This window comes from Xenorhabdus littoralis (assembly GCF_033949345.1).
GTDB lineage: Bacteria > Pseudomonadota > Gammaproteobacteria > Enterobacterales > Enterobacteriaceae > Xenorhabdus > Xenorhabdus littoralis.
On record NZ_VCDP01000050.1, the window covers coordinates 1 to 57,671 of the forward strand.

Genomic DNA, 57,671 nt, shown 5'->3' on the forward strand with positions numbered 1-57,671 from the left:
TATGCGGGTGGTTCTGATTGCACTCTTATTCTGCCGCCAGAACAATTTTCAGAGCCTTTTCCTGCGCGGCGTTAGCAAAAACTTCATAAGCTGTTTCAATTTCATTCAGCCGATAGCGGTGAGTCACCAGTTTTTCCGGTGAAATTTTGCCGGATTGAACACTTTTCAGCAGCATAGGTGTACTGCTTGTGTTTACCAGTCCGGTTGTGATGGTGATGTTCTTGATCCAAAGTTTTTCCAGATGCAGTTCAACGGACTTTCCGTGAACGCCAACATTAGCGATATATCCGCCAGCAGTGATAATATTCTGACACATCTTAAACGTTGCAGGAATGCCAACGCACTCAATCGCAACATCCACACCAATGCCATTAGTGAGCTTCTGGATTTCTTCGACCACGTTTTGATGTGCTGGATTGATGACTGTGTTAGCACCAAACTGTTGTGCGACGTGAAGGCGGTTATCATCGTTATCAATCATGATGATATGTGCAGGAGAGTAGAATTGTGATGCCAGTAACGCGGAAAGACCGACAGGGCCTGCGCCAATCAGGGCGATTGTCTGACCCGGTTGCACTTTTCCATTGATGACACCGATTTCAAGTCCTGTCGGCAAAATATCACTGAGCATTAATGCGGCCTCTTCATCTACCCCTTCAGGCAGGCGATGCAGGCTGTTATCCGCATGAGGAATGCGCACAAGCTCAGCCTGAGTGCCATCGATCCTATGACCAAGTATCCAGCCGCCATCTACACAGTGTGAGTAAAGCTGACGCTTACAATAATGACAGCTTCCGCAAACAGTGATACAGGAGATGATGACTTTATCACCGACTTTAATATTGCGGACAGATTCGCCAACAGATTCAACGATCCCAATCCCTTCATGACCTAAAATCCGTCCTTCGTCTACCGTTGGGACATCTCCTTTGAGGATATGCAAGTCTGTTCCGCAAATGGTGGTTTTGATGATACGGACAACCGCATCAGTTGATTCTATGAGTTGCGGCTGTGCTTTTTCTTCCCAGCTTTTTTTGCCAGCACCGTGATAAACAAGAGCTTTCATAAGACCCCCTTTCAAAGGTTATGTGAGTTTTGCCATGTTAATCTAATATGTTGCGGTGGCTATCTGTTTTAATCGTCTTGTTGATCTTGTGTTTCAGTTGCCTGTTTTTTCTCTTTATCCGTCATTTCTTGTTTCTTTTTAAGCTTCTGCCAGATGCGGCTTTCTTGTCCTCTCCAAAGGCGCTGGATATTATCGTGATGGCGGACTAAGACCAGACATGACAGCATCGCAACGGGAAAGGTGAATTCAGGCTTGAACCACCATACATAGAAAGGAGCAATTAACGCGCTGATAATAGCACCCAATGAAGAATAGCCGCTTAACAGCGCGGTCATCAGCCATGTTCCGGCCATCAATCCCATGAGATCCCAGCCGATGGCTGCAATAGCACCGAAAGCGGTAGCAACGCCTTTACCCCCTTTGAAATGGAAAAAGATGGGGTAAATATGCCCCAGGCAGGCAGCAATGGCGACAATACCTAAATAAAAGGGGGTAATATTGAGTTTGTATGCCAACCAAACCGGAATTAACCCTTTTAGTACATCACAAATCAGAACGGCTAATGCTGCCCCTTTGCCACCGATACGCAGTACATTTGTTGCTCCCGGATTGCCGGAACCGTGTTGACGGGGATCGGGAAGCCTTGCCAATCGACAGATCAATATCGCGCTGGATATAGAGCCACATAAATACGCGAAGATGATCATGCCAAGTGCGATTGCACTCATAAGATATCTCCAATCAATAAGAGTCGTTTTCTTAAGTCTAACAATGGATAATACGCATATTTCGTCAGAAGTGGTATCTGGCGAACTGAAAAACGGGGAAAAGGTCGTGATGGATATCGTATTTATTGAAGAATTAACAGTCATTGCTACTATTGGCGTTTATGACTGGGAACAAACAATTAAACAGAAATTAGTGTTCGATATCGAAATGGGATGGGACAACAAACATGCCTCTTCCAGCGATAAAGTTGATCACTGTCTGGATTATGCCAAAGTCAGCGAATCCGTGATTAGCCATGTTGAGCGCCAGAACTTTGCCTTGGTTGAACGGGTGGCAGAAGAAGTGGCTGATATCTTGCTCAATCAATTTCATTCACCCTGGGTCAGGGTCAAAGTCCGTAAGCCGGGTGCTGTGACACAGGCAAAAAGCGTTGGTGTGGTGATTGAGCGTGGTGAACGTTAATTAACGGATTCTCCAGATGTCCGCACTAAAAAATGCCCCAATTTGATGCGTTATTTGGGGCGCTTTTATTTCTTATCAAAGATTAATTCACTGACATCTGTTTCCAGTTTTCTATGGCAATGTGTCTCTGATGTTCTAATTCTGCGCGAATTGCAGCGCCCTGAAATCCGCGCGCAATCACTTCCTTGACGCTTACCTGACTGGCAATGGCAAACACTTCACGCAAATAATCACCTTGTGGATAAGATAAACTCTCCGAATCGGTGTATCCACGGCTGTTTGCTTGGCTACAAATAATTAATTGATCAATGCGTTGCGGTTTTCGCCAAGCGTCTACGGCATTAAACAAAGTCAGTAGTGTTTCTGGCGGCAATTGCTCTACGGTATGTGTCCAGTCGTGGTATTGAGTGGCAATCGTGGCCAAATCACGTGCTGAGTTGGGAATGCGCAACCGTTCACACATCTGTTTCACGGGCGTGATCCCAACATGGCTGCATAGTGAGGCGAAACGAATGTCGATCTCTTCGCTCAGTTGAGTCGACATGCGCAAAACTTGCAGTGAATGCACACCTGCATCGAGTGCAAAAAGCGTTTTTTCCCGTATTTTTTTCCGCAGAGGAACACCAAACAAGTTATCAATTTCAGGAAAAAGAACGACCAATGCCCCGCAATCGCGTAAAACCTGAAAATAGACTTGTGGTGATTGTGAAGTGAGTGCTTTTTCAGTTTCCCGCCAGACCCGTTCAGGCGTTAATGATGATAATTCACCACTTGCCGTCATTTCGGTAATGAGGGCCTGAGTTTCCGGTGCGATTGAAAAGCCCAGATGAGCAAAGCGGGCCGCCAAGCGAGCCAAACGCAACACACGCAATGGATCTTCTGAAAACGCAGCAGAGACATGCCTCAAAGTACGATTTTCGAGGTCTTTGGCACCATGATAAGGATCGATCAAATCACCATCTGGCGTTTGAGCAATCGCGTTAATGGTTAAATCCCGGCGCAGCAGATCTTCTTCCAGTGCCACATCGGGAGCGGCATAACAGGTAAAACCGGTATATCCCTGACCTGACTTTCTTTCTGTGCGGGCTAATGCGTATTCTTCATGGGTTTTAGGGTGCAGAAAAACCGGAAAATCCTTCCCGACCTGTTGGTATCCCTGTGCCAGAAGCTCCTCTGGGTTGCCTCCAACGACAACCCAGTCCCTTTCAGTCACGGGTAGACCTAATAATTGATCGCGAACTGCGCCGCCAACCAAATATATTTTCACTTTTGTTTCCTTAAATCAGCCTAAAACCAGTTTTAAATCAGCTCATCCAGCGATCTTTCTTTTTGCGGCGTGGAATAATGTGTGGCAGTACAAGACCCAAAATCAGGCCGATACCCGCGACACCACCGCCATACATAAACCACTGTAAAATAATTTCTCTTTGCTTATCATCCAGTTGTAAATTGGCAATTTCTACCTTTTTCTCAGCCACAGTCAATTTACTCTGGAGTCGGGCATTCTCTTTTTTCAGGTCATTGAGGATTTTATCGCTGTTAGCCACTTTATTTTGCAATTCGGCGGTGCGTTTATTCCACGTATCATCAATATTCGCCAGATTACTGGTCAGCGTTTTGATCTTCTCTTCCATCGCAGGGATACGTTCGCGCAGGCTTGGAATGGCACTGAGCTCACTTGAGAGTATCCAGCTTGCACGTCCTTTACGGTCTTTTATCTGCAAGAAGCCATTTTCTGATTTTTGGCTGAGTAAGATGACTTCCTCACCAGAGTTCAATGAGCCCGTGATACGATTTTGAATGCTTGGGCCGCTACGAATGTAGGCTGACAACTCATCAGAAACATAACGTTTTTCTTCAGCGTGTACGGATAATGGCAGTATGGGTACGAGTAACAGGATAAATAATCGATGTAGTTTTTTCATTCTGTGTTCAACTGTTTTTTTGTGAATGGGCTAATCGTGATTCAAACTACTCAAATGATAGTAAAGAGTTAAGTTTGCGGGTGCAATCAGTAAACCAGAATGAAACCGATATCAACTGACCGAATACAGACCTTGTTAGGTTTTTTTTGCCGAAGTAAGCGTGATGATTGTTGGGAGAACAGTCTATTCAGGTTTATTTTTCTTTTTCGTGAAAAAAGAGTAAATAAGAAATAAGGTTAAAAATAAATTTTGTTATACCCGATGGATTTCAGGATGCAACCTGAAAGACGAAAGGTATATATAGATAGATTGAGGAATCAAAAGTATGAGCGCTGTAGAAATTGAATTGAAACTGTCTGTGAAGCCTGATGCGATACCCGCAGTTTGCCAGCAGTTATTTCAACTTCCTCATCATTACACGTCACCACAACATCTGACTAATATTTATTTTGAGACGCCGGATAATCAATTGAGGCGTTGGGATATGGGGTTGCGTATTCGTGGTTTTGACGGACATTATGAAATGACCATTAAAACTGCCGGTAAAGTGATTGGTGGATTGCATCAACGTCCTGAATTCAATGTACCTCTTCACTATCCTGAATTGGATTTATCCCTGTTTCCCGCTCATATTTGGCCCGAAAATACCGATATTGCTCATCTACAGTCTCAATTATCTGAATTATTCAGTACCCATTTTACCCGTGAAAAATGGTTCGTGACTTACGGACAAAGTGAAATTGAAGTAGCGCTGGATCAGGGAACCATTTGTTCTGGCAATAATAGTTCTGGCAATAATAGTTCTGGCAATATTAGTTCTGGCAATATTAGTTCTGACAATAATAGTTCTGGAGATCATACTTCACCAATTTGTGAGTTTGAGTTGGAGCTAATGAACGGAAATGTCACCGATGTTCTGTTATTGGCGGATAAATTAGCATCACAGAATGGTTTGCGTTTGGCCAATAAAAGCAAAGCTGCGCGGGGATATGCGCTTATTCAGGGCTTGTCACATAAAACCTTGCCCAGTGTACCGGATGATCTGGAATGGCAGCAGCCATTGCCTGTGCTGTTATCAGAAATTCTGGCGCAATGGCAGGAGCAGGAAGAAGGATGGCTGGCAGGTTTGGCAGAGGGTAAAACCGGTTTGATGAAGATCTTACGGTGTGTGATACAGCTTACTGAAAAACAATCTGAATATTTGCCCGTATATGATTTATTGCCCGAATTAAAAGAGGCTTTATCGGCTGCCAGTGCAGACGCAGAAACGTTGTGTTACAGCGCTGCATGGCTGCAATGTAAACTAGCGTTGACTCAATGGCTGATGGCTCAGTCTCGATAAGCTTTCTTTTTACAGGGAATTACAGGGAAACCCAGTTATGTTGCCACTTTCATCGCTTTTAACTCAACAATTCCAGCATATTGTTGCGAATCTCCAGCCATCAGAAGGATCAGAAGGATTAGAAGGAACGGCATTGCCTTTTTCAAAACATGAGCAGGTCGTTCTGTCATTGAGTGATTTTGTGGCAGAAAATTTGCAGGCTCATCCTGCATGGTTAGATGATATTCGCCAGAATCCCCCTCAGGCGGAGGAGTGGCAACACTATTCCCGTTGGTTAGAACAGACCTTATCTACAGCACATGATGAAAACAGTTTGATGCGAATTTTACGTCTGTTTCGTCACAGAATGTTGGTCAGGATTGCATGGATGCAGGCATTGCAAAGCAGTACGACAGAGCAGACATTACAGCAGTTAAGTACGCTGGCCGAAACCTTGATTGTGTCAGCCCGGGACTGGCTGTATCTGCGTTGCAGTCAAGATTGGGGAACGCCCACGAATAGCGATGGTGTGGCACAACCGTTGTTAATTCTGGGAATGGGAAAGCTGGGAGGCGGAGAACTCAATTTTTCCTCTGATATCGACCTTATTTTTGCCTATCCAGAAAATGGGGTTACCCGAGGCGGACGCCGAGAAATGGATAATTCCCAGTTTTTTACCCGATTAGGGCAAAAGTTGATTAAGGCATTGGATCAACAAACTGTAGATGGCTTTGTTTATCGGGTGGATATGAGATTGCGTCCATTTGGCGACAGCGGGCCTTTGGTATTCAGCTTCCCGGCGCTGGAGGATTATTATCAGGAACAAGGGCGTGACTGGGAGCGTTATGCGCTGGTGAAAGCGCGAATTTTGGGAAATGACGAATTGGCTTATTTTCAGGAGCTGCACCAGATGCTGCGGCCATTTGTCTTCCGCCGTTATATCGATTTCAGTGTGATCCAATCCTTGCGCAATATGAAGGGGATGATTGAGCGGGAAGTACGCCGTCGGGGATTAAAAGATAATATTAAACTGGGCGCGGGAGGTATCCGCGAAATCGAGTTTATCACCCAAGTTTTTCAGCTTATTCGCGGAGGAAGAGAACCAAGCCTGCAATCCCGCTCATTGCTGCCGACATTGGAAGCCATCGAAGCACTGACATTGTTGACTCAGGAACAAGTGAAACAGCTCAAAGAAAGTTATGTGTTCTTACGTCGGCTTGAAAATCTTTTGCAATCTATTCGTGACCAACAAACACAAACTTTGCCGGATAACGATCTGGATCGTGCTCGTTTATCCTGGGGCATGGGTTTCGCTGATTGGGATGAGTTGATAACGGAAACTGGCTGCAAAATGAATGTGGTACGAGATATTTTCCGGCAACTGATTGGTGATGAAGCTGATGAGCATGGCGAAGAAGCCAGCCATGTGCCGTTTAAGAGTTTGTGGCAGGAATCCTTGAACAGAGACGAACTGATGACACTGGTTCCTCATCTTGATGAAGAAGAAGCCCAGAAAGTGCTTGATGTCATTGCGCTTTTTCGTCAAGACGTCAATAAGCGTACTATTGGCCCGCGTGGGCGGGATGTGCTTGATCAATTGATGCCGCGCCTGTTGGCAAAGATTGGGGCACGAGAAGATGCCAATGCCGTTTTGGATCGGATTATTCCTCTGTTAATCAGCATCGTCAGCCGGACAACTTATCTGGAACTGATGCTGGAATCAGAGCAAGTCATGATTCATGTTATCCGCCTGTGTGCTGCTTCCCCGATGATTGCCAGTCAGCTTACCCGCCATCCCGTGTTGCTGGATGAACTCCTCGACCCAAAATCACTCTATCAGCCGTTGCCGATGGAAGCGTATCGCGATGAACTTTATCAATATCTGCTGCGTATTCCTGAAGATGATGAGGAACAATTGCTGGAGGCATTACGTCAATTTAAGCAGGCCCAGTTATTGCGGATCGCGGCAGAAGATATCGTGGACGCTTTGCCTGTGATGAAAGTAAGTGACCATCTGACCTATCTGGCAGAAGCCATTATTGGCGCCGTAGTGCAACAGGCGTGGAGCCAGATGGTGAAACGCTATGGTGCTCCCGAACATTTATCCCAGCGACAGGGATTGGGATTTGCTGTTATCGGTTATGGCAAACTGGGCGGCTGGGAACTTGGCTATGGTTCTGATTTGGATCTGGTGTTCTTGTTGGATTGCCCGATGGGGGTGATGACAGATGGCACTCGTTCAATTGATGCCCGCCAGTTTTATCTGCGTCTTGCACAGCGGATTATTCACTTATTCAGCACCCGAACGGCGTCAGGAGTTCTGTATGATGTTGATGCACGATTGCGTCCATCCGGTGAATCGGGAATGCTTGTCAGCACCCTGGAAGCCTTCGATGATTATCAGAAAAATGAAGCATGGACTTGGGAACACCAAGCATTGATTCGTGCCCGCATGGTTTTCGGTGATGAAAAAATGCGTAATGACTTTGAACGCATTCGCCGCGAGACATTATGTCTTCCCCGCGATTCTGATCTGCTGCGTCAGCAAGTGCGTGAAATGAGGGAAAAAATGTATCAGCACTTGGGGAGCCATCAACAAAACCAATTCGATATCAAAGCTGATCCGGGCGGGATCACAGATATAGAATTTATTGCCCAATATCAGGTGCTGCGTTATGCACCGGAAAATGCCAAGCTGACCCGTTGGTCTGATAATGTACGAATTTTCGAATTAATGGCGAACCATAATATTATGGATGAACAGGAGGCAATGGCGTTGACGCAGGCTTATATCACTATGCGCGATGAGCTGCATCATCTTGCTTTGCAGACATTATCCAGCCACGTCCTGGCTGAACATTTCAGCCAGCAGCAGGCATTAGTGCGCGATAGTTGGCAGAAGTGGCTCGGGGTTGCTCTTTAACTGGCTACCGGCGAATCGATAATCGGCGGAGTTTCCGCTTTCTCTGATGGATCTTACTGGTATCCGGTCTGGTTATGGTAATATCCGCAACAGTTTATTTTGCTATTTGGAGCATGGGATGAAAGTAACACCCCCTGATTTTCACCGCGCAGGTGTTTTGGTTGTTGGCGATGTCATGTTAGATCGGTATTGGTACGGCCCGACCAGCCGCATTTCACCGGAAGCACCGGTTCCTGTGGTTAAAGTAGAAACCATTGAAGAACGTCCGGGGGGAGCCGCTAACGTTGCAATGAATATTGCATCATTGGGGGCGAATTCCCGTCTGGTAGGCTTGACCGGCATTGACGATGCTGCGCGGGCATTGAACGAAAAACTCAGCAGAGTGAAGGTTCAGTGTGATTTTGTTCCTGTTCCAACTCATCCAACCATCACGAAACTGCGTGTTTTATCGCGCAATCAGCAGTTGCTTCGTCTGGATTTTGAAGAAGGCTTCCAGAATATCGATGCCCAGCCGATGCTGGAGAAAATTCAACAATCCCTGCCGCATATCGGGGCGTTGGTATTGTCGGATTACGCCAAGGGCGCACTGACTCAGGTTCAGGCAATGATTAAGCTGGCTAATGAAGCCAATGTTCCCGTACTTGTCGATCCCAAAGGCAGCGATTTTGAGCGTTATCGTGGCGCAACGCTGCTCACGCCAAATATGTCAGAATTTGAAGCGGTGGTAGGGCACTGCAAAGATGATGATGAACTGGTGGCAAAAGGGACAAAGCTGGTACAGGATTTGGAACTGAAAGCGCTGCTAATCACACGTTCTGAACGAGGAATGAGCCTGCTGAGAATCGGTCAGCCGCCTTTGCACTTGCCGACTCAGGCGCAGGAAGTTTTTGATGTCACAGGTGCCGGAGATACTGTCATTGGTGTACTGGCAACGGCTCTTGCCGCAGGCAAGCCACTGAACGAAGCTTGCTACCTTGCCAATGCAGCTGCGGGCGTGGTTGTTGGCAAGCTGGGAACTTCCACTGTCTCACCGGTAGAGCTGGAAAATGCAGTACGTGGTCGTGCCGAAACCGGATTTGGCGTGATGGGCGAAGCGCAACTGAAAGAAGTCGTCTCTCAGGCTCGTCAGCGCGGTGAACGCATTGTCATGACCAACGGATGTTTTGATATCCTTCATGCAGGGCATGTTTCTTACCTGTGCAATGCCCGTAAATTGGGGGATCGCCTGATCGTTGCCGTCAATAGTGACGCGTCTACCAAACGATTGAAAGGAGAAACCCGTCCGGTGAACCCACAGGATCAGAGAATGACGGTGCTATCTGCACTGGAATCGGTGGATTGGGTTGTGGTATTTGAAGAAGATACTCCACAACGTTTAATTGCGGGTATTCTGCCGGATATTCTGGTCAAGGGCGGTGATTACAAACCCGAAGAAATTGCCGGTAGCAAAGAAGTCTGGGCGGCTGGTGGCGAAGTTAAGGTATTGAACTTCGAAGATGGTATTTCAACGAGCAATATCATTAAAACCATTAAAAGCCAGTAAGTTTATCTGCGTCATTATGCCGTTATTTTTTGAACAATAACGGCATGGTCTGAAAAGGTATTGTCTGAAAAAGTATTGTCTGAAAAAGTATGGCTTAATTATTCAGCCTGCTCAGTTTTCTTTTCTGCTCCTTCAAGGCGGGCTTCCAGCTCAGCCAAACGTTGTTCTATTGCAACCAACTTTTCACGAGTACGCAGCAAAACTTGTGTCTGAACATCAAACTCTTCACGGTTGACGAGATCCAGCTTGCTCAGTTGGGATTGCAGAACGGTACGCACTTTTTTCTCTACGTCATCACCAAATTCTTTGACACCTTTTGGCATCGCATTATGGATTTGGCGGGCAATTTGTTCAATTTTCTTTGGATCGAGCATGATGATCATCCTTTTATGACATAACTGTGTTGGCAGTATTTTAGTACTTGTTGATGAAAGCATAAATGATTGCGAGCCGAGTTTCATATTTGATTTTGTTGATTGCTCCACCAAGTTATTAGCGTTATAGTGAAATCGTTTATCTCAGGGCAGGGTGAAAGTCCCTACCGGCGGTAACATGAAATGATCAAACGGTGATTTTATGAAGCCCGCGAGCGCTCTGTTTGTCGTTATCCTTTTTCTGGATTTTGTGAAATTCAATTTTTATGAAATCCAACAGAGGTTAAAACAGAGGTCAGCAGATCCAGTGTAATTCTGGAGCCGACGGTGATAGTCCGGATGGGAGAGAATAACAACATCTATCGAGTGCTTTCGCTCGCCTGTTGTTTTTGCTGCTGTATTTTTGTGCTGCACAAACTCCTCAAAATTGCCCTGATTCTGGTAATCCATAAATTAAAAGAGGTTTCTTTACCATGAATCAGACGCTACTTTCCTCATATGGGACGCCATTTGAACGTGTTGAACGCGCGCTTGCTGCTTTGCGTGCGGGACAGGGTGTAATGGTACTGGATGACGAAAATCGTGAGAATGAAGGTGACATGATTTTTGTCGCCGAAACGATGACAGTGGAACAAATGGCGCTGACCATTCGTCATGGCAGTGGGATTGTTTGCCTTTGCCTGACGGAAGAACGTCGTCAACAACTCAAATTGCCCATGATGGTGGAAAACAATTCAAGTCAGTACCAAACTGCTTTCACTGTCACTATTGAGGCTGCACAAGGCGTTACAACCGGCGTCTCTGCTGCCGATCGCATCACCACCATCCAAGCGGCCATTGCAGATGATGCACAGCCAAATGACCTGAACCGACCAGGGCACGTTTTTCCTTTGCGCGCACAGACGGGCGGGGTTTTAACTCGTCGTGGCCATACCGAAGCGACCATTGATTTGGTTACACTGGCTGGTTTCAAGCCTGCCGGGGTGTTGTGCGAACTGACGAATGATGATGGCTCAATGGCCCGTGCCCCTGAAGTGATTGAATTCGCCAAACAGTATGATATGCCTGTTGTTACTATTGATGATTTGGTGGACTATCGCCAGAAAATAGCAAAGACAGCTAGTTAGTAATCCTATACCCAATTATTCAATGGATTGAATTTTAGATCGGAATAGCAAACTGATCGGAATAGAATATATCGCATGTACTTTGAAAGGCTACAGCCCACACCCTGTAGCCTTTCAGTATTTTTGAAGTACTCCATCATTTTTGATTAGCTATATTCAGAGACGAAAAGTCTTAATCTTGTCGTAGTATCTTTATCATAATTCACAATCCATTATTCTAAATGTTTAATTTGCTGTATAAGGGGCAAGAATGAGTCTCCTGAGAATGCCTGCTTTATTCATTGGTCATGGTAGTCCAATGAATGCCATTGAAGATAACTACTACTCACGCGCTTGGTTTGAATTGGGGAAAAAATTACCCAGACCAAGGGCGATTCTTGTGATTTCTGCACACTGGTACATAAATGGTACGACAGTGACAGCGATGGCCAAACCCAGAACTATCCACGATTTTGGTAACTTTCCCCGGGAACTGCATGAAAAACAGTATCCGGCTAAAGGGTTTCCTGAACTGGCGGTATTAGTGCAGGATATCCTTGACCCGATTGAGGTTGAGACTGATTTTGAATACTGGGGATTGGATCATGGCTCTTGGGGAATATTAGCCAAAATGTATCCCGATGCAGATATTCCGGTTATTCAAATGAGCATGGATCGCAATCAACCTGCTTCCTTTCATTATGAAATAGGTAAAAAATTAGCCTTGTTGCGGGATGAAGGCGTCTTGATCATGGGAAGTGGAAATGTCGTACATAACTTGCCAGCAGCAAAACCGGGGATAGAGCCTTTCCCGTGGGCGCTCTCTTTTGAGCAGTTTGTACGTGACAGCTTAACCAGCCTTGAAGAACCTCACCCATTGTTTAATGCTTTGGATAGGGAAGATGGTAAGTTGTCTAACCCAACACCAGAGCATTTCTTGCCGTTGTTGCATGTGATGGGCACTTGGGACAAAAAAGAGCCGATTTCAACCCCTGTTGAGGGGATTGAAGACGGCTCTCTGAGTATGCTGTCGATCCAGATTGGATAACTGAATTAACCCAAAACTGAATTAATCTAAAATAATATGCGGGTAGAAACGTGACAGATCCTGAGTAATCAACTCTCGATCTTCACGGATACAAATACCCGCTGATTGATCGTCTACCAACCAGCTACCGACCAACACATAGTTATCATCAAATTTTGGCAATGCATGGAACTGTTGAACAATCATGCCTTCTTCCCCATAAGGGCCATCGGCACTGGCAACTTCCCGACCATTTTCAATGATGCGGATATTGGCGCCTTCACGGGAGAATAGCGGTTTAATAACATAGCTATCCATGTCAGCAGGGCGTTCATCCGCAAAATAAGCTGGCAGCAGGTTAGGATGATTGGGGAACATTTTCCACAGCATTGGCAGCAATGCTTTATTGGAGATGATGCTCTTCCATGCCGGTTCCAGCCAACGGACACCCGCATCAGCCAGTTTGGTAGAGAACATCTCGCGCAGCATAAACTCCCACGGATACAGTTTGAACAGATTGCCGATCACTTGATCCTGCAAGTCTGTGAACTGTCCTTTCTCACCCAGCCCAATATCCTCGATAAACAGGAATTCTGTTGGAATCTCCGCTTCTGACGCGCAATCCTGCAAATATTGGATAGTGCCACGATCTTCTTCAGTATCCTGACAGCAAGCCATATGCAGCAGGCCAAAGCCGTGTTTTTCACGCAATTGGACAAAACGTTCAATCAGCTTTTCTTGCAGGCTGTTGAACTGATCGGCATTTGACGGCAGGTTGCCTGCATTGATTTGGTCTTCCAGCCAGATCCACTGGAAAAAAGCCGATTCATACAGCGAAGTCGGAGTATCGGCATTATTTTCCAGCAGCTTAGGCGGATTTTTACCATCATAGGCAAAATCCAGACGGGAATAGAGCGAAGGCTGACTCGTTACCCATGAAGAGCGGACAAACTCCCAGCAGTGTTTCGGGATCTGGAATTTGGTCAGCAGCTCTTCGCTATTAACGACTTTTTCCACGACCTGCAAACACATTTGATGCAATTCTGTTGTCGCATCTTCAATTTCTTCAATTTGACTCAGTGTGAACTGATAATAAGCTTCTTCACTCCAGTAAGGCTGATCATGCATGGTGTGAAAATTAAAACCATATTCTGCTGCTTTTTCGCGCCAATCCGGGCGCTCGGTAATTCCAATGCGTTTCATCTTTGATTAACCACCCATAGAACGGGAAGAGCTGGAACTTGAGCTGGCAGATGAACGCTGCATGGTCGATTGCTTCGCCACAGATTCACCGAACCCGCCACGGGTAATGGTGCTTGTTGTTGCAGGTTTTGGTGCCATTGCGGTTTTCGGCACAGTCATGCTGCGACCACCGGCTGTGGCAGGGCCATAACCTTTACCTGTTGCATCAACAAACTTGCCATTGGCTGGGCTGCCGGCTGATTTTGAGGTGAACAACGGCTGTGATGGTGCAGAGCTGCCGCCCATTAAGCGACCCATCATATAACCCGCCATCAAAGGCATCCAGAAACTGCCGCTGCTGTTCTGTTGGGCCTGAGGCTCACCCACTCCCGCCTGAGCAGGTGCCTGAGTACATTGCTGTTCACCAAACTCAGCCACACACTCTTCACGAGAGGCATATTTCGGTGCGGTTTTTTCAGCTTCTTTCAGGGCGTTGTTATACGCAGTCTTGCATTGTTCACTTTGAGAGGGATTTGCCTGAGAGCACTCATCGGCATTGGTATAAAGTGAAACCGTTTCATCGTTCTGTTCACAGGCAGATAGCATGAAAACAGCACTAACAGCGAGCGCCACTGGTGCCAGACGATAGCTTTTCCACGTTTTGCGGAAAGAATCGCGGTTTATCTCTTTTGTCCGTTTCATTGTCATAGGGGGCATCCATCTTGAAGGTAACTGATTAAGATTAAGAGCGTATCCCATCCAATGGGGCTTGGCTCTCAGGGATATGCTTAAAAAGCAGCCCACACAATCGGCGGGCTACTTTAATTAGTATAGCGTTTTTAATATAACGTTTTTTAACTTAGAACGATAGGACATTAAATCAGCGAATTGATGGCGTTTTCATCTCTTTAATAATACTGCTGGCTGAGGTTGAAATTTGTGCGCCCAACATTTTGTTCAATGCGATCAAATCGTTTTCATTCAAAGTACCACGGGCTTGCTGGATACTTAATTGTGACATCAGATAATCGTAGCGCGCTTTAGATAAGTTTTGCTTGGCCTGATATAGCTTGGTTGTCGCTTCCAGCACATCAACGATAGTACGGGTTCCTACCTGATAACCCGCTTCCATTGAATCCAGTGAGCTTTGTGCTGAAAGTACGGCCTGTTTGTTGGCTTCAATACTACTGATGGCACCAGATATATTGTTAGAAGAGGAATGAACCTCCCGTATCACTTTACGGTAGATACTCTCTAAGTCCTGACTGGCACTGACGAAATTATATTTCGCCTGTTCGACCTGAGAATAGGTGGCTCCACCATTAAACAGAGGTAAATTCAGGGATAGTTTAACGGAATTTCTCCCTTCGTAATTATCTTGCCGTCCAATACCACGAGAATGACTGTTAGAGATGTTAGTGCCAGCAGTTAAATCAATGGTTGGCATATAACCAGTTTGTGATTCTTTGATTCGTTCGCGGCTTAAATCCTGCTTTAAACGTGCTGATAACAAGTTTAGATTGCGGTTTTCTGCTTCTTTCAGAACAGTATTAGCGGGTTCGGGTTTTTGGGTTTTGAACTGATCAATATTCAATGCGGCCAGCTGTGGGTAGTAAATTCCTGTAACTGTGCGTAGTTCTTCTAGTGCATTTTCCAGTGCGTTACGATTGGAAACTTCCTGCGCCAGAATAGAATCATATTGGGCGCGGGCATTTTGCACATCAGTAATGGCAACCAGACCGACATTGAAACGTTGGGTAGTTTGATCTAACTGGCGGTACAGTGAATCTTTCTGAGCTTCGGTATATGTCAGTGCATCGATTTTATTCAGGACATCAAAATATTTTTGGGCGGTATCCAGAATCAATTGTTGTTGCGCTGCCTGATAGCTGATATCTGCAATACCGGCATTTTTCTCTGATTGGTTCAGCCGGTTCCATTTCGCCATATCAAAGATAGTCTGGGTCAATTGCAGACCGGCTTCTGTGCCGTGAGATTCTGTATTTCTTAAGTCACGAAAACCTTTACCGTAACTTGCACCCGCACTTAACCCTAATTGAGGCAGCAATGTACTACGAGTTTCATTAATCTTTTCAACAACCGAATTGCGGTCAGCTTGTGCCTTAAGCAATTCGGGATTTGTTTCTTTTGCCTGCTGATAAATCTGTAGCAGATCGGCTGCGTGGCTTGAAGTACTAAAACCTACCAGATTCATAGCGATAAAAAGAGAGAGCAATTTTTTCATTTGCGTTCCTTGTGGTGCAGCTATTTTGCTTAAGTTGCCTCTGCATAAAAAACCAATACCACAGATTCTAGCAGAGAATGCCAGCAGGGGAGGGTGGCTGTTTGTGCCATATTGCCTCATTTTTCAACTTGTTTGTATCATCAGAATGAATTTATTTAGAACAATGAGAGAAAATACATTTTAATAATAGGAAATTTTAAAAAGAATCAGGAGATTTAATGAGCGAAGAACTTGCTTTACCAAACATATTTACAAAACAAGATGTTGAAATTATTTCCCGGAAAACCCTTTACCGTGGTTTTTTTAAAATGACAGAGTATCACTTCAAACACCGTCTGTTCCGGGGTGGCTGGAGTGAAACAGTCAGACGTGAGGTTTTTGAACGCGGTCATGCGGCTGTTTTGTTGCCTTACGATCCGCTGCGTGATGAAGTGGTCTTGATTGAACAAATCCGCATTCCTGCGGTTGAAACCAGTGAGACGCCGTGGCTGCTGGAAGTGATTGCCGGCATGATTGAAGAAGGTGAAGACGCTGAACAGGTGGTTCGCCGTGAGGCTGTGGAAGAGGCGGGTATTGACGTTAAACGCTGTCAGCCTGCATTGAGTTATCTTTCCAGTCCCGGCGGCACGACAGAACGTATGAATATTTTTGTCGGTGAAGTCGATTCGTCCACTGCGTCAGGGTTCCATGGCCTTGAAGGTGAACATGAAGATATCCGTGTTCTGGTAGTTAGTCGTGAGCAGGCCTATCAGTGGGTAGAAGAAGGGATTATCGATAATGCGGCCTCGGTTATTGCAATACAGTGGCTGGCATTGCACCATGAAAAGATTAAGAAAGAGTGGCTTGGGTAATAATTCCTAATTTACGTTAGAAAACAGGAAGTGTGCCCCAGTCAGCAGATCTTTTGCATAAAGACACGTTAGAATAATCCCCATTTTCGACAGGAAAAGGAAAACTTTTGGAACGCCTGCTTGAAGTACCTGTGGCAGAAGGCGCCACAGCCAGAATACTGCAAATCACCGATACACATCTTTTTGGCAATAAGGGCGATACACTGCTTGGGATCAATACCTACAACAGTTATCATGCCGTACTGGATATGCTCCTTGAGCAGAATCTGACCATTGATTTGATCGTGGCGACAGGGGATTTGGTACAGGATCAGACAATCGCAGCCTATCAGCATTTCGCTGAGGGAATTGCCCGATTGCCTGCGCCTTGTGTTTGGTTGCCCGGCAACCATGATTATCAGCCAGCGATGGTTGATACATTGGCAGCAGCAGGTATTTCACCCTCCAAGCAGATATTCATCGGGCAGCATTGGCAGTTGATTCTGCTGGATAGTCAGGTGCAGGGCGTTCCTTATGGAGAGTTGACGGATTATCAACTTGAGTGGATGAAAAAATGCTTGGATGAGCACAGCGATCGTCATGCTTTTGTCATTCTCCATCATCATCCAATACCGTCAGGATGTACGTGGTTGGATCAACACAGTTTGCGTAATGCCCCTGAATTATCAGAAGCATTGAAAGGCAAAACCCAAGTGAAATCTATATTGTGTGGGCATATCCATCAAGAAGTTGATGAAATGTGGAATGGCATCCGTGTAATGGCTACACCATCAACCTGTGTGCAATTTAGGCCACATTGTACTAATTTTATGCTTGATACAGTGGCTCCGGGATGGCGTTATCTCGAACTGTCTGTGGCTGGCAGCAACAACGACGCAGTATTGCACACGCAGGTTCACAGGCTGAAGAGTAACGAGTTTTGCCCGGATTTAGATTCGGATGGGTATTAATGTCAACGTTACTTTATTTGCATGGTTTCAATAGTTCTCCCAAATCAGCAAAAGCACATGCACTGAAAACATGGTTGCACCAGCAGCATCCTGAAATTGATATGCTGGTGCCGCAATTACCTTCTTATCCTGAAGAGACAGCCATCTTATTGGAAGAACTGGTGATGGAACACGCTGGTGAAAACATCGGGCTGGTGGGCTCTTCTCTTGGCGGCTATTTGGCTATCTGGCTTTCCCAATGCTTTGGCCTGCCTGCCGTGGTCGTCAATCCTGCGATACGTCCATTCGACTTGCTTCAGAATTATCTCGGGGAAAACGTGAATCCCTATACCGAAGAGCGGTATACTCTCGAACAAAGCGATATACATGATCTCAAAGTGATGCACATTGACCCGCTTGAATCACCTGATCTTATCTGGTTATTGCAGCAAACAGGGGATGAAGTGCTCGATTACCGTCAGGCCGTTGCTTACCTGATGCAGTGCCGGCAGACGGTTGAATCTGGTGGGAATCATGCTTTTATTGGTTTCGAACACTATTTCCCTCAAATCATTAACTTCTTGGGGTTAACCAGTGGCAATAGTAAAAAAATTGCCAAAAATAGGTAAGCGACTGGTATTATCAACAGTATATCAATACTGATTGGCCCTCTAATAATGAAGCAACCGACAGAATTACAACATGACTCAATCTAGTTACAACGCAGAGGCCATTGAAGTCCTCAGTGGCCTGGAGCCAGTACGTCGTCGTCCCGGAATGTATACTGATACAACCCGTCCGAACCATCTGGCACAGGAAGTGATCGATAACAGTGTGGACGAAGCTCTGGCTGGTCACGCGAAACATATTGAAGTGATCCTTCACAGCGATCAGTCTCTGGAAGTGATAGATGATGGCCGTGGCATGCCGGTTGATATCCATCCTGAAGAAAAAGTTTCTGCTGTTGAATTGATCCTCACCCGCCTGCATGCGGGAGGAAAATTCTCCAATAAAAATTACCAATTTTCTGGTGGCTTGCATGGCGTCGGGATCTCTGTGGTAAACGCCCTGTCCAAACGTGTGGAAGTTACGGTCCGCCGTAACAGTCAGGTTCACCAGATCGCCTTTGAAAATGGTGAGAAAGTCCAAGAATTGGACATTATCGGCAGTTGTGGCAAACGCAATACCGGAACGAGTGTCCATTTCTGGCCTGATGAAAGCTATTTCGATATTCCCCGTTTTTCAGTCACCCGCTTGACACATTTGTTGAAAGCCAAGGCGGTATTATGTCCGGGTGTTGAAATTGTCTTTAAAGATAAACTGAATGATACCGAGCAGAAATGGTGTTATGCCGATGGGCTGACCGATTATCTGCTGGAAGCTGTCAATGGATTGGTAACGTTGCCGCAAGCGCCATTTGTAGGGGTATTAAGCGGGGAAACTGAGGCTGTTGACTGGGCATTGCTGTGGCTGCCCGAAGGCGGTGAATTATTGGCAGAAAGCTACGTGAACCTGATCCCGACAGTTCAGGGTGGAACTCACGTCAATGGCCTGCGCCAAGGTTTGCTTGATGCCATGCGTGAATTCTGTGAATTCCGCAACTTATTGCCGCGTGGCGTCAAACTTTCTGCTGATGATATCTGGGATCGCTGTGCTTACGTGCTATCTCTCAAAATGCAGGATCCCCAATTTGCCGGACAGACTAAAGAGCGTCTTTCTTCACGTCAGTCTGCGGCCTTTGTTTCTGGTGTTGTGAAAGATGCATTCAGCTTATGGCTGAACCAGCACACGCAGGATGCGGAACAACTTGCTGAAATGGCGATTGCCAGTGCGCAACGCAGGATGCGTGCTGCGAAGAAAGTCGTGCGTAAAAAACTGACCAACGGCCCGGCGCTGCCGGGTAAACTGGCAGACTGTACTGCGCAAGACCTCAATATTACCGAACTGTTTCTGGTGGAAGGGGATTCAGCAGGTGGTTCTGCGAAGCAAGCCCGTGACCGTGAGTTTCAGGCGATCATGCCACTGCGCGGAAAAATCCTGAATACATGGGAGGTTTCTTCGGACGAAGTGCTGGCTTCGCAGGAAGTACATGACATTTCTGTCGCAATTGGCATCGATCCCGATAGCGAGGATCTCAGCCAGCTCCGCTACGGTAAAGTCTGCATACTGGCGGATGCGGATTCTGATGGCTTGCACATCGCAACGCTGCTGTGTGCCCTGTTTGTCCGTCATTTTCCGACCTTGGTGAAACGCGGTCATGTCTATATGGCAATGCCGCCGCTGTATCGTATCGACCTCGGCAAAGAAGTGCATTATGCGCTGGATGAAGGGGAAAAGAACGCCATACTGGATCGTTTAAGCCGTAAGCGGGGCAAACCGAATGTTCAGCGCTTTAAAGGCTTGGGTGAAATGAACCCGATGCAGTTGCGCGAAACCACATTAGATCCCAACACTCGCCGTCTGGTGCAATTGACTATCGACGATGAAAATTATCAGGAAACCCTCTCAGTCATGGATATGCTTCTGGCGAAGAAACGTTCAGAAGATCGCCGTAATTGGCTGCAAGAGAAAGGTGATTCCATCGACATTGAAGTTTAGCGCATAAATGAAAGAGAGCGCACAGGTAGTCAAGACAGATTCTGAGGAAATAAATACATGAGTGAGATAACTCACGATGGTGTGGAGCGCCAGCCGCTTCACAAGTTCACTGAAAACGCCTATTTGAATTACTCCATGTACGTCATCATGGACAGGGCGCTGCCTTTTATCGGTGATGGTTTAAAACCAGTACAGCGCCGTATTGTTTATGCGATGTCGGAACTGGGGTTGAGCAGTAGCGCCAAATTTAAAAAATCGGCCCGTACTGTGGGTGACGTGCTTGGTAAATACCATCCGCACGGGGACGGTGCTTGTTATGAAGCCATGGTTTTGATGGCACAGCCTTTCTCATACCGTTATCCGCTGGTGGATGGTCAGGGTAACTGGGGTGCGCCGGATGATCCGAAGTCCTTTGCGGCGATGCGTTATACCGAATCCCGCCTGTCCAAATATGCTGAATTGCTGCTGAGCGAATTGGGGCAAGGTACTGTGGATTGGGTGCCAAACTTTGATGGCACATTGCAGGAGCCGAAAATGCTGCCTGCGCGCCTGCCCAATATCCTGTTGAACGGCACCACCGGCATTGCTGTTGGTATGTCGACTGATATTCCACCTCATAATTCCCGTGAAGTGGCAAGTGCGCTGATTGCGATGCTGGATAAGCCTGATTTGTCACTTGATGAAGCGATGGAGTACATCAAGGGGCCGGATTATCCGACAGAAGCCGAGATCATCACACCAAAAGAAGATATCCGCAAGATCTACAAAAATGGTCGTGGTTCGGTGCGTATGCGGGCAATCTGGTCGAAAGAAGAGAGTAACGTTGTTATCACTGCCCTGCCACACCAAGTCTCCGGCGCGAAAATTCTGGAGCAAATCGCCAGCCAGATGCGAGCGAAAAAGTTGCCGATGGTAGAAGATCTGCGTGACGAATCCGATCACGAGAATCCAACCCGCCTGGTGATTGTTCCTCGTACCAACCGAGTGGATGTCGAACAAGTGATGAATCACCTGTTTGCGACTACGGATTTAGAAAAAAGCTATCGTGTTAATCTCAACATGATTGGTTTGGATAACCGACCTTCGGTTAAGGGACTGGTTGAGATCCTCAGCGAGTGGCTGGTTTTCCGTCGTGAAACAGTGCGTAACCGACTGAATCACCGTTTGGAAAAAGTGCTTAAGCGTCTGCACATTCTGGAAGGTTTGTTGGCGGCATACCTCAACATTGACGAAGTGATCCATATTATTCGCAATGAAGACGAACCGAAGCCAGTGCTGATGCAGCGTTTTGGCTTAACTGAAACACAGGCAGAAGCGATTCTGGATCTGAAATTACGTCACCTGGCGAAGCTGGAAGAAGTTAAAATTCGTGGCGAGCAGGATGAACTGGCAAAAGAGCGTGACAAACTTCAGGCGATTTTAGGTTCTGAGCGCAAATTAAGTACGTTGCTGAAAAAAGAGATTATTGCCGATGCGGAAAGCTATGGTGATGATCGCCGCTCCCCGTTGAAAGAGCGCACGGAAGCGAAGGCCATGAGCGATCATGACATTCTGCCATCTGAGCCTATTACGGTTGTTATGTCAGAAATGGGTTGGGTGCGTAGTGCAAAAGGGCATGAAATCGATCCGACCGGCTTGAATTATAAGTCAGGCGATAGCTACCGCAGTGCGGTACGCGGCAAGAGCAACCAGCCTGTGGTCTTTATTGATACGACAGGGCGCAGTTACTCCGTTGATCCGCTGGATCTGCCCTCTGCCAGAGGACAGGGTGAGCCACTGACGGGTAAACTGGCATTGCCAGCGGGCGCATCGGTCAAACATCTCCTCATGGCGAAAGAAGATCAGAAGTTCCTGATGGCTTCAGATGCGGGCTACGGTTTTATTTGTACTTTCAGTGATTTGATTGCCAAAAACCGTGCAGGTAAGGCTTTGATTACGTTGCCTGAAAATGCCAGGGTCATGCAGCCGTTGGAGATCAACAATGAACAGGATGATATGCTGCTGGTGATTACTAAAGCGGGTCGCATGTTGATGTTCCCTGTGGCAGATCTTCCACAGCTATCGAAAGGTAAAGGCAACAAAATTGTTTCCATTCCTGCCGCACAAGCCACATCAGGGGAAGATATGTTGGCTTGGTTATTGGTATTGTCTCCGCAATCCTCAATTACGCTTTACTTTGGTAAGCGCAAGTTGCAACTGCGTCCAGAGGACTTACAGAAATTCAGAGCAGAGAGAGGACGCAAAGGCACCGGATTACCTCGCGGATTACAGCGTGTTGAGCGTGTGGAAGTGGAGATGCCCAAGCAATAAGTTAGTCTAATGACAATTTGTTGAGGCAGTAACAGTCTATATCTATCGGTTTTATGCCTTAGAACTGCCCGCAACGCGGCAATCTTAAAACGACAGGTATAAATTATAATAGCGGGTCAGTGTAATACTGGCCCGCGCTACAAGAGGCAACCTATGCTAGCAATCATTCGTGGAATAATTGTTATTTTCCTTTGCATTCTAATCTGTGTTTTCGGTTCTATCTATTGTTTATTCAGCCCGCGCAATCCACGCCATGTTATGACTTTCGGTCATGCATTTGGCAAATTACATAAAGTGTTCGGGATTAAATTGTTAGAGCGTATACCAGCAGAAGCCCGTGAATATAAGCCCGGCATCTATATTGGCAATCATCAAAATAATTTTGACATGGTGACCATGTCAAACGCGGTGCAACCACGTACTGTCACTGTGGGCAAGAAAAGTCTGGCATTTATTCCCTTCTTTGGTCAGCTTTATTGGCTGACGGGTAATATTCTGATCGACAGAGTAAACCGGACAAAAGCACATGGCACCATTTCACAGGTTGTCGAACAGATCAAAAAGAAGCAGGTTTCAGTCTGGATGTTTCCGGAAGGAACCCGCAGTCGTGGTCGCGGATTATTGCCTTTCAAAACAGGGGCTTTTCATGCGGCCATTATGGCAGGTGTGCCTATCGTACCCGTCTGTGCCTCTTCAACACATGAGAAAATAAAACTTAATCGTTGGAATAATGGGACTGTTATTATCGAAATGTTACCCCCGATTGATACCACGAAATATACCAAAGATCAGGTGCGTGAATTGGCAGAACATTGTCGGCAAATGATGCAGGCTAAAATTGATGAGTTGAATAAAGAAGTCGAGAAACTTGATAAGCAAGGTTAGCGTTGATATCGCCCCGTCCGAAGGACGGGGTCTCACGGCGCACCGGATAAAGGATTGCCGGATTGCTACCGTAATAAACACTGCAACAGAACGCTGCGCGTTAAATGTGATGACCTGTATTAGTCACGGCGCTCTAGAATTTCAAAACAATAGCCATGTGAGTTGTCTTCATCTGCATCATGATATTCGGTAAAAACTGAATTCCACTCATCAGGCTCATAATCAGGGAAATGTGTGTCACCAATGACTTCTGCATCAATGTGCGTCAGGTACATACGATTTGCCAGAGGAATGAACTGCTCATAAATCTTTCCTCCTCCCATCACCATGATTTCTTCAACATCACCGGCAGCAGCCAACGCTGCTTCAATGGAGTTTACCCAAGTGACCTGATCATCACTTGCAGGTTGACTGCTAATCACGATATTCAGTCGTCCCGGCAAAGGGCGACCAATCGATTCATAAGTCACCCGGCCCATCACAACTGGCTTTCCGAGTGTATTGCGTTTGAACCAGGCCAAATCACCTGGCAGAGTCCACGGCATGGCATTTTCCATACCGATGACTCGGTCCATTGCCATCGCAGCAATCAAGCTGATATTCATTAAGTCACCTTACAGGAGGTAGTATGAAAATTTTGGACACTATACGGAAAGGGTTACTCTCAGTCGATAAGATTAGCAGTTTTTCAGGACAAATAGTGAGTTCGCATACTAATAGCTAAACCATCCATTATTTAACGTACCAATTCCGAATACACTATCTTACTATGCTACCTCACTGGATGATCGGAGCTATTGGGTAAGACAGTGATTGGGTTTCTTTTCAAGGGAGATTACATTTAAGCGGGATTGACAACCAATTGACCGGCTATTCCCCGATCTGCCATTTCCAGGATCTGGCTGTAATACATATAAGGAAAGTGTTCATAAGAAGGCTGCATCATATTGACCAACAATTCTGCCCGCTGATTAATCCAAACTGTATCTTTCCAGCCATAATCCTCTGGCTCAGGGCGGTTGCCATTAAGGCTGATGACTTTAAACCTTACCCCTTCAATATGGAAAGGCTGAGGTGTTGATGTGGTGATTATCCAACGTTCCCATGCCCCTTGCTGACTGGTGATATCGATCCGGTTCTCATTCAGCAGTGTGCCGTTAATCCCTTGGGAATCGTCCCCTAAAGTAAGCTGGCGACTTCGGATGGATGAACTGACTTGTGGATTATCATCTACAAGCTGCGTAGGCAGTTGATCCGTCACCAATGGAAGCAAACCGCTGGCTTTAAGCGTCAAGACTGTGGTTGAGCGTAGTTTGGTTGAAGGTTCAAACCACCCTTTCAACCGATCCATCACGCCCGCTGATTCTCCCGCAGTAATGGTAACACTCTCCACCTTCGACATGTCTATCAGGATTTCACGACGTTCGCCCGGAGCAAGTGGTAGTTGTTGTGTCACCACAGGTGCAGGCAGTAACCCTTGATCAGTGCCAATCATGTAAAGGGGACTTCCATCACTGAGCTGCAATTCATATCGCCGGGCATTAGAGGCGTTTAATAAACGCAGTCTGACCCAGCCTCTGGCAACTTCAATAAAAGGATTTTCGACACCATTAACCACCAAAGTATCACCGAGAAAACCTTGATTCGCGGGTGGGTTGTATTGTGGTACACCAAAATTATCCAGTCGTTTATCCTGCAAAATAACAGGGAAATCATCAACGCCATAATGTTTGGGTAAAGGCAGACTACGGCTGCTTTCATCTTCCACCAGCCACATTCCGGCCAGACCAGCATAAACATGCCGGGCCATTCGGTTCGGTGTGTTGGCATGATACCAACAGGTTGCTGCGGGCTGAGCTATAGGGATAACCGGTGACCAACTTTCACCCGGTGATATCACGCGAGATGAGCCGCCCATCAAAGTTCCGGGGACTAACAAGCCACCCACCGTCATTGAGACGGGTTCAGACAAGCGGTTGCTATATATCAGTTTGACATCGTCCCCACGACGAACCCGAATAGTTGGCCCTAAATAATGTCCATTAATACCCCAGACCGGAACTTTATTATGCCCGTTAAATGACCAGTGGGCTTTTTGTAGCGTTAAAAATAGAGGCTGTCCACCTCGGGATTCCAATAAGGGCGGAAGCGGCAATTTAGTTTGTTGATTTTTATTGGCCCGAACGGCAAAAGGAAGTGCCCCTAAACACATTGCCAAACCAGAAGCCTGAATAAATTGGCGCCGACTCAGTGACATACTTGCTCCACGATAGGAATAGTCTCCACAACAGGAATAAATAGTTTCCACAACAAGAATAGCAATTCCTATGATTGCTAATTGGATCTAACTCAAATAATTACCGGGATGAATATCCCAATATTGTGGCTATCAGGATTTGTTATTCTATCGATTGCGTTTAATTAAAACGTTAATTTATTGAGCGCAATCATAGCGCGAATAGGGAGGAAATTCTAAAACTATCTTAAATTTATGGTGGAGTACCGAAAGATACTCCGGTGTTACAGATTTACTTCTTCGGTTGAGCGAGCAATGATGCCTGACTGAAATATTTCTTATCTTCCCAACGCAGCATCGTCAATTTACCTCCCCAACAACAGCCTGTATCCAATGCATAGATATTCGCGGGTACTCCCTGACCTTCCAATGCAGCCCAGTGACCAAATGCAATGGAATAGTCTTCAGGAATATTGCGTGGTATATCGAACCAGGGTTTCAGTGGGGCCGGCGCATTTTCGGGTTTAGATTTGCAGAGCATATCCAATTGACCGTTGGGGAAACAATAACGCATTCGTGTCAGTGCATTGGTGCTGTAACGCAAGCGGGCAAGACCACGTAATTCAGGCGTCCAGCTATTCGGCATATCCCCATACATTTCATTGAGAAATAAGGGATAGCTGTCACTGCGAAGAATGGCTTCTACTTCATGGGCACACATTTTGGCTGTGGACAAATCCCATTGTGGTGTGAGTCCTGCATGTGCCATAACCAGCTTCAATTTGTCATCGATTTGCAAAATAGGCTGTTTTCTCAGCCAGTTTATTAATTCATCGATATCCGGCGCTGTGAGTAATTCATCCAACAAATCTTTTGGCTTATTGCGGCTGATTTTGGCGTAGACAGCCAGCAAATGCAGATCGTGGTTACCCAATACCAGCCTGACTGCGGAACCAAGTTGCTTGATGTAACGCAGCACAGCCAGCGAATCAGGGCCACGGGCGACCAGATCGCCCGTCAGCCATAAAGTATCTTTGTTGGAATTAAAATCGACTTGTTCTAATAAGGCGCGTAATTCACGATAACAGCCATGAATATCGCCAATAAGGTATGTAGCCATAATTAATTTATTAGCGTTGGAATTGCCAGTCGGAATACCGGAATATCGGCACGAAACGGATGACCATCGTGATCAATCATCTCATAGTGGCCTTCCATCGTGCCCAGGGGCGTTTCCAGAACAGCCCCGCTACTATAGAGATATTCTGTTCCCGGTAGGATCAAAGGTTGCTTTCCCACAACCCCTTCACCCTGAATTTCTATTTTGTGGCCATTACTGTTAGTAATGCGCCAGTAACGGCTAATAAGTTGCACGGGAGAATGCCCAAGATTACGAATTGATATTGTATAAGAAAACACAAAACGTTGTTGCTCTGGCTGTGATTGACTTTCTACATAAGCACTTTGTACTTGAATATTAATTCTTGGTTCGTTGAGCATAGGTGCCTCCTATTACTGTAACGGATATTTATTGGTTTTCGACAACTTCAGACTGAGACGATAACCAGTTTGCTACCTTACAGTATTGCTCGACAGAGATGTTTTCAGCCCGCGTACCCGGATCAATGCCCAATTCAGATAACTGTTCGACAGAAAGAATATTTCCAAGGCTGTTGCGGATAGTTTTTCTACGTTGGTTAAATGCCTGAGTTGTCACTCGGGCTAACATGCGAATGTCCTGAACAGGATAAGGCATAGTTTTGTGTGGGATCAAGCGCACCACGGCTGAATCTACTTTTGGTGCTGGTGTAAATGCTGTAGGCGGCACTTCAAGGACAGGGATTACCTGACAGTAGTATTGTGCCATCACACTTAAACGCCCGTAGGCTTTACTGCCCGGTCCTGAAACAAGACGATTCACCACTTCTTTTTGCAACATGAAGCTCATGTCAGCGATAGCATCAGTATAGTTGAAAAGATGGAACATCAATGGCGTAGAGATATTATAAGGCAAGTTACCAAACACACGCAGGGGCTGCCCACGCTCTTTGGCAAGTTGGCCAAAATCAACTGTCATTGCATCTTGTTGGATAATTGTCAGCTTATCTTTCAGCTTTGGATGGACATGCAGGCGAGCAGCCAGATCGCGGTCAAGCTCGACGACAGTCATTTTATCCATGCGCTCACCGACTGGCTCAGTCAACGCTCCCAGACCCGGGCCAATCTCTACTACAGCTTGACCCGCTTGTGGGTGCATCGCATCAACAATGCTATGAATGATAAATTGATCGGTTAAAAAGTTCTGCCCGAAACGTTTACGGGCATGATGCCCTTGATGGACTTTATTATTCATTAATGTTTTGTATCATTTTAATTGCTAGATTTAATGCGGTGATAAAACTACCCACATCGGCTTTACCTGTCCCTGCCAGCTCCAGTGCTGTGCCATGATCGACAGACGTTCGGATAAATGGCAGTCCCAATGTGATATTCATGGCTCTGCCAAAACCCTGGTATTTTAGCACGGGTAGCCCCTGATCGTGATACATGGAAAGCACTGCATCCGCATTATCCAAATATTTGGGCTGGAATAGCGTATCGGCGGGTAAAGGACCTTCGAGCCATATGCCTTCTTTCCTCAGACTGTTTAATGCAGGAATAATGACGTCTATTTCTTCCCGGCCCATGTGCCCGCCTTCACCAGCGTGAGGATTCAAGCCACAAACATAGATGTGAGGACGGGGAATACCGAATTTGGTTTTCAGGTCATGGTTGAGAATAGTGACAACTTCCCGCAGAGAATCGAAAGTAATCGCTTTGGGAACATCCAGAAGGGGCAGGTGCGTTGTTGCCAGAGCTACCCGCAATTCTTCTGTTGCCAGCATCATGACCACTTTTGAGCACTGGCTGCGATCGGCAAAAAATTCAGTATGTCCGGTAAAGGATACTCCGGCATCATTAATGACGGCCTTATTGACAGGGCCTGTCACGAGAGCCGAAAACTCCCCATTCAGACAACCATCACAGGCTTTTGCCAGTGTTTCCGTGACATATTTCCCGTTTTCCCGGTTCAGTTCACCCGCAATGGCAGGAGATTGGAGAGAGACGGGGAGGATAGTCAGCGTTCCGGCTGCTTGTGATGGGGCAATGTGCTCAGGAGAATAAGTGTGCAGTTGCAGGGGCAAATTCAGTTGCTTGGCCCGGGAGAGCATCAACTCCGGATCAGCACAGACAACCAATTGGATAGGCCACTCTTTTTGAGCGAGGGCAATCACTAAATCCGGACCAACCCCGGCTGGTTCGCCGGGGGTGATAATGATAGGTTTATTATTTTGCATCTCTACCATCTAGAATTTTCACATAAGCAGTGGCACGCAGTTCCTGCATCCAGCTTTGTACTTCTTCATTGAACTTACGGTTGAACAGCAGACGGTAAGCCCGATCTTTCTGTGCGGCATCTGTTCTGTCAATCTTGCGGCTATCAAGCAGTTGGATCAGATGCCAGCCGAAAGCGGAATGAACAGGCTGACTTATCTCGCCTTTTTTCAGTTTTAGCAACGCATCACGGAAAGCCGGATCATAAGCACTCGGCAAATTCCAACCCAGTTCTCCGCCACGCATGGCTGAACCCGGATCTTCAGAATGTTCTTTCGCTGCTTCTTCGAATGTGATTTTGCCGCTTGCGATCTCTTCTCTGAGTTTCATCAATTCACTGCGAGCTTTATCATCGCTCATTACCGGTGTTTTTTTCAGCAGAATATGGCGGGCATTCACTTCAGTAACAGCGATCGGCATATGACCACCCCGGATATCATTTACTTTCAGAATGTGAAAGCCAACGCCGGAGCGAATCGGGCCAATAATCTGTCCTTTGTTTGCTGACTGGAGCTGTTCAGAGAACAGAGACGGTAACTCCTGAAGCTTACTCCATCCCATATTGCCCCCTTTCAGGGCTTGTGTATCACCAGAATGAGTAATGGCCAGTTTACCGAAATCTACGCCACCCTTGAGCTCAGACAAAATTTTGCTGACCGTAGCTTCTGCTTTTTCTACCTGCTCCTGACTTGGATTTTCCGGCAGAGGGATCAGGATGTGGCTGATATTCAACTCCGTATCCTGATTATTCTGGCTACCCATTTGATTAGCCAGTGAGTCAATTTCCTGTGGCAGGATAGTAATGCGGCGACGTACTTCATTATTGCGTACTTCCGCGATCGTCATTTCCTTACGGATCTGATTGCGGTAAGTCTCAAAATTAATGCCATCTGCGGCCAGACTTTGTTTCAACTGGGCAAGGCCCAAATGGTTTTGAGCGGCGATATCTGTGATAGCAGAATCCAGAGCTTGATCAGGGATAGTAATCTGCATCTGCTTTGCCATTTGCAGAATGATGTCATCCATAATCAGGCGCTCAAGGATCTGGTGGCGAAGTTCCTTCTCATCCGGTATCTGCTGTCCTGCATGTTTTGCATTGAGTTTAACGGATTGTAAGAGGCTGTTGACGTCACTTTCCAGTACGACATCATTGTTAACAACGGCAGACACCTTATTGATTTCTTGTGGTGCTGCCAGAGCGACAGAGTTTACTGAAAACATCAATCCGAGAATGAGCGTTCTCCAGTTCTTCATACATTTCCCATTATATTAAACCCGCCTTGGCGGGGTTATTGTGTATACATTGTGTTTATTGGTATCAGAATGCCCGCTGGTACGGAAGAATGCCTCGCTGCAACATTTTCTGACTACCCAAACTATGATTGTTACTTAAGCCACGAAGTTCAAAATGGAATGACCATTTGTTGTCATATTGACTGCTGCCGAATCGCCAGTTGACGATTTTGCGTTCATAACCCACATTGACTGCCCAGCAGCAAGTGTTGTATTGCAGCCCCACCATCTGGTTAGCAGGTTGTTTCTCTTTGGTGTCGTAGTAATACGCACCGACAAACGCCCAGCGATCAGACAACGGCCAACTTCCTGTGATACCGACCTGAGAAATCCCTTGTTGATAAGCGGGCAATGTCCCGAGCGTGGCCTGAATATAATCACGATCGACAAAACGATAGTTTAACTGCAACAGCCGGTCAGCATCATGATGGTATTCAACGACAGCATTGGCCATAGTCACGCTGCTCAGGCGATTATCATATTGCAGCCCGCCTTTGAGCCCCCAGGAATCATTGACTCTCCAGTGAGCATCTCCTGCCCATGTAGTAGGTCCGGTGCCTTTTTTGTTCCTGATAATATCCTTGCTGCTCGGGGTGGGGTCATTCTCTCCGACACGCGGACGTTCAAAGTAGTAGATTTGACCTACAGACAGGCTAAAACGTTCAACTAAATCTTCATCATAAATGCGGGAAGTAACACCGGCGGTAAACTGATTGGCAGATGAAATGCGATCCAGTCCACTGAAAAAGCGGTCGCGGAACAGGCCGGTATAATCTGCTTGCAGCAATGATGAATCAAAGTTATTTATGTTGTCTTGATTCTTATAAGGCACATAAAGATATTGAACGCGAGGTTCCAGCGTCTGGGTGTAATCCTGATTGAAATGCATGGCGCGCTCAAACACCATCTTCGCATCTGATTTAAACACCGGAAGGACACGGTTAACCGATTTTTCCAATAAGGCATTTCTTGCTTTTGCCTCATCAGAGATATCCTGCTCGTAATGGGTCGCCATCAATTTGAATTCGTTATTGAGGCTGGCCCAACCATTGGAGAGCGGTAGATTAATGGCAGGTTCAAGATGCCAACGTGTTGCATCCGGCCATTGATTGCCTACGCTGGTAAATTTAGCCACTTGTGCATAGGTATGAAAATCAAATGGGCCTAAATCATTTTTATAGTAATTCAGATCCAGTTGAGGAGTAGCCCTGTAGGCTTTTCTGCCCTCACTTGCGGTAAAAATCTGGAATTGCTTGGTTGCCAGTGTGGCATTCCAGTTTTGTTGAGCATAGCCAACACTGAATTTCTGGGTAGCATAGCCGTCGGTACTGGAACCGTACTGTGAAGTATAGTCAGTAAAATAGTTCGGATCACTGACTTTGGTGTAGTCAGCACTGAAACGCCAGACCTGATCCATGACACCGCTATGATTCCAGTAGAATAACCAGCGGTCGCTGCTGTCTCTCTCCGGTCTGGCTTTGAGTTTTTTATCTTCTTCATACAGACGATCATGACCAATCCAATCCAGCGCAACCGTGCCCGTCCCCGCTTTGGTCAGATAGCGGAATTCATTATCCAGCTTGAAACCGCGCATGGTGATAATATGCGGCGTAATGGTGGCGTCATAGTTGGGAGCGATATTCCAGTAATACGGCAGTGTGAATTGGAAGCCGTCTTTATTGGAGAAACTGGCGTTGGGGAGCAAGAAACCTGAACGGCGCTTGTCACCAATCGGTAACTGTAAGTAGGGACTGTAAAACACCGGCACATTGGCTAACCGGAAACGGGCGTTCCAGATTTCCGCAACTTCTTCTTCACGGTCGAGGATAACTTCCGAGCCGACCACACTCCAGCTATCATTACCCGGTAAGCAGGAAGTGAAGATCCCGTTATTCAAGATGGTATAGCGGTTTTCATCACGCAGCATCATCTTATCTGCGCTACCACGTCCCTGACGACCAACCATCTGGTAATTGCCTTGTTCTACATCGGCATCTTTATTGTTCAGGTTAGCCCACGCACGTGGCCCTTTTAAAATGATCTGGGGGTCATCATAGCTGACATTACCTACTGCGGTAACAGTCCGGACGGGGTCTTTATCTTGTGTTTGTTCTAACCGTACTTTATCGGCAGTCAGCGTTTTATTGCCTTGTTGGATATCAACATTACCAATGAAATCAACCGCATTGGGATATTCACCCCGGGTATCATCAGACTTAATGTTAATCGGAATTGTATTGGGATCGCCTGTGATAATCGGCTTATCGTAAACAGGTATGCCCAGCATACATTGTGCTGCAAGGTCAGCATGTGCCTGCTGACTGTAAATTGCTGCCCATACCATTGTGGCCAGCAGAGTGGGATAACATTTATTCATAGATGTTTTATGCGGTTCCGTCATCAGTGGCATCATGCCGGCAAACGCTCAGAGACTAACGCAGTTAATAAATATGCGCCAGAGTAAAGTTTAACTTTGCTTATCTTGCTGTTAGGCACAGAGCTTAATGGATAGTATGATAATGCAAAATTGCGCTCAGGGCATTGGGGAATTGAAGACTATATGCAGTATTGGGGAAAATTATTTGGATTAATATTTGGTATTGCTTCTGGCGCTGGTTTCTGGGGGATAGTGATCGGCGTGTTGCTGGGTCATATCCTTGACAAAGTCAGGGCACGGAATTTGGGTGCGACAAGCAAAGGCCCGACCCGACAACTGCTGTTTTTCCGCAGCACGTTCCAAGTATTGGGGCATTTGACCAAAGCCAAAGGCCGGGTCACAGAGACAGATATCCAGCTAGCCACTCAACTGATGGATAGAATGCAACTGCATGGTGAAGCTCGGGTTTCTGCGCAGAAGGCGTTTCGTGAGGGTAAACAGCCTCAGTTCCCCCTGCGTGAAACATTAAGGCAATTACGTCGTGCCTGCTTCGGGCGTTTCGACCTGATCCGGATGTTTCTGGAAATTCAGTTACAAGCCGCATTTGCTGATGGAGAACTACATCCGAACGAAAGAACAGTTCTGTTTGTCATAGCCGAAGAGTTAGGCATTTCCCGCACCCAATTTGAACAGTTCCTTGCCATGATGGAAGGAGGACGTCATTTTGACGGGAATAATTCCGGTGGACAATATCAACAAAATGGAGGTTATCAAGGCTATGGACAACAGCGTGCGACATTGGCAGATGCCTGTAAGGTATTGGGCGTCAATGAAGATGATGACGCCACAACCATTAAGCGAGCTTATAGAAAACTGATGAGCGAACATCACCCTGACAAACTGGTGGCAAAAGGTTTACCCCCAGAAATGATGGAAATAGCGAAACAGAAAGCGCAGTCCATCCAAGCCGCTTATGATCTCATCAAGAAAGAAAAAGGCTTTAAATAGCATCTATTACATCAGCATTGACGATAAGCGGCATTCATCAAAAATCAGCTTTGCACTCAAAATGCATCGGTGTGCCATAAGCCGGATGAGTAATGAATAGCTCCTGTGCATGTAATTGCAGGCGAGGTGCCAGTTCCCTTGCCTGTGTATGGGCATAGAACCTGTCCCCCAAAATAGGGTAGCCAAGAGCCAGCATATGCACACGGAGCTGATGCGAGCGACCGGTGATTGGAGCCAGCCTGACCCGCGTCGCTTTTACTTCATCTTCCAGAGTTTCATACTCCAGCACTTGATATTCAGTCTGCGCCGATTTTCCTGTTTCAAAACAGACTTTCTGTTTCGGACGATTCGGCCAATCGCAGATTAGCGGCAGATCCACCAAACCTTCTTCCTGTTCCATTTTTCCCCATACCCGGGCGATATAGACTTTTTTCGGTTCACGTTCACGGAACTGACGTTTCAGTTCACGTTCGGCGGCTTTATTCAGCGCAACCACCATGACACCGCTGGTAGCCATATCCAATCGATGTACTGATTCGGCGGCGGGAAATTCAGCCTGTATCCGTGTCATGATACTGTCTTTGTGCTCTTCTGCTTTGCCCGGTACAGAAAGTAATTCACTGGGTTTATTGACAACCATAATGTGCTCATCCTGATACAGCACATATAACCAGGGATCGGTCGGGGGATTATAAGACTCCAGCATAGTAGCTCCAGTTGTGTCGAAGAGAATAATCGGGTAGGACAAAAAATCAGGGGCATTTCGTAGAGAAAGCCCCTGAATTTAAGGCTGTCTATTGATGAGAAACCACCACCAGACGGATAGCATCCAGACGCCAGCTGGCCTGATCAAGATTGAGCATAAGATGCTTATGCTCAGACTCAATCGCGTCCAGCTCATCATCACGAATATTCGGGTTAACCGCTTTCAGGGCTTCCAGACGTGATAATTCTGCCGACAGCGCTTCGTCTGCCTCTTTCTTCGCTTTCTCAATCAGCTCGCGCGCTTGTGCTTCAACCAGCGGTTCTGACTGGCGCAAAATAGTATGAACTTCTTGCTGTACCGCATTGACCAGTTTGCTGGCATTGTGGCGATTGATGGCATTTAGCTGACGGTTGAAACTTTCAAACTCCACCTGAGCCGCCAGATTAGTGCCTTTCAGATCCAACAACAGGCGCACTGGCGTTGGTGGCAAGAAACGGGTCAATTGCAGATGTTTCGGTGCCTGAGCCTCAACAACGTAAATTAACTCAACTAACAGCGTACCGACCGGCAGTGCCTTGTTTTTCAGGATGGAAACAGCACAGCTACCTGTATCCCCTGACAGGATTAAATCCAGACCATTGCGGATGATGGGGTGTTCCCAGCTCATGAACTGGGTATCTTCGCGGGATAGCGCTTTTTCACGATCAAACGTAATGGAACAGCCATCTTTCGGTAATCCCGGGAAATCAGGTACCAGCATGTGATCGGACGGTTGCAGGATAATAATGCTATCACTGTGATCTTCCTGATTAATGCCGACGATATCGAACAGGTTCAAGGCAAAATTGACCAGATCCGTATCGTTATCCTGCGCCGCGATTTTTTCTGCCAGTTTTTGCCCTTGATCGCCACCGTTGGAGTTCATCTCCAGCAGACGGTCACGACCCAGCTCCAATTGCTGTTTCAGTTGTTCGTGATGAGTACGGCATTCTGTAATGAATTCACTGAATCCGGTTTGCTCATTTGGCTTGGCAAGGAAGTTCAGCAGGATTTCATAATACTTGTCATAGATGGGACGACCGGTCGGGCAGGTATGTTCAAAAGCATCCAGACCTTCGTGATACCAGCGCAGAAGAATGGATTGCGCCGTATTTTCCAGATAAGGCACACTGATCCTGATATCACGGCTTTGACCGATGCGATCAAGACGACCAATGCGCTGTTCCAGCAAATCAGGGTTGAACGGCAGATCAAACATAACAAGCTGATTAGCGAACTGGAAGTTACGTCCTTCGGAGCCAATTTCAGAGCAGAGCAGCACTTGCGCGCCGTCTTCTTGAGAAGCGAAATAAGCGGCAGCACGGTCGCGTTCCAGCAGAGACAAACCTTCGTGGAATACGGCACTGCGGATACCTTCACGTTCACGCAGAACTTGCTCCAGTTGCAGGGCGGTTTCTGCCTTGGCACAAATCACCAGCACTTTTTCGTCACGATTTGCCAGCAGGAAACCCATCAGCCATTCCACGCGGGGATCGAAGTTCCACCATGTGGCGTTTTCACCTTCGAACTCCTGATAGATCCGCTCAGGATAGAGCATATCTTTAGCGCGCGTTTCGACCGTCTTTTTGGCACCCATGATTTCAGAAACTTTGATTGCCGTTTGGTACTGGGCCGGCAATGGCAGTTTGATTTCGTGCAGTTCGCGATGAGGGAAACCTTTCACGCCACCACGGGTATTACGGAACAGCAGGCGGCTGGTGCCATGGCGATCCATCAACATGGCGATCAGCTCACGACGCGCATTCTCACTCTCTTCATCCTGATTACTGTTTGCCGCTTTCAGCAGAGGTTCAATATCCTGCTCGCTGATCAGCTCGACGATCACATTTTGCTGCTCATTATTCAGGGTTTCACCGGATAACAACAACGTAACCGCATCCGCAACGGGGCGATACTTCTGTTGTTCATCAATAAATGCCTGATAATCGTGGAAACGGTTCGGATCGAGCAGACGCAGGCGGGCAAAGTGACTCTCTTGTCCTAACTGTTCAGGTGTTGCAGTCAGCAGCAGAACCGAAGGAGTTTGTTCTGACAATTGTTCGATAACCTGATATTCGCGGCTCGGGGCTTTTTCACTCCATGCCAGATGGTGAGCTTCATCCACTACCATCAAATCCCAGCTTGCTTCCAGCAGATGCTCAAAACGTTGCTTATTGCGGCGGACGAAATCCAGAGAACAGATCACCAATTGCTCTGTTTCAAATGGATTATCGCTGTCATGAAGCGCTTCGCTATACCGGCCATCATCAAACAGCGAGAAACGCAGATTGAATCGGCGCAGCATTTCTACCAGCCATTGGTGCTGCAAACTGTCAGGTACGATGACCAGTACACGTTCTGCCCGACCCGCCATCAATTGCTGATGGATAATCATACCCGCTTCAATTGTTTTACCCAGACCAACTTCATCGGCCAATAACACACGAGGAGCGTGACGTTTACCAACTTCATTGGCAATGTGCAGCTGATGTGGGATCAAACTGGCCCGGATACCACGTAATCCACTTTCCGCCAGTCGAAACTGCTCGCTTTGGTGTTTACGGGCGCGGAAACGCAGTGCAAAGCGATCCATGCGGTCGATTTGACCGGCAAACAGACGATCCTGTGGCTTATTAAACGTCAGCTTGCTATCCAGAAAAACTTCCCGCAGGCAGGTATTTTCTTCTTCGGTATCCAGACGGGTACCGACATAGATCAGCAGGCCATTATCTTGCTGAACGTCATCGATCTTGAGTTTCCAGCCTTCATGACTGGTCACGGTGTCACCCAAATTAAACATAACGCGGGTAATGGGGGAGTCATTGCGTGCGTAAAGGCGGTTTTCTCCGCTGGCAGGAAAAAGTAACGTTATCATGCGCGTATCAAGCGCGACGACTGTTCCTAATCCAAGTTCGCTTTCTGTATCGCTTATCCAGCGTTGACCAAGAGTAAATGGCATAAATTTTGGCTCAGTTTTCTGTTAGACAATATTATTTAGGGTTGCAGGGTGGCTGCTTTTGTTGGATATCGATCATCATTGGTTATCGATAGGGATAGTTTTCAATAACATTTTTATGGTCCCCGTTCTTTGAAAACGGAGTCACAAAAGTACCATTGCCCATTAGAGGGGCGATATGTTAATTGAAGCGGAGCAAGCCGTCACCTGCAAAAATATCCATTATTCGAAAGAGATGCTCATTTGCCCTGTCAGCAGGGTGATAAAGTCATCTTGAATAAATGGCAAAATAGCATCGGCAATCGGCATTAACTGCTTGTTGATATAGTGTTCATAATCTGGTGCAGCAGTCTGATTTTCTAAGGGTTCAGGCCCGTTCTGGGTGATGATATAGTTGATCCAACCGCCATTTTGGTACTGTAGTGGACGATTATGCTGTTGATTATACTCATCCGCCAAACGTGCTGCCCGGACATGGGGGGGAACATTACGCTGATAATCAGATAATTTACGGCGCAGGCGCTTGCGATAAACAAGGCGACCATCAAATTCACCTGTCATCGTTCTGGCAATATACTCACGAATATAATTTTGATAAGGCCTTTGATAAAAAATCAGGGTGTAAAGTTCTTTTTGGAACATTTGTGCAAGTGGCGTCCAGTCGGTTCTTACTGTTTCCAGTCCCTTAAAAATTACCTTATCACCGCTTAAACCGGCATAACGTTTTTTGCTGCCTTGTTCCGCGCCCCGTACTGTTGGCATCAGAAAACGCCGGTAGTGCGTTTCAAATTCCAGCTCCAGCGTACTTTCAAGATTAAATTCGGTTTTGAGGTGGTTTCTCCACCATTGATTGACAAATTGCGTCAGTGAATGGCCAATCCGGCAGGCTTCTTCTTCAGAATGCGTATGTTTCAGCCAGACAAAGGTTGAATCCGTATCACCATAAATCACTTGATAGCCCTGTGATTCGATCAACTCACGGGTTTGGTGCATGATTTTGTGACCGCGCAGGGTAATTGAGGAAGTCAGCCGAGGATCAAAAAAATGGCATCCGGAAGCACCGAGTACACCATAAAACGCATTCATAATAATTTTCAGGGCTTGGGAAAGCGGCGCATTCTGTTGTTTTTTTGCCTTGTCACGCTCATGCCAGATTTGTGTGACGATATCAGGCAGGCAATGTTGTGTGCGGGAAAAAAACGCCTGCCGGAAACCGGGCACGGCATGTTCACTGTCGGGATGGGCAAGACCTTCGACCATTCCGACGGGATCAATCAGAAACGTGCGGATAATCGAAGGATAGAGGCTTTTATAATCCAGCACTAATACCGAATCATACAGACCGGGAAACGAATCCATCACAAAACCGCCCGGACTGCTATCATCGGAATAAGTTGGCAATACCGGAGCAACATAACCAATACGGTGCATTCTCGGCAAATAAAGATGCGTGAACGCCGCGACAGAGCCTCCGGTGCGATCCACAGCCAATCCGGTTACTGAGGCTCTTTCCAATAAGAACGCAATTAAATCGGTTTTTTCAAAGACACGATTGACCAGAATACAGTCCTGCAAATTATAGTGAGCGAGGGCCGGTTTATCCTCCTGAAAACGGCGGTTGATTTCATCCATCCGGTCATAAGGATTATCAACAGCCTTGCCTTCCCCTAATAGTTTTTGCGCGACGTATTCCAGACTGAATGAAGGGAAATTCCACGTTGCGGTTTTCAGTGCATCGATGCCATCAATAATCAGGCGACCTTCTGCTGATGCAAAAAAGTGCCCCGGTTTGAAACCGTGTTCGCGCCATTCGAGTAAGCCTTGATTGCGACCAAACTTTAGCGGCACGTTATAGCGCTCAGCATGTTGTTGTAAAACCCGTAAATCAAACTGAATCAAATTCCAGCCAATAATGGCATCGGGATCGTAATCAGCCAGCCATTCATTAAGTTTTTCCAGCATCATCGGGCGGCTGGCAACATACTCTAATCTGAAATCGAGATCCTGCTGATTACCATTCTCCGGCCCCAGCATAAACACAGTTTTATCCCCGCATCCGGCCAGACCAATCGAATATAACTCCCCATGCTGACTGGTTTCGATATCCAGCGATACCCATTTCATATCAGGTCGATAAACAGGGTTGGGTTTTATCTGATAACTGCCGTCCGATTTCCGATTGAACCAGACAGAAGCTGTAATAAAACGCTCCATCATAAATCGATCGGGGGGACGAATATCAGTTTCGTAGAGTGGGATATCTTGTTCTCTGAGGATTTTTTCCAGATGTTGTAATTGACGATATTGCGAACAATATAATGCTGCGACAGGTTGGCGTTCGAAATTTTTCAGTGGCAATACTTTGAATTCGCAGTGCTGCTTTTGTGCGAGTAAACGTTCCGCTTTAGGTAAATCGCATTGGCGAATAAAGGCCACGGCTTTTTGACGAGGAATAGTGATGCGGCGTGCGCCCGTATCCGTCACCAGCCAATACACTAACTCAATGCCAGATGATGTATCTTTCCAGTGGCGAGTGAGTATAAAACCTTGCTCAACGTGATTTATCTGCATAATCTTTCTGCTTAAGCGTTATCAGCCAGAATCCGTATTACCAAAGATGGTTTCAATTATAGCATTAATAGTGGTTATTTATACAGTATTTTTTGAGGTACCAATAAACGAGAGGCTCCTCAGTACCTTTTGTTATGATTTTTAATTGGCTAATATACTTAATGATTTTTTATGGAGAAAATAAATATTAATTTCACTTGGTAAATATTGATGAATAACCCTAATAAGCTGAGCCAAACAGATATCAAAGCCTTACTGTTATTTATAGTTTTTATATTGCTTTATTTGTTACCCGGTATTTATGGGCATAATCCGTGGAAACAAGATGAAAATTATAGTTTTGGTATTATTCAAACGATGTATGAAACCGGAAATTGGTTGGTAACCATCAATGCGGGACAACCTTTTATGGAAAAGCCTCCGTTATATTATTGGACGGCAACGACATTCATACATCTATTATCGCCCTGGCTACCAATGCATGATGCCGCCAGAACGGCTTCTTTATTATTTTCTATAATCAATTTTTCCTTTTTTATTCTTCTGGCTCGCCGTGTATTTGATATCAGAAATTTTACAGACAGTCGGATATGGATCGCCTTTGCCCTGTATGCAAGTGCTCCCGGATTAGTCCGTCATAGTCACGATATGTTTACCGATACTTCATTGATAGCAGGAACAGTTATCGGTTTATACGGCTTGCTGGGATTAATTAAAAACGAAAAAACAGGCTATTCCTGTTTATGGTTGATCACCGGTACAGCGACGACACTGTTATCAAAAGGGGTATTTATTCCCGGGCTATTATGGATGTGCCTTGTTCTGGCGCCTGTTTTTCTGAAATGTTGCAGAACCAAACAATACTGGCTGAATGCTTTATTGTCAGGAATAATTGCATTGGTTTTAATCTTACCGTGGCCAGTTATGTTATATCTTGAACATCCGGATTTATTTAAAGTCTGGTTCTGGGATAACAACATTGGTCGTTTTTTAGGTTTCTCTGTTGAAGATCTTGGTGCCAGAGGTAATTTGACGATGATCCCTGAAGCAGTGCTGTTTTTTGCCCTGCCGTCCGGCATATTGGCTTTTATCTTTATATTAAAACACCCAATTAAATCTCTATCAGACAAACATTATTTCCTTTGTACGGCATTTACTGTATTAGGTGTTATTTTATTACAGATATCAGCTTCTGGTCGTGCGTTATACTTATTACCTTTTATTGCACCAATGGCGATTTTAGCTACGGAAGTATTCATCAAATTCCCTGAGAGAATTTACAAATATTTAAGTGGTATATTCTCCATCATTTGGTTTGTTCTGATTGTATTTTTATGGAGTAGTTACTTCTTATCAATTTCCAGTGATTATAATTATTTGCTAGAACCATTGGGTAGATGGTTGCCAATGAGTTATCAGATGCACTTTTCGATGGTGGCATTTACTATTGCTGTTTTGATTACAGTTATATGGATCGCTAAACGTTGGATTCTCTCCCAATCTCCTGCTTTGCGCGCTGCCCAAAATTGGATTATGGGTATTGCCACAGTATGGGGATTAATATTTACATTATTTGTTGGCTGGATTGATTATGCCAAAAGTTATCAAGATGTATTTATTGACCTAAAGCAGACTATTTCCGGGATATATCAAGAGAATCACTGTATGGCATCATATAACATTGGAGAGTCCGAAGCGCCAATGCTTTATTATTATGCTCATATATTGCTCCGGAAGCAGAAAGCATTTGATACTCCTGAAAAATGTGAATGGTTGATGGTTTTATCCGAAGAGGTTGATCCCGCTCCGGAGGGAATGGAATTATTTTGGCATGGTCATAGACCAGATGAAGATCGTGAGAATTTAGTTGTTTATAAGAAAGTGGAGTTAAACGATATAAAATCGAATCAGTAGAGGTAAGTTATTTAACGGGCTGGATGGTGGACTTTGATGCCACCATCTCGCCTTTGTAAATTATTCACTTGACTACTTTATTTTTAAAATTAAATGGTATAATAATAGTCTCAAACCTATTGCATAGTAAGTGGGGGTGAGTTATGCCATTTTACCTTCCTTTTAGAAGAGAATTCCATAAAGGTGATTTAATATATGGATTGGTAAATAAAATAAGAAAATATATTTATAATAACAATTATTTTAAAGATTCAATAACTCATTATGAGCATAAAGATTATCCTCCGGCACTTATGAGTGATTATTTTATTCCCTTAGAGTGGAAAGATGCGAATGATTTTGCTTCATCAGGCATGGAATTAGAAGATCCGGAGGATATTAAAGACCTCAAGGAGGTTAAGATAAAATTTCAATACATGAAAAATGATATCTACAGAAAGCATGAAGAAAGTTTCTTTAGATATTTGAAGATAAATAATAAATATCGTAGCGTAATGGAAAGAACAGACTACAGCAGACAAATTATAGGGAGGAAATGCAAAGGAGCAGTATCTTGGGTAAGTATAAATAATGATGAATTAATAAAAAACACACATATTCATTTTATACTTGATGGTATAAATATAGAAGAACTTATTAGTAAATATGATTCTAATGGAGATGAGGATACTAATATAAATAAGGATAAAAATAAGGATGTTAATAAGGAAGATAATGAATTTGTGGCTGTAGAGTTAAATAATAACAGGTATAAAAATATAAAAGGTATAACGGGAATAGAATTAAGATGGATTTTCAGGAACAGGGCTAACCCTCAAGTTGCGAGTAAAGTACAATTTTGGAAAAATGGCCTGCCCACGCCCCCTCCTTGGGTGGGAAATCAATGCCTGATATGGGATAAGTATGCTCTACACCTAGAGGTAAAAGAAAAAGAAGATGAAGATAGGTATGATGGTCTATCCCGATTATTCCGTATCTTTTAACATTCTCCGAATGGTAGGGGTATTGCATAAATTAAAGATAATTGAATTAATAAGTTTTTAAATAAAGCGTCATTAAGTGACGCTTTATTTAGATTCTGTAAGCTAAATAGAGTTTTTATGAACGATTCAGTTTTTCTTTTAATTCCTGAATTTTTGCTTCTAAATTACTAAGACCTTTATCTGACGCTTTTTGATAGAGTTCAAGTGCTTTTTTATAATCTCTAGGCACTACATGACCAAGTTCATAAATCATTGCCAGATTTCTCTGGGCATAAGCATCGCCTTGATCTGCCGCTTTAATAAACCATATCATAGCTTCGAAACTATCTTTTTTTACACCATTTCCATACCAATAAAGTTGACCAATATTATTTTGTGCGGTGGAATCACCTTGAGCTGCGGCTTTCAAAAACCATTTCATCGCAACGGAACCATCTTTTGGTACACCCAACCCTTTCATATAAAAGAATCCTAAGATATTCTGGCCATCCGGACTCCCTTGTTTGGCTGCTTTTGTACCCCATACGATCGCTTTTTGATAATCTTGCTCTACACCTAACCCTTTGGCATAAAAAAGACTCAGCGTAAACTGCGCCCTTTTATCCCCTTGCTCAGCAGCTTTGGTATACCATTTGGCGGCTTCGGAGTAGTTTTGAGGAACCCTTAACCCCTCACTATAAATATCGCCAAGTTTATTTTGTGAGTATACATCCTCTTTTTCGGCGGCTTTAGTATACCATTTGATGGCTTCACTATAGATTTGCTCTACACCTAATCCATTAAAATACATGTATCCCATATTAGCTTGTGCAGAAGCTTCATTTCTTTTAGCGGCTTTGGTACACCATTTCAATGCTTTTTGATAGTCTCGTGCTACGCCTAATCCTTCTATATAAAAATAACATAAAGATGCTTGTGAATAGACATTTCCTTGAGTAGCGGCCGAGGTATGCCATTTAACGGCTTTTTGATAATTTTGTTGTACACCCAATCCACTCTTATAGAGAGAGGCAAGATAATATTGAGCGTCTGTATTTCCCTGATCTGCGGCTTGTTGATACCACTTGTAGGCTTCTTTGTAGTCTTGCTGTATACCTGTTCCTTTTTCGTACAACCTCCCTGTTTTATATTGTGCGGTTGCATTACCTTCTGTCGCTAATTTTAGGCAAACAGAAAATGATTGTTCATTTATTTTGCAGGGATCATTGAGTGTAAATGCAGAAATTAATGGGCTGAAACTGAGAAAAAAGCAAAGTAACAATAGGTGTCTCATATATCTATTCCTTATTTTTATAGGAGTTTTCCATTATTTATTAAGTTTTTTGGTCAGTTCTTTCACTTTCAATTCAACATCAGTTGCACCGTTATCAGCGGCTTTTTGATACCATTCGAGTGCTTTTTCATAATCCTGTGGTACAACTTTTCCTTGTTCATAAATCATGCCCAGATTTCGTTGGGCTAACTCTTCACCCAACTCTTCACCTAACTCTGCTGATTTAGTAAACCATTCTATCGCTTTTTTAGAGTCTTTTTTTACACCATCTCCATCGAGATAATGTGCGCCAATATTATTTGCCGCCGTAGGAGAACCCTGATCAGCCGCTTTCATAAACCATTCGATTGCTTTTGTACTATTTTTGCCTACGCCTAATCCCTCACTATAGATATAGCCAAGATTAGATTGTGCATCCACATCTCCCTGTTCGGCGGCTCTGGTATACCATGTGATGGCTTCTTTATAATTTTGTTTTACACCTTTTCCAACTTGATAGGAATGTCCCAGCATAGACTGCGCATCAGCATCCCCCTGTTCAGCAGCTTTGGTATACCATTTGGCAGATTCTGTATAGTTTTCTATCCCATCTGTACCATTATAATAGAAAGCACCGAGTTCAAGTTGTGCATCCACGTCTCCTTGGTTAGCGGCGAGGGTATACCATTTGATGGCTTCTTCATTGTCTTGAAGGACGCCTAAGCCATTCAAGGAGAAATAGCCCATATTATATTGAGCAATGTAATCCCCTTGTTCAGCCGCCTGACGAGCCCATTTGACCGCTTTGTTATAGTCTTGTGTTACTCCCAATCCCTCACTATAGAGATAACTAATTTTAGCTTGTGCATCGATATCGCCTTGTTTAGCCGCTTTGGTGTACCATTTGAGCGCTTCTTTATAATCTTGTGTGACACCTAACCCCTGGCGATATAGCTCACCAAGATTAGTTTGTGCGTCACTATTTCCCTGTTCAGCCGATGAGGTATACCATTCAGCTGCTTTTTCATAATGTTGTGTCACACCCAATCCATAGAAATAGAGGTCACCAAGATCATTTTGTGCAACAATATCCCCTTGATTGGCTAGTTGGGTATGCCTTTCTGCGTCTGCTTTATACAGTTCATCTAACTTGGCTTGAGCATCGGCATTATCTTGTTTTGCTGCTTTTTTATACCACTCAATTGCTGCTTGATAATTTTGCTCTACGCCTAATCCTTCTTTATAGAATTCACCAAGACTGGCTTGTCCATTGACATTATTTTGGTTGGCGGCATGGGTATACCATTTGAATGCCTCTTGATAGTTTTGTTCTATACCTAATCCTGTTTCATACAATTTCCCTGTTTTATATTGCGCTTCGGCATTTCCTTGATTGGCTAATTTTAGGCAAGTAGAAAAGGAGGTTTTATCTATCTGGCAGGGATCGTTTGGAGTACATGCAGTTGTCAAAAGACAGAAGCTAAGAAGAAAACAGAGTGGCGTTAATCGTTCCATGTTGTTATTCCCTATTTTTATAGGTGCAATCGGGGGAAAAGAATAACGCCAAACATTAGCAAAAATTATATGGGTTGAAAATGATAGATAGCTCACTCAGTGCTGTAATCAGCGAAAGTTTTATCTATTTATGATGCCTATCAAATGGGGCGTATTATTGATAGATATCATATGATTTTCTGTCTTAAATATTGGTGACACCCAAAATCACCGCCTCTTCTGCCTCACCACTTACCAACCTCTCAGTCTTCCCATCATAATGAATTTTTCCGTCCACAATCAGCAATGAACGCGGAGCGATTTTTGCCGCGTCATCAAGATTGTGGGATACCATCAGTAAAGTGATTTGACGTTCACTGCATATTTGCTTCAGTAACTCCAACATCTCATTACGCAAAGCAGGATCAAGTGCAGAAAATGGCTCATCCAACAATAAAATCGGTTGATGTCGGACTAAGCAACGCGCCAGTGCTGCCCGCTGACGTTGCCCGCCTGAAAGCTGAGCGGGCAGGCGAGGCAAATATTCTTCCAGCGATACCTGAGTAGCAATTTGTCTGAGTGCTTTTTTTTGTTCAGCACTTAAGCGCAATCCGGGATGTAATCCCAAGCCAATGTTCTGCTCTATGGTTAAATGGGAAAACAGGTTATTTTCCTGAAACAACATTGAAACTGGCCGTTTGTCAGGTGAGGTATCAGTATGATTTTCTCCATCCAGCCAGATTGTGCCATGCTCCGGAAACTGGAAACCCGCCATTAAACTTAATAATGTGCTTTTACCTGCTCCGCTCGGGCCGAGGATCGCAATGCGTTCTCCAGCCTTAACGGTTACATCAAAATTCATGGCAAGGTGTTCATAAGTATAAGTAACATTGTCGAGTTTAATCATGGCGTCGGCTCGGTAAGTGTTCAATCACAGTAAACAAAATAAAACAGAGTAGAAGAAGCAGGAATGCGGTTACTGCCCCATCCTGACTGCGATATGCCCCAATTTGCTGATAAAGATAGAAAGGCAAAGTACGGAAATCTTCATTACCAAATAATGCGACAACACCAAAATCTCCGATTGATAATACACAGGCGAAAGCCAGCGCTTGCGTCAATGGGATTTTCAGGGCCTTAAGCTCTATCCAGCGCAGTCGGTGAATGCCTTGAATATTGAGCGAACGGCACAGAGGATTATAGCGTTCCGCCAGATCACGCATTGGATTATCCAATACTTTCAGGGCATAAGGGATCGCTATCAGTGCGTTGGTCAGGATAATCAGTCCGTAAGGTGATTGGGGCAATCCAACCGTTGAGTTCAGCAGAAGGAAAAATCCCGTAGCAAGAACAATTCCCGGCATGGCAAGGATCAACAAACCGCTGGTTTCCATAGATTGTGCCCAGCGGGGTGAGTGACGTAAGCGCAATTCACGGCTGCTCCATAGCAGCATCATGGTCAGTACGACGCACAGTAATCCTGCCCCCAGCGCAATAATAAGCGAGGTGGTAAGGGCTTGCCATAAAGCGGGCTGGCGTAAGACAGAAAAGAGACTGAAGTTCAGTCCATTGATAACCACTGCCAGCAGGGGAGGAAGTAAAAGCAGTAATGCTATGCCAATCAGCAGACTGTCAGATAGTTTTCTCAGCCATGAATCTTGTGGATTACGCCATTGTTGTTGATGACCATAACCCGCAGAAAATGAACCCTTGAGTTTTTGACTCAGCAATACTAATCCGAGGCAACAAAAAAGTTGGATTAAAGCGAGCAGAGCCGCGTGAGCAAGATCGTAGTCGTAACTGAGTGCTTGGTAAATGGCAAGTTCAATCGTGGTTGCTGCGGGCCCGCCACCTAATGCGAGTACAGTGGCAAAACTGGCAAAGCACAGCATAAAAATCAGTGCTCCGGTCGGCAAAATCTGGCGGCGCAGATAAGGCCATTCCACAAAACGAAAATGTTGCCACTCACTCATGCCTAGTTGGGCTGCGAGCTGTCGTTGTTCAATTGCAATATTTTCCAGAGATTGCAGCAATAATCGAGTTGCCATTGGCATATTGAAGAAAATATGTGCCAGCAGAATGCCTTGTAGCCCGTAAGGTGTAAAACGATACTCAATGCCTATCCACTGGCAGATATTTGCCAGCCAGCCCGTTTGACCATAGACGGTGAGAATACCAAACAGGGCGACCAAAACAGGGAGGATCAATGTCATGGCGCATAAACGCAGAAATAGTGTTCTCCCCGGAAAATGACGGCGATATAGTGCCCTTGCAAGGAAAATCGCAGGTGTTACGGAAAATACAGCAGATAAAAATGCTTGCCAGAAAGTGAACCGGATGACATGCCAGAGATAACTGTCATTTAACAATTCCAGCAAATCGCTTTCGGGCGCACTGAACCACAGCGCCCCGAAGGCTGAAAAAGCAACGATAATTAATAGGCCGGAGGCGATAGCCCCCGGCAGTAACCAACCCGCAATTAACGGCTTACAGCGCTTTGCCATGTACGAATCCATTTTGTACGGTGTTTTGCCACATCGTCTGCATTGAATTGCAGCGATTTCTCAGGTACAGGAAGTTGCTTGAAAACGTCAGGTAATGGAATATCAATCGCGGGATACATCCATTGAGTCGTCGGGATTACTTGCTGAAATGCGGGTGAAACCATGAAATTCATGAATTTCCCGGCCAATTCTGGCTGCTTGCTTGAGGCTAGCTGAGCGGCTACTTCAATCTGCACATAGTGACCCTCTTTGAATATCGCTGCGGCATAGTTATCTTTTTTCTCTGACATGATGTGATAACCCGGTGATGTGGTATAACTCAGCACCATATCGCCTTCACCTTTTAAAAACAGACCATAAGCTTCGCTCCAGCCCTTAGTGACGGTTAAGGTCTTTTTGGCAACTTTCTGCCATTCCTGCGCCGCCTTGTCCCCATAAAGATCCTGCATCCAGAGCAGTAACCCCAAGCCCGGAGTACTGGTGCGTGGATCTTGATAAATAATCTTCCAATTCTGGTGACTATTGATTAATTCATCCATACTTTTTGGAGGATGGGGTAAGGTGTTCTTATTGTAAATAAAGGCAAAATAACCGTAATCGTAAGGAATAAATGTCGTGTTGTTCCATACAATGGGTAATTTCAGTTTTGAAGTATCGATATTGCTTGGAGTGAACAATCCTGTTTGTTGAGCCGCCTGAATCAGGTTGTTATCTAAACCCAGTACGATATCTGCTGATGTTTTCTTGCCTTCCATTCTCAATCGGTTAAGCAGGGATACTCCATCTTCCAGAGCCACGAGTTTAAGTTCACAGCCACACTCTGCTTCAAAGGCTTTTTTGATGGCAGGCCCTGATCCCCATTCAGAGGCAAAGGAATCATAAGTATAAACGGTTAGTGTGGGCTTTGCCTGAGCGACCTGAGCAAAAACACAGACAGAAATTGATAGCGTACTGAAGGCAATAAAGCGGGAAAATAATTTCTTAAACACTTTGCTCTCCTGTAATTATAAATGTGAGTTATAAGTACGAGTTATTGGCAAATTGGCAAAGGATATGGAAAGTGCTAAATAAGAATTACTTATTTTATATCAATGATTAGCGTCCCAAATTCCTACGCCGGTATTAGCCGGTTCAGGTTCGACGGGTTTGTTCTCAGCCGCGCTGTTTCATAACAGCCGCACCCCGTTGAGATGGTGGTATTGTAGAGACTTAGGCTACGCCTGCAAAGTCTAATCATAGAGGTTTACCGCTTGAGATGAGTGTGAAACAATTAGCTATCTTTTTAAATCTGTTTTATCGAGAGGTAGTCTGGTGATCGATGATGATGGCTACCGCCCGAATGTAGGAATTGTAATTTGTAATCGCCAAGGGCAGGTTCTATGGGCCCGCCGTTATGGGCAGCATTCCTGGCAGTTTCCTCAAGGGGGCATCAATCAAGGGGAATCACCAGAGCAAGCGATGTATCGCGAGTTGTTCGAAGAGGTTGGTTTAAGTCGCAAAGATGTACGGGTTCTCGCTTCGACCCGGAGTTGGTTGCGTTACAAATTACCCAAGCGTTTGGTGCGTTGGGATACAAAGCCTGTTTGTATTGGGCAAAAGCAACGTTGGTTTTTATTGCAGTTGCTGTGTAATGAAGCAGATATTAATGTACAGCGCAGTAGTACGCCGGAGTTTGATGGCTGGCGTTGGGTAAGTTATTGGTATCCTGTCCGGCAGGTAGTTTCTTTTAAACGGGATGTGTACCGCCGCGTAATGAAAGAATTCTCTTCAATTGTCATGCCAATGCAGGAACCGGCTTCACAATTGCATTCACCTTATTTATATCGTCGCAGAAGAAGTTAGGTAACTGTTATGCTCATGCGCTTAAGGGAAATTGTCGAAAAGGTTGCTATGGCAACCAATTTATCTGAAGCGCTTGAGCTACTGGTCAATGAAACTTGCCTTGCAATGCACACGGATGTCTGCTCCATCTATCTGGCAGATCATCAGCGGCAGTGTTATTACCTGATGGCAACCAAAGGGTTGATCAAACCAAAATGGCGGTCTATCAGTCTGGCCTTTGGTGAGGGTGTTGTTGGTGAAGTAGGGCGATTATCCGAATTAATCAACCTCGCAGATGTTCGTGATCATCCCAGTTTTAAATATATCCCCCAAGTGAAAGAAGAAAACCTGAGAGCTTTTTTGGGTGTGCCGATTATTTATCGCCGCCAGTTACAGGGTGTATTAGTTGTTCAGCAACATGATCGTCGGCTGTTCGATGAAAGTGAAGAATCCTTCATGGTTACACTGGCAATGCAGCTTGCAGTTATTCTTGCCCAAGTGCAGGCAAAAGGGTTGTTTGGTCAGTATCGCCAGACCCGCATTAAAGCTCTCGCTATTTCTAATGGCATTGTAATGGCTCAGGGGTGGCAAGATCGTTCACAACCCCTGCTGGATCAGGTGACTGAGGCATTAACGCTGGATTATCAGGCTGAACGTACCAGACTGACTAATGCCCTGGAAGAGGCGACAGCGGAATGCCGCCGTATCAGCAAACGTTTCACCACGGGCTCACAGAAAGAAAGTGCCGCCATTTTTGATCTCTACTCTCATTTATTGAATGACCCCCAGCTTAAGCAGGATCTGTTTTCTTCTGTCGATAATGGTTTTGTAGCGGAATGGGCAGTCAAAACCGTAATTGAAAAATATGCAGAACAATTCGCCAGTTTACAAGATCCCTACATGCGAGAGAGGGCCGCAGATTTGCGGGCGCTTGGGCAGCGGGTATTGTTCCATTTGGATGACTCTTTCACCGGTGCTGATCAATGGCCGGAGCGCTTTGTTCTGGTTTCTGATGAACTGAGTGCCAATTTATTGGCTGAAATGCCGCAAGATAAACTGGCCGGCGTGATTGTGCGGGATGGTGCAACTCACTCTCATTCTGCAATACTGGTGCGGGCGATGGGGATACCCGCCATCATGGGCGCAGATATCCAACCAGAATTATTGCATAACCGGACGCTAATTCTTGATGGCTATCGTGGCGAGATTTTTATTGAACCGGAGCCGCTGATCATTCAGGAATATCGGCAGATCATTGAGGAAGAACAAGCGCTCAGCAAGCTGGCCGAAGGTGAACAGCAGCAGCAGGCCCAGCTTAAGAGTGGGGAGCGGGTTCTGGTGCAACTCAATGCTGGTCTTAGTTTGAAGTATGAGCAGCAGATAGCGGATGGTATTGATGGTGTTGGTTTATATCGCACAGAGATCCCTTTTATGCTGCATAGCGGTTTCCCATCAGAAGATGATCAGAAAAATCGTTATCAAGAGATGTTGTCGCTTTTTCCCAATAAGTCTGTGGTGCTGAGAACACTGGATATTGGTGCTGACAAACAACTCCCTTATATGCCCATTAGCGAAGATAATCCTTCTCTTGGTTGGCGGGGAATTCGTATTACGCTGGATCAGCCGGAGATATTTCTGATTCAGTTGAGGGCGATGTTGAAAGCCAATGTGCATACGGGCAATCTAAAAATTCTCTTGCCGATGGTGACAAGCATTGAGGAAGTTGATGAAGCCCGAAAACTGATTGAGAGAGCGAAAGCTGAGGTTGAGCAAGTTATTGGCAGTATGATCACGATGCCCCAGATCGGTATCATGATTGAAGTGCCGTCGACCATTTTTCTGTTGCCACAATTAAAGAAACGGATTGATTTTGTCTCTATTGGCACGAATGACCTGACTCAGTATTTACTTGCGGTGGATCGCAATAATACACATGTCGCCCAGCTATATGACAATTTGCATCCTGCGGTAATTAGGGCACTGAAACAGGCCTTTGATGAATGCCGACGCCTTGATCTTCCGATCAGTGTATGCGGCGAAATGGCAGGTTTACCGTTGGGGGCATTAATATTATTGGGTCTGGGCTATCGCAGTTTAAGCATGAGCGGCCGGAGTGTTGCGCGTATCAAGTATTTACTGCGCCATTTGGATGTCAACGAACTTGAACGTCTTATCGAAATAATCCTGACAGCCGAAACCAGCCAGCAGGTAAAAACATTATCAGCCGAATTTATGGAGGCGCATAGTCTGGGCGGCCTGATTAGGGGCGGTATTTAACAAGAGCCTATAAGGATAGATACTTAATCCATTTAGTTGCCTATGCTATTATTTGCGATTATTTGTCTTAAATTATTCAAGCAATATAATTCACTCGTATAAGATAATTTATCCGCAATATCATTCATTCACACAACATTACTTTTAGTGGGGAACGATGAGCACTAGCTATCTGGAATTTCCTGAAATTGATCCTGTCATCTTTTCAATCGGGCCTGTATCGCTTCACTGGTACGGTTTCATGTATCTGGTTGGCTTTGTTTTTGCCATGTGGCTGGCAAATCGCCGTGCGGCAAAACCAAACAGCGGCTGGAACAAAACCGAAGTTGAAAATCTGCTATATGCAGGGTTTGTCGGGGTTTTTGTCGGTGGACGTCTCGGTTATGTCCTGTTCTATAATCTCCCGATGTTCCTTGATAACCCTCTTTATCTGTTCAAGGTCTGGGACGGAGGTATGTCTTTCCACGGTGGTCTGGTAGGAGTTATCGGTGCCATGTGGTGGTTTTCACGCCGGACTAAACGTCACTTCTTACAGGTTGCTGATTTCGTTGCTCCACTGGTTCCTTTTGGTTTGGGCATGGGGCGCATCGGTAACTTTATAAACGGCGAGCTATGGGGCCGGGTGACGCTTGATACGCCGTGGGCGATGCTGTTTCCCGGTTCCCGCAGCGAAGATATTGCACTGGCTACAGCCAACTCCTCCTTATGGCCGATTCTGGAAAAATACGGAGTTCTGCCGCGTCATCCATCACAACTTTATGAGATGGTGCTTGAAGGTATAGTGCTGTTTATCATCCTCAATTTATTTGTCCGTAAACCACGCCCGATGGGGAGCGTTTCAGGATTATTCCTGATCGGTTACGGCGCATTCCGCATAATAGTCGAATTTTTCCGCCAGCCTGATGCCCAGCTTGGGTTATTTGAAGGGATCAGCATGGGGCAAATCCTTTCGATTCCAATGATTTTGGCGGGAATTTTAATGATGGTTTGGGCATATAAATGCCCTGGCAACAAGAATCGCAACAACAAGGTACAAGAGGCAAAATGAAACAGTATCTGGATTTAATGGAAAAAGTGCTGAAAGAAGGCACGGCAAAAAATGACCGTACAGGTACGGGAACACTCTCGATATTTGGTCATCAGATGCGTTTCAATTTGCAAGAAGGTTTTCCATTGGTAACCACCAAGCGTTGCCATCTTCGTTCCATCATTCATGAACTGCTTTGGTTCTTGAATGGTGATACCAATGTCAAATATCTGCATGATAATGGCGTAAGCATCTGGAATGAATGGGCTGACGAAAAGGGTGATTTGGGACCTGTTTATGGTAAACAATGGCGCGCCTGGGGCTCGTCGGATGGTCGCCAAATCGATCAGTTGTCTCAGGTTCTTGAGCAATTGAAGAGTGATCCGGATTCACGTCGGATTATTGTTTCTGCATGGAATGTCGGAGAATTGGATAAAATGGCATTGGCGCCATGCCATGCTTTTTTCCAGTTCTACGTAGCAGACGGCAAACTTTCCTGCCAGCTTTACCAGCGTTCCTGTGATGTGTTTTTAGGATTGCCATTCAACATTGCAAGCTATGCTTTGCTGGTGCATATGATAGCTCAACAGTGTGATCTGGAGGTGGGTGATTTTGTCTGGACTGGCGGTGATACCCACCTTTACAGCAATCATTTGGAACAGACTCATCTTCAATTGAGCCGCGAACCACGTTCTCTGCCTAAATTAGTTATTAAGCGTAAGCCAGACTCACTGTTTGACTATCGATTCGAAGACTTTGAAATTGTGGATTACGATCCATATCCGGGCATTAAAGCCCCAGTCGCGATTTAAGAACCTAATTTGGTTCCGAACATATACCCAATGGATTTCAAGCCGTAATCTGAAAGACAAAGGGAATAAGCATAATAAATTGTTAAAGAGCGGGCTTGCCTGCTCTTTTTACATTTATCTCCGGTAGTCCTCAATCTTAAAAATTAACCACCTGTTATTTTTGCGTGTCGCTCCGCAGATAAAATGAAAAATTCACACCATCATTATTTTTTCCTGAAAGCGCTTCGCAATTCATAATGAATTGCCTTTGCATTTTTTTATGAATCAAAGATATTTTCTACAAGACAAAAATTGAGACTGAAATCTATTAGGGATATATGCAATAGCAAATTGATATGGCAATAAACAGATCAGTAAATAATGCAATAAATAGCCATGAGCAATCTGGATTTACATTATTGGAATTACTTATAGCGATGATCATCATCTCTATAAGTTTGTCTTGGGGGCTATATCATTGGGGGCAATATCAGAATCGCTTACGTCTGCAATCAGCAGTGAACAATGTGCTGTCTTTTATGGAAAGGCAGCAGGCTTTGGCGAATTATCTGAATCAGGAACGTACATTATGGTTAGTTATGGGGCAGTCCTGGTGTCTGGTGTCTTCTGTAACCAAACTATCTAATTGCGATGATAATGATGGGGAACGAGTCATTTCTCCTCATAATGATGTATTTTTGGCCTCGTCTACCACTGAGCGCATTGATTTTTATGGAGTCAGGAACACGGCTATGCCTGCTAGTTTTATATTGGCAAATTCGGCGGGCGAAATTAGCGTTGTCATTTCCGGACGTGGGAGGATTAGGACATGTAGTAATACTATTAGCCAACTGCCTGATTGTGAGGGAATAAAAAATCCATGATATTAGCTGTTTCCTGTTTTAAGCAAAAACAGGCAGGATTTTCTTTGCTTGAAGTTGTAGTGGCTATGTTGATTAGCAGTGTGATTTTTATCGCCATGGCGAAAACCTATCCGCTTTTATCAGGTCAGACTCTCGATTTGTATCGAAAATATCGGCTGCATTATTTGGTAAATAGAAATATTTATTTGATGGAAAAAGATATTAGGCGGGCGGGTTATTGTCAAGACAGAAAACAATGCACAGGTGATCCTCTGGTCATTGGAAATAAAAATACCGAATTTTCTGGCTCCTGTTTTATTGTGGCTTTTGACCTCAATTTAAATAATAGATGGGAGAAACCTGAACATATTGAATCTGAATTTTTTGGTTATCGTTTAAATAACCGAGCGATTGAATGGAAAAGAGGGGCAGCGGATTGTCAGGGGATGGGTTGGGAAAAGTTATTTGATCCAAAAGAAATCGTGATTGATGATTTTCATCTTGAAAAATCGACAGCAAAAGGAGGATTGATTTTTATCACTTTGTCCATGAGCGCTCATTGGTTGAAGTCTCCATCCATTGTACATCGTCATCAGGCCACAATTTGGCTGCGCAATATCAGGGAATGAAAGGCATATGGAGGAAGAACAAGTCACTGATAAGCAGCAGGGCAATATTCTGCTGGTATCGATCATGATGTTGCTGGCATTGAGTTTAATGATGCTGAAAGCACTCCATTATCAACAGGAAAACGCGATGCTTATGATGATGGATGAGCAGCGTTATTTGAATGCCTTTTTGCGGGCAGAATCCTCACTGGCATGGGGAAAGAAGCAATCGTGGCAGATTCAACAGCAAGAAACAGACGGTTGGTTTTGCTTGCAGTCAAAGGAATCTGATCTGAAAAGTTGTCTCAGACACTATTCAGATAATCTTTTTCTGCTTAAGGGTGTTGCTCAATTTAAATCAGGAGAAAATCTTGAACTTTATCAATGGATGAAACAGATGAAACGCTTAAATCAAGATACACTTATTCCTATTGAACTGATTCCCATTGAAAGCGGTTGGTTGGATTTTTGCCCAGTTCCTCAGGTTGATTTTTGTTTATGAAAAAATGCCATCAACCCTCCAGACAAGAGGGTATGAGTTTGCCGGAAGTGATGGTGGCATCCGTCGTATTCGCGATCTCTTTACTGGGATTGATGCGCTACCATCAGGCCTTGTCAGCTAATTTCCAGCAATATTGGGAGCAACTTAAGGCGGTGAGATATGCCTATGACCAGTTGGAACAATATGAGCGTTTGGAAGGACAGATTGGATTGGACCAAACAAAAGGAGAAGAGAGATCCCGACAAAGATGGAAAATGGAATTCCAACGAGAATTTCGCTCGTTGGGATGCTATCAGGTAACAGTTAAGTTGACAGTACATTACAATAAACCCAGTAAATTAGAGCGCTGGTTTTGTGCAAGTGGGAAGCATATAACCAATATCCATTATAGTCCACCTCTATAAATTAATTAAAGTAAAATCAATTAATTGGTTTTACTTTGTTCTTTTGACGTCCATTGCCATCTTCCTAAATATATACAATTTATTGTATAGTCTTTTGTATAGAGTTTCCTTTTGTGATTTTCCTATACAACATTATTGGTGATTTATGAAGCTGACAGATTTGGCAATCAAACGAGCCAAACCAAAGGAAAAAGCCTATACATTGGCGGATGGCAACGGGCTATCTTTATTGATTGATATCAATGGTTCCAAAGGCTGGCGATATCGTTATCAATTTGCGGGTAAAACAAAAATGATCTCATTAGGTACTTACCCGGTAATCACACTCACTGAAGCCAGAACCAAACGTGACGAAGCCAGAAAGTTAGTTGCTAATGGAATCAATCCCAGTGAAGTCAGAAAAGCTGAAAAAATATCTGCCGCAAACCTGATAGAAAATACCTTCAAAAATATAACATGTGAGTGGTACGAAAAACGAAAGGACAGATGGGCAGCTTCCTACGCAATAGAAATGATGGAAACATTTGAAAAAGATGTTTTTCCCTACATAGGCAACAGACCGATTGTTGAAATTAAGCCAATGGAATTGATGGCTGTTTTATCAAAATTGAATGCTCGGGGAGCGGCAGTAAAACGCCAAAAAGTTCGCCAACGCTGTGGAGAAGTGTGGCGATATGCAATAGCTACAGGGAGAGCTGAATATAACCCCGCGCCTGATTTAGTATCTGCTTTTGCTGCACACAAAAAAGCACATTACCCATTTTTAAATGTTGATGAGATACATGAATTCTATAAAGCTTTAAATGCGTATACAGGTAGTTTTATTGTAAAGATGGGAATGCGTTTACAAATGATAATAGGTGTTCGCCCCGGTGAATTACGCAAAGCTGAATGGTCAGAAATTGATTTTGATAAAGCTCAATGGGAGATACCTGCCGAAAAAATGAAAATGCGCCGCCCTCATATTATCCCATTATCTAGACAGGCGATTAATATTTTAGAACAGATAAAACCCATTACAGGACAAGGAAAATACGTTTTTCAGGGCAGAATTAATCAAGCGCAATCAATGAGTGCAATGACATTAAATACATTAATCAGGCGCATCGGCTACGCAGGGCGCGTAACAGGCCACGGCTTCCGCCATACCATGAGTACTATCCTGCATGAACAAGGCTATAACACCGCTTGGAT

General features: G+C 45.1%; 48 protein-coding genes and 2 riboswitches (1 of these 50 running past the window's edge). Of the genes, 24 read left to right on the forward strand and 24 right to left on the reverse strand.

All coding sequences use genetic code 11. The features are described 5' to 3' along the window. Positions 1-25 precede the first annotated feature (25 nt). Together FE394_RS12880 and plsY are read right to left on the reverse strand one after the other, a co-directional pair. Complete coding sequence (locus FE394_RS12880; RefSeq protein WP_319926782.1) at positions 26-1,066, reverse strand: zinc-dependent alcohol dehydrogenase family protein; 1,041 nt, start codon at positions 1,064-1,066, stop codon at positions 26-28. A gap of 68 nt (positions 1,067-1,134) precedes the next feature. Next, positions 1,135-1,794, reverse strand: a complete 660-nt coding sequence (gene plsY, locus FE394_RS12885) for a glycerol-3-phosphate 1-O-acyltransferase PlsY (protein ID WP_319926783.1) — start codon at positions 1,792-1,794, stop codon at positions 1,135-1,137. 109 nt (positions 1,795-1,903) lie between these two features. Here plsY and folB point away from each other — a divergent pair, with 109 nt between their 5' ends. Further along, positions 1,904-2,257, forward strand: a complete 354-nt coding sequence (folB, locus tag FE394_RS12890) for a bifunctional dihydroneopterin aldolase/7,8-dihydroneopterin epimerase (RefSeq protein WP_319926825.1) — start codon at positions 1,904-1,906, stop codon at positions 2,255-2,257. 82 nt (positions 2,258-2,339) lie between these two features. Here folB and FE394_RS12895 read toward each other — a convergent pair whose 3' ends face one another. Both FE394_RS12895 and FE394_RS12900 read right to left on the reverse strand, forming a co-directional pair. Next, complete coding sequence (locus FE394_RS12895; protein ID WP_319926784.1) at positions 2,340-3,524, reverse strand: multifunctional CCA addition/repair protein; 1,185 nt, start codon at positions 3,522-3,524, stop codon at positions 2,340-2,342. 37 nt (positions 3,525-3,561) lie between these two features. Continuing rightward, entirely contained in the window at positions 3,562-4,182 is a 621-nt protein-coding gene (locus FE394_RS12900; protein ID WP_319926785.1) for a TIGR04211 family SH3 domain-containing protein, read from the reverse strand. 325 nt (positions 4,183-4,507) lie between these two features. On the opposite strand from FE394_RS12900, the gene FE394_RS12905 reads away from it, so the two are divergent. From FE394_RS12905 to hldE, 3 genes are all read left to right on the forward strand, one after another. After that, positions 4,508-5,524, forward strand: a complete 1,017-nt coding sequence (locus tag FE394_RS12905) for a CYTH domain-containing protein (RefSeq protein WP_319926786.1) — start codon at positions 4,508-4,510, stop codon at positions 5,522-5,524. Between the two features lie 37 nt (positions 5,525-5,561). Beyond that, positions 5,562-8,426 carry a bifunctional [glutamate--ammonia ligase]-adenylyl-L-tyrosine phosphorylase/[glutamate--ammonia-ligase] adenylyltransferase gene (glnE, locus tag FE394_RS12910; protein ID WP_319926787.1) on the forward strand — a complete coding sequence of 955 codons (2,865 nt, stop codon included), beginning with the start codon at positions 5,562-5,564 and terminating at the stop codon, positions 8,424-8,426. A gap of 118 nt (positions 8,427-8,544) precedes the next feature. After that, positions 8,545-9,969, forward strand: coding sequence for a bifunctional D-glycero-beta-D-manno-heptose-7-phosphate kinase/D-glycero-beta-D-manno-heptose 1-phosphate adenylyltransferase HldE (hldE, locus tag FE394_RS12915; RefSeq protein WP_319926788.1), 1,425 nt, complete (start codon positions 8,545-8,547; stop codon positions 9,967-9,969). A 98-nt stretch (positions 9,970-10,067) separates the two neighbouring features. Here hldE and ubiK read toward each other — a convergent pair whose 3' ends face one another. Then, positions 10,068-10,343: a ubiquinone biosynthesis accessory factor UbiK gene (gene ubiK, locus FE394_RS12920; protein ID WP_319926789.1), complete on the reverse strand. Its 276-nt coding sequence runs from the start codon at positions 10,341-10,343 to the stop codon at positions 10,068-10,070. A 136-nt stretch (positions 10,344-10,479) separates the two neighbouring features. Next, positions 10,480-10,698: riboswitch (FMN riboswitch) on the forward strand. A gap of 118 nt (positions 10,699-10,816) precedes the next feature. Between ubiK and ribB the strand changes: the two genes are divergently transcribed. Together ribB and ygiD are read left to right on the forward strand one after the other, a co-directional pair. Further along, on the forward strand, positions 10,817-11,470 hold the full coding sequence (gene ribB, locus FE394_RS12925) for a 3,4-dihydroxy-2-butanone-4-phosphate synthase (RefSeq protein ID WP_319926790.1): 654 nt from the start codon (positions 10,817-10,819) through the stop codon (positions 11,468-11,470). A 250-nt stretch (positions 11,471-11,720) separates the two neighbouring features. Continuing rightward, on the forward strand, positions 11,721-12,497 hold the full coding sequence (gene ygiD, locus FE394_RS12930; RefSeq protein WP_319926791.1) for a 4,5-DOPA-extradiol-dioxygenase: 777 nt from the start codon (positions 11,721-11,723) through the stop codon (positions 12,495-12,497). A 21-nt stretch (positions 12,498-12,518) separates the two neighbouring features. On the opposite strand, the gene FE394_RS12935 is transcribed toward ygiD, so the two are convergent. From FE394_RS12935 to tolC, 3 genes are all read right to left on the reverse strand, one after another. Further along, entirely contained in the window at positions 12,519-13,679 is a 1,161-nt protein-coding gene (locus FE394_RS12935) for a glutathionylspermidine synthase family protein (RefSeq protein ID WP_319926792.1), read from the reverse strand. Between the two features lie 6 nt (positions 13,680-13,685). Beyond that, positions 13,686-14,360: a DUF1190 family protein gene (locus FE394_RS12940; RefSeq protein WP_319926826.1), complete on the reverse strand. Its 675-nt coding sequence runs from the start codon at positions 14,358-14,360 to the stop codon at positions 13,686-13,688. Positions 14,361-14,538: 178 nt separating this feature from the next. Next, positions 14,539-15,903 (reverse strand): outer membrane channel protein TolC, encoded by a 1,365-nt coding sequence (gene tolC, locus FE394_RS12945; protein ID WP_319926793.1) that lies wholly within the window; start codon positions 15,901-15,903, stop codon positions 14,539-14,541. A 218-nt stretch (positions 15,904-16,121) separates the two neighbouring features. On the opposite strand from tolC, the gene nudF reads away from it, so the two are divergent. From nudF to FE394_RS12975, 6 genes are all read left to right on the forward strand, one after another. Then, positions 16,122-16,754: an ADP-ribose diphosphatase gene (nudF, locus tag FE394_RS12950; RefSeq protein WP_319926794.1), complete on the forward strand. Its 633-nt coding sequence runs from the start codon at positions 16,122-16,124 to the stop codon at positions 16,752-16,754. Positions 16,755-16,861: 107 nt separating this feature from the next. After that, the gene (cpdA, locus tag FE394_RS12955) at positions 16,862-17,704 is read left to right on the forward strand and encodes a 3',5'-cyclic-AMP phosphodiesterase (protein WP_319926795.1); all 843 of its coding nucleotides are present in this window, start codon (positions 16,862-16,864) and stop codon (positions 17,702-17,704) included. Further along, positions 17,704-18,312 carry an esterase YqiA gene (yqiA, locus tag FE394_RS12960; RefSeq protein WP_319926796.1) on the forward strand — a complete coding sequence of 203 codons (609 nt, stop codon included), beginning with the start codon at positions 17,704-17,706 and terminating at the stop codon, positions 18,310-18,312. Before cpdA ends, yqiA begins: the two co-directional genes overlap by 1 nt. Before the next feature lie 73 nt (positions 18,313-18,385). Next, positions 18,386-20,281: a DNA topoisomerase IV subunit B gene (gene parE / locus FE394_RS12965; RefSeq protein WP_319926797.1), complete on the forward strand. Its 1,896-nt coding sequence runs from the start codon at positions 18,386-18,388 to the stop codon at positions 20,279-20,281. 57 nt (positions 20,282-20,338) lie between these two features. Beyond that, on the forward strand, positions 20,339-22,591 hold the full coding sequence (parC, locus tag FE394_RS12970; protein ID WP_319926798.1) for a DNA topoisomerase IV subunit A: 2,253 nt from the start codon (positions 20,339-20,341) through the stop codon (positions 22,589-22,591). Positions 22,592-22,744: 153 nt separating this feature from the next. After that, the gene (locus FE394_RS12975; RefSeq protein ID WP_319926799.1) at positions 22,745-23,476 is read left to right on the forward strand and encodes a 1-acylglycerol-3-phosphate O-acyltransferase; all 732 of its coding nucleotides are present in this window, start codon (positions 22,745-22,747) and stop codon (positions 23,474-23,476) included. Between the two features lie 119 nt (positions 23,477-23,595). On the opposite strand, the gene folA is transcribed toward FE394_RS12975, so the two are convergent. The 8 genes from folA to lptD form a co-directional block, all read right to left on the reverse strand. After that, complete coding sequence (folA, locus tag FE394_RS12980) at positions 23,596-24,081, reverse strand: type 3 dihydrofolate reductase (protein ID WP_319926800.1); 486 nt, start codon at positions 24,079-24,081, stop codon at positions 23,596-23,598. Positions 24,082-24,317: 236 nt separating this feature from the next. Beyond that, positions 24,318-25,733 (reverse strand): cell division protein FtsP, encoded by a 1,416-nt coding sequence (ftsP, locus tag FE394_RS12985; protein ID WP_319926801.1) that lies wholly within the window; start codon positions 25,731-25,733, stop codon positions 24,318-24,320. Positions 25,734-26,004: 271 nt separating this feature from the next. Continuing rightward, the gene (gene apaH / locus FE394_RS12990) at positions 26,005-26,832 is read right to left on the reverse strand and encodes a bis(5'-nucleosyl)-tetraphosphatase (symmetrical) ApaH (RefSeq protein WP_319926802.1); all 828 of its coding nucleotides are present in this window, start codon (positions 26,830-26,832) and stop codon (positions 26,005-26,007) included. A 2-nt stretch (positions 26,833-26,834) separates the two neighbouring features. Beyond that, entirely contained in the window at positions 26,835-27,212 is a 378-nt protein-coding gene (gene apaG / locus FE394_RS12995; protein ID WP_319926803.1) for a Co2+/Mg2+ efflux protein ApaG, read from the reverse strand. A 28-nt stretch (positions 27,213-27,240) separates the two neighbouring features. Next, positions 27,241-28,065: a 16S rRNA (adenine(1518)-N(6)/adenine(1519)-N(6))-dimethyltransferase RsmA gene (rsmA, locus tag FE394_RS13000; protein WP_319926804.1), complete on the reverse strand. Its 825-nt coding sequence runs from the start codon at positions 28,063-28,065 to the stop codon at positions 27,241-27,243. Then, positions 28,058-29,050, reverse strand: a complete 993-nt coding sequence (gene pdxA / locus FE394_RS13005) for a 4-hydroxythreonine-4-phosphate dehydrogenase PdxA (protein ID WP_319926805.1) — start codon at positions 29,048-29,050, stop codon at positions 28,058-28,060. Before pdxA ends, rsmA begins: the two co-directional genes overlap by 8 nt. Then, positions 29,040-30,341: a peptidylprolyl isomerase SurA gene (gene surA, locus FE394_RS13010; protein WP_319926806.1), complete on the reverse strand. Its 1,302-nt coding sequence runs from the start codon at positions 30,339-30,341 to the stop codon at positions 29,040-29,042. Before surA ends, pdxA begins: the two co-directional genes overlap by 11 nt. 64 nt (positions 30,342-30,405) lie before the next feature. After that, a complete protein-coding gene (gene lptD / locus FE394_RS13015; protein WP_319926827.1) occupies positions 30,406-32,757 on the reverse strand; it encodes an LPS assembly protein LptD in 2,352 nt (783 codons plus the stop codon). 183 nt (positions 32,758-32,940) lie between these two features. Here lptD and djlA point away from each other — a divergent pair, with 183 nt between their 5' ends. After that, on the forward strand, positions 32,941-33,765 hold the full coding sequence (djlA, locus tag FE394_RS13020; RefSeq protein ID WP_319926828.1) for a co-chaperone DjlA: 825 nt from the start codon (positions 32,941-32,943) through the stop codon (positions 33,763-33,765). A 37-nt stretch (positions 33,766-33,802) separates the two neighbouring features. Here the strand turns inward: djlA and rluA are convergent, their stop codons facing one another. The 3 genes from rluA to FE394_RS13035 all read right to left on the reverse strand — a co-directional run bounded on the left by rluA (position 33,803) and on the right by FE394_RS13035 (position 40,037). Then, positions 33,803-34,471, reverse strand: a complete 669-nt coding sequence (rluA, locus tag FE394_RS13025) for a bifunctional tRNA pseudouridine(32) synthase/23S rRNA pseudouridine(746) synthase RluA (protein WP_319926807.1) — start codon at positions 34,469-34,471, stop codon at positions 33,803-33,805. 88 nt (positions 34,472-34,559) lie between these two features. Next, positions 34,560-37,469, reverse strand: a complete 2,910-nt coding sequence (rapA, locus tag FE394_RS13030; RefSeq protein ID WP_319926808.1) for an RNA polymerase-associated protein RapA — start codon at positions 37,467-37,469, stop codon at positions 34,560-34,562. A 219-nt stretch (positions 37,470-37,688) separates the two neighbouring features. After that, positions 37,689-40,037, reverse strand: coding sequence for a DNA polymerase II (locus FE394_RS13035; protein WP_319926809.1), 2,349 nt, complete (start codon positions 40,035-40,037; stop codon positions 37,689-37,691). Between the two features lie 648 nt (positions 40,038-40,685). Between FE394_RS13035 and FE394_RS13040 the strand changes: the two genes are divergently transcribed. Together FE394_RS13040 and FE394_RS13045 are read left to right on the forward strand one after the other, a co-directional pair. Continuing rightward, a complete protein-coding gene (locus tag FE394_RS13040; protein WP_319926810.1) occupies positions 40,686-41,951 on the forward strand; it encodes a hypothetical protein in 1,266 nt (421 codons plus the stop codon). Positions 41,952-42,094: 143 nt separating this feature from the next. Next, positions 42,095-42,934 (forward strand): hypothetical protein, encoded by an 840-nt coding sequence (locus FE394_RS13045; RefSeq protein WP_319926811.1) that lies wholly within the window; start codon positions 42,095-42,097, stop codon positions 42,932-42,934. Between the two features lie 115 nt (positions 42,935-43,049). On the opposite strand, the gene FE394_RS13050 is transcribed toward FE394_RS13045, so the two are convergent. From FE394_RS13050 to thiB, 5 genes are all read right to left on the reverse strand, one after another. Then, on the reverse strand, positions 43,050-44,207 hold the full coding sequence (locus FE394_RS13050; RefSeq protein ID WP_319926812.1) for an SEL1-like repeat protein: 1,158 nt from the start codon (positions 44,205-44,207) through the stop codon (positions 43,050-43,052). A gap of 33 nt (positions 44,208-44,240) precedes the next feature. Further along, the gene (locus FE394_RS13055) at positions 44,241-45,701 is read right to left on the reverse strand and encodes an SEL1-like repeat protein (protein WP_319926813.1); all 1,461 of its coding nucleotides are present in this window, start codon (positions 45,699-45,701) and stop codon (positions 44,241-44,243) included. A 184-nt stretch (positions 45,702-45,885) separates the two neighbouring features. After that, positions 45,886-46,587 carry a thiamine ABC transporter ATP-binding protein ThiQ gene (thiQ, locus tag FE394_RS13060; protein ID WP_319926814.1) on the reverse strand — a complete coding sequence of 234 codons (702 nt, stop codon included), beginning with the start codon at positions 46,585-46,587 and terminating at the stop codon, positions 45,886-45,888. Beyond that, positions 46,580-48,184: a thiamine/thiamine pyrophosphate ABC transporter permease ThiP gene (gene thiP, locus FE394_RS13065; RefSeq protein WP_319926815.1), complete on the reverse strand. Its 1,605-nt coding sequence runs from the start codon at positions 48,182-48,184 to the stop codon at positions 46,580-46,582. The genes thiQ and thiP overlap by 8 nt, the downstream gene beginning before the upstream one ends. After that, the gene (gene thiB / locus FE394_RS13070) at positions 48,160-49,173 is read right to left on the reverse strand and encodes a thiamine ABC transporter substrate binding subunit (RefSeq protein ID WP_419836341.1); all 1,014 of its coding nucleotides are present in this window, start codon (positions 49,171-49,173) and stop codon (positions 48,160-48,162) included. Before thiB ends, thiP begins: the two co-directional genes overlap by 25 nt. A 101-nt stretch (positions 49,174-49,274) precedes the next feature. Beyond that, positions 49,275-49,379, reverse strand: a riboswitch (TPP riboswitch). A gap of 116 nt (positions 49,380-49,495) precedes the next feature. Here thiB and rppH point away from each other — a divergent pair. From rppH to FE394_RS13115, 9 genes are all read left to right on the forward strand, one after another. Beyond that, entirely contained in the window at positions 49,496-50,026 is a 531-nt protein-coding gene (rppH, locus tag FE394_RS13075) for an RNA pyrophosphohydrolase (protein WP_319926816.1), read from the forward strand. 9 nt (positions 50,027-50,035) lie between these two features. Continuing rightward, a complete protein-coding gene (gene ptsP, locus FE394_RS13080) occupies positions 50,036-52,282 on the forward strand; it encodes a phosphoenolpyruvate--protein phosphotransferase (RefSeq protein ID WP_319926817.1) in 2,247 nt (748 codons plus the stop codon). 157 nt (positions 52,283-52,439) lie between these two features. Continuing rightward, positions 52,440-53,330: a prolipoprotein diacylglyceryl transferase gene (gene lgt / locus FE394_RS13085; RefSeq protein ID WP_319926818.1), complete on the forward strand. Its 891-nt coding sequence runs from the start codon at positions 52,440-52,442 to the stop codon at positions 53,328-53,330. Then, a complete protein-coding gene (thyA, locus tag FE394_RS13090) occupies positions 53,327-54,121 on the forward strand; it encodes a thymidylate synthase (RefSeq protein ID WP_319926819.1) in 795 nt (264 codons plus the stop codon). The genes lgt and thyA overlap by 4 nt, the downstream gene beginning before the upstream one ends. A gap of 335 nt (positions 54,122-54,456) precedes the next feature. Then, positions 54,457-54,984: a prepilin peptidase-dependent protein gene (locus FE394_RS13095; RefSeq protein WP_319926820.1), complete on the forward strand. Its 528-nt coding sequence runs from the start codon at positions 54,457-54,459 to the stop codon at positions 54,982-54,984. Then, positions 54,981-55,592 (forward strand): prepilin peptidase-dependent protein, encoded by a 612-nt coding sequence (locus FE394_RS13100; protein ID WP_319926821.1) that lies wholly within the window; start codon positions 54,981-54,983, stop codon positions 55,590-55,592. Before FE394_RS13095 ends, FE394_RS13100 begins: the two co-directional genes overlap by 4 nt. 7 nt (positions 55,593-55,599) lie before the next feature. Beyond that, on the forward strand, positions 55,600-56,073 hold the full coding sequence (locus tag FE394_RS13105; protein WP_319926822.1) for a YgdB family protein: 474 nt from the start codon (positions 55,600-55,602) through the stop codon (positions 56,071-56,073). After that, positions 56,070-56,477 (forward strand): prepilin-type N-terminal cleavage/methylation domain-containing protein, encoded by a 408-nt coding sequence (locus tag FE394_RS13110; protein ID WP_319926823.1) that lies wholly within the window; start codon positions 56,070-56,072, stop codon positions 56,475-56,477. The genes FE394_RS13105 and FE394_RS13110 overlap by 4 nt, the downstream gene beginning before the upstream one ends. 145 nt (positions 56,478-56,622) lie before the next feature. Beyond that, positions 56,623-57,671: the 5' portion of a tyrosine-type recombinase/integrase gene (locus FE394_RS13115; protein ID WP_319926824.1), read on the forward strand. 166 nt of this gene lie beyond the right edge of the window; only the first 1,049 of its 1,215 coding nucleotides appear in the window; the start codon lies at positions 56,623-56,625; its stop codon lies beyond the right edge, outside the window.

What these genes read in the sequence shown, in the direction of transcription:
- ubiK (WP_319926789.1), bottom strand. Translation starts at nt 10,343, where the DNA reads ATGCTCGATCCAAAGAAAATTGAACAAATTGCCCGCCAAATCCATAAT.
- parC (WP_319926798.1), top strand. Translation starts at nt 20,339, where the DNA reads ATGAGTGAGATAACTCACGATGGTGTGGAGCGCCAGCCGCTTCACAAG.
- FE394_RS12940 (WP_319926826.1), bottom strand. Translation starts at nt 14,360, where the DNA reads ATGAAACGGACAAAAGAGATAAACCGCGATTCTTTCCGCAAAACGTGG.
- ribB (WP_319926790.1), top strand. Translation starts at nt 10,817, where the DNA reads ATGAATCAGACGCTACTTTCCTCATATGGGACGCCATTTGAACGTGTT.
- pdxA (WP_319926805.1), bottom strand. Translation starts at nt 29,050, where the DNA reads ATGCAAAATAATAAACCTATCATTATCACCCCCGGCGAACCAGCCGGG.
- surA (WP_319926806.1), bottom strand. Translation starts at nt 30,341, where the DNA reads ATGAAGAACTGGAGAACGCTCATTCTCGGATTGATGTTTTCAGTAAAC.
- FE394_RS13035 (WP_319926809.1), bottom strand. Translation starts at nt 40,037, where the DNA reads ATGCAGATAAATCACGTTGAGCAAGGTTTTATACTCACTCGCCACTGG.
- FE394_RS13100 (WP_319926821.1), top strand. Translation starts at nt 54,981, where the DNA reads ATGATATTAGCTGTTTCCTGTTTTAAGCAAAAACAGGCAGGATTTTCT.
- FE394_RS12880 (WP_319926782.1), bottom strand. Translation starts at nt 1,066, where the DNA reads ATGAAAGCTCTTGTTTATCACGGTGCTGGCAAAAAAAGCTGGGAAGAA.
- hldE (WP_319926788.1), top strand. Translation starts at nt 8,545, where the DNA reads ATGAAAGTAACACCCCCTGATTTTCACCGCGCAGGTGTTTTGGTTGTT.
- lgt (WP_319926818.1), top strand. Translation starts at nt 52,440, where the DNA reads ATGAGCACTAGCTATCTGGAATTTCCTGAAATTGATCCTGTCATCTTT.
- FE394_RS12975 (WP_319926799.1), top strand. Translation starts at nt 22,745, where the DNA reads ATGCTAGCAATCATTCGTGGAATAATTGTTATTTTCCTTTGCATTCTA.
- folB (WP_319926825.1), top strand. Translation starts at nt 1,904, where the DNA reads ATGGATATCGTATTTATTGAAGAATTAACAGTCATTGCTACTATTGGC.
- lptD (WP_319926827.1), bottom strand. Translation starts at nt 32,757, where the DNA reads ATGAATAAATGTTATCCCACTCTGCTGGCCACAATGGTATGGGCAGCA.
- rsmA (WP_319926804.1), bottom strand. Translation starts at nt 28,065, where the DNA reads ATGAATAATAAAGTCCATCAAGGGCATCATGCCCGTAAACGTTTCGGG.
- thyA (WP_319926819.1), top strand. Translation starts at nt 53,327, where the DNA reads ATGAAACAGTATCTGGATTTAATGGAAAAAGTGCTGAAAGAAGGCACG.
- rapA (WP_319926808.1), bottom strand. Translation starts at nt 37,469, where the DNA reads ATGCCATTTACTCTTGGTCAACGCTGGATAAGCGATACAGAAAGCGAA.
- parE (WP_319926797.1), top strand. Translation starts at nt 18,386, where the DNA reads ATGACTCAATCTAGTTACAACGCAGAGGCCATTGAAGTCCTCAGTGGC.
- apaG (WP_319926803.1), bottom strand. Translation starts at nt 27,212, where the DNA reads ATGCTCAACGAACCAAGAATTAATATTCAAGTACAAAGTGCTTATGTA.
- yqiA (WP_319926796.1), top strand. Translation starts at nt 17,704, where the DNA reads ATGTCAACGTTACTTTATTTGCATGGTTTCAATAGTTCTCCCAAATCA.
- tolC (WP_319926793.1), bottom strand. Translation starts at nt 15,903, where the DNA reads ATGAAAAAATTGCTCTCTCTTTTTATCGCTATGAATCTGGTAGGTTTT.
- FE394_RS13040 (WP_319926810.1), top strand. Translation starts at nt 40,686, where the DNA reads ATGTTTACCGATACTTCATTGATAGCAGGAACAGTTATCGGTTTATAC.
- FE394_RS13105 (WP_319926822.1), top strand. Translation starts at nt 55,600, where the DNA reads ATGGAGGAAGAACAAGTCACTGATAAGCAGCAGGGCAATATTCTGCTG.
- FE394_RS13045 (WP_319926811.1), top strand. Translation starts at nt 42,095, where the DNA reads ATGCCATTTTACCTTCCTTTTAGAAGAGAATTCCATAAAGGTGATTTA.
- folA (WP_319926800.1), bottom strand. Translation starts at nt 24,081, where the DNA reads ATGAATATCAGCTTGATTGCTGCGATGGCAATGGACCGAGTCATCGGT.
- djlA (WP_319926828.1), top strand. Translation starts at nt 32,941, where the DNA reads ATGCAGTATTGGGGAAAATTATTTGGATTAATATTTGGTATTGCTTCT.
- rluA (WP_319926807.1), bottom strand. Translation starts at nt 34,471, where the DNA reads ATGCTGGAGTCTTATAATCCCCCGACCGATCCCTGGTTATATGTGCTG.
- nudF (WP_319926794.1), top strand. Translation starts at nt 16,122, where the DNA reads ATGAGCGAAGAACTTGCTTTACCAAACATATTTACAAAACAAGATGTT.
- FE394_RS13095 (WP_319926820.1), top strand. Translation starts at nt 54,457, where the DNA reads ATGGCAATAAACAGATCAGTAAATAATGCAATAAATAGCCATGAGCAA.
- ygiD (WP_319926791.1), top strand. Translation starts at nt 11,721, where the DNA reads ATGAGTCTCCTGAGAATGCCTGCTTTATTCATTGGTCATGGTAGTCCA.
- plsY (WP_319926783.1), bottom strand. Translation starts at nt 1,794, where the DNA reads ATGAGTGCAATCGCACTTGGCATGATCATCTTCGCGTATTTATGTGGC.
- FE394_RS12900 (WP_319926785.1), bottom strand. Translation starts at nt 4,182, where the DNA reads ATGAAAAAACTACATCGATTATTTATCCTGTTACTCGTACCCATACTG.
- thiP (WP_319926815.1), bottom strand. Translation starts at nt 48,184, where the DNA reads ATGGCAAAGCGCTGTAAGCCGTTAATTGCGGGTTGGTTACTGCCGGGG.
- ftsP (WP_319926801.1), bottom strand. Translation starts at nt 25,733, where the DNA reads ATGTCACTGAGTCGGCGCCAATTTATTCAGGCTTCTGGTTTGGCAATG.
- glnE (WP_319926787.1), top strand. Translation starts at nt 5,562, where the DNA reads ATGTTGCCACTTTCATCGCTTTTAACTCAACAATTCCAGCATATTGTT.
- FE394_RS12905 (WP_319926786.1), top strand. Translation starts at nt 4,508, where the DNA reads ATGAGCGCTGTAGAAATTGAATTGAAACTGTCTGTGAAGCCTGATGCG.
- FE394_RS13110 (WP_319926823.1), top strand. Translation starts at nt 56,070, where the DNA reads ATGAAAAAATGCCATCAACCCTCCAGACAAGAGGGTATGAGTTTGCCG.
- ptsP (WP_319926817.1), top strand. Translation starts at nt 50,036, where the DNA reads ATGCTCATGCGCTTAAGGGAAATTGTCGAAAAGGTTGCTATGGCAACC.
- FE394_RS12935 (WP_319926792.1), bottom strand. Translation starts at nt 13,679, where the DNA reads ATGAAACGCATTGGAATTACCGAGCGCCCGGATTGGCGCGAAAAAGCA.
- FE394_RS13050 (WP_319926812.1), bottom strand. Translation starts at nt 44,207, where the DNA reads ATGAGACACCTATTGTTACTTTGCTTTTTTCTCAGTTTCAGCCCATTA.
- thiQ (WP_319926814.1), bottom strand. Translation starts at nt 46,587, where the DNA reads ATGATTAAACTCGACAATGTTACTTATACTTATGAACACCTTGCCATG.
- apaH (WP_319926802.1), bottom strand. Translation starts at nt 26,832, where the DNA reads ATGGCTACATACCTTATTGGCGATATTCATGGCTGTTATCGTGAATTA.
- FE394_RS13055 (WP_319926813.1), bottom strand. Translation starts at nt 45,701, where the DNA reads ATGGAACGATTAACGCCACTCTGTTTTCTTCTTAGCTTCTGTCTTTTG.